Origin of the sequence: Vagococcus fluvialis bH819, from assembly GCF_900163795.1 — a bacterium.
GTDB lineage: Bacteria > Bacillota > Bacilli > Lactobacillales > Vagococcaceae > Vagococcus > Vagococcus fluvialis_A.
On sequence record NZ_FWFD01000012.1, the window covers coordinates 1 to 57671 of the forward strand.

Sequence of the window (57671 nt, forward strand, 5' to 3'; positions counted from 1 at the left end):
AGCGCCAAAAGGCTACTTATTAGATAGTAAAATTCAAGAATTAGAAATCACGAAAAATGCAACAACGAAAAACACAACAAGCATCACAGTAGAAAACACAGCAACCACACCGTGGGTACCAATCGAACCGAGTACACCACTAGGTGGAATAGAAGTGACAAAGCTTGACGCAAAAGACAAAACCAAAGTATTGTCAGGTGCGAAATTCAGCTTAACGGAAGAAGCAACTGGCAAAACTTACGAATTAGTAACAGGTGAAGATGGTAAAGCAAGTCAAAACTTATTACCATTAGGCAAGTACAGTTTAGTGGAAACCAAAGCGCCAAAAGGCTACTTATTAGATAGTAAAATTCAAGAATTAGAAATCACGAAAGACACAACAACGAAAAATACAACAAGCATCCAAGTAACCAATACAGCAATCACACCGTGGGTACCAATCGAACCAAGTACGCCATTAGGTGGAGTGGAAGTAACAAAAGTGGATTCGAAAGACAAAATAAAAGTATTGTCAGGCGCGAAATTCAGCTTAACGGAAGAAGCAACTGGCAAAACTTACGAATTAGTAACAGGTGAAGATGGTAAAGCTAGTATCAATCAATTACCATTAGGCAAGTACACATTAGTGGAAACGGAAGCGCCAAAAGGCTACTTATTAGATAAGACAGCCAAAGACTTAGAAATCACGAAAAATACAACAAGTATCACAGTAACAAACGAACAGGAGAAACCAGAAAAAACTGCTAAATCTGAATCAAATAAACAAAATAAACCAAATAAAGTCAATCAAATTCAACCAGTTGGAAAAACAATTCAAAAGAGAATGTTACCTAGAACGGGTGAAGTATCTATGAATTATCTGATAACTATTGGCTTAATTTTATTAACCTGTATTGGTTTAGTGACAGTATTGAGATACAAAAGAAAAACTAATAATTAATCAATAAAAGCTCTGCTAAAGACTGTTACTGTCTTTAGCAGAGCTTTTTAATATGGATAAATTATTTTGTTAAATAATCACTTTTTAACAAATAATATAAGTTCATATCTTGAAAAGTATTATCAATGAATTGTTCTTCTTTTAGTGTTCCTACAAGAGAAAAGCCACATTTTTTAGCTACTTTATTACTAGCAATATTTTTTGTATCAGCTAAAAGTGACAGTTTATTTAGCTTTAAATCATCAAAAGCAATGTCACAAATTTTATTAACGGCAGTTGAAATGATTCCTTTGTTAATATAATCAGAATGAAGCCAATAACCAACTTCGCCTAGTTTATTTTTCTCATCAATAAAGTGAATGTCAATTGTTCCTGCTAGTTTCCCTTCAAAGTAGATCAGGAAGAGTCGATCGGTTCCATTTGCTTCACCAGTAATTTTTGATTTTAAAAAATTAGTAGTGTCTGTACTCGTTTGAGTTAATTTAACAAAACTTAGAAATTCTTCTAAATGCTTACGATCACTATCAATCAAATGAAAGAGTTGTTCTGAATGTTGCATTGTTGGTTGGGCAAAAGAAATAGAATTTGAAATGGGTAATGTTAATAAATGGTTCATAGAGAGACCTCCTCGTATTTTTAGTATTGTTATTGATTATAGAAAATTGATAGATAAAAAGAAAGTTGTTTCTTAAGAAAAAATAAGAATTCCTCAAGAATAAGTTTATACCTTAAAAAGATTAGCCTGTTAAGATTAATTTAGAGGTGATCGAAATGAAAAAAATAGTGAGTATTATTATTTTGTTTTTGTTAGTTGGTAGCGGAATTATCTATTTATTTAATAATCATTTAGCGCTTGGCATTGGGACAACTAATGAAGAAATGAAAATGAGTCAAAAAATGGAAGAGTCAATAAATATTAAAGAGAAAATTCATAGCCGAAATGTACTACTTCAAAATTTAAATACAGGTGAAATTTTGATTGAGAAAAATAAAGATGAGAAAGTAGCAATTGCTTCCTTAACTAAGTTAATGACTGTTTATCTACTATTAAAATCAGAAAAAGATTTGAGTCAAGAGGTAGTGATGGAACAAAAAATAGTTGATAGTTTAGTAAAAGAAGGCGCATCTCTTTCAGGATATCTACCTGGAGATAATGTAACCATTAAAGACTTAGCCTATGGTATTGTGCTTCCTTCTGGAGGAGACGCTTCAATAACAGCGGCAAACCATGTTGCTGGTAATGAAAAGAAATTTATAGAGTTAATGAATCAAGAAGCAGAAAAAGTAGGAATGAAGAATACTCATTTTAAAAATGCAACGGGTCTGGATTCATCCAATCACTATTCAACCGTTAGTGATTTACAACTATTTATGACAGAGGCTTTAAAAAATGAACTATTCAAAGAAATGATGCTAACAACAACCTACCAAACAGCTGTAACGCCCTATAGTCCTCAAGGTTATTATTTAGAAAGTACATTGTTAAAAGATACGCCTGAATTAACGATAAATAATGGTAAAATTCTCGGTGGAAAAACAGGATACACTGAAAAAGCTGGACAATGTTTGATTAGTCTAGCTGAAGTTAATCAAACACCTTATTTATTAATTACAACAGGAGCAGGAGGTAATCCCTTGACGGAGCAATTAAATATGGCAGATGCGAGATTACTTTATCAAAGTATTGGAAACAGTTGACAAATCTCTGGATGTTTTGTCTAATGAAATTAAGATAAAACATCAGAGAGGGCGTGTAGGTGCTGTGTCCAAAAACATATTATTGGTAGAAGATGAACAAGAAATTGCAAAATTAGTCGAATTATACTTAAAAAATGAAGGTTTTAATGTTGTGGTTTGTTTTGACGGTTTAGAGGCCAAAGAAAAAATAATGCATGGTAACTTTGATATGGCATTATTAGATATTATGTTACCTCATGTAAATGGTTTAGAGCTACTTCAATTAATTCGAGAAAATCAAAATTATCCGGTGATCATGTTGACAGCAAAAGATGATGAGATAGATAAAATAACGGGTCTGTCATTTGGAGCAGATGATTATATAACGAAACCCTTTAAACCTCTGGAAGTTGTGGCAAGAGTAAAAGCTCAGTTAAGAAGATATAACCAATACAATCAAAATAAAGAAAAAGCTAATCGAATTCTAACAACAAAAGGTTTGGAAATGAATTTAGATAAGCGATTAGTGATGCTAAATGAAGAAATAGTCGAATTAACACCAAAAGAGTATGGTATTTTACAACTCCTACTAGAAAATAAAGGGGTTGCTTTAGATTCAGAAGCAATTTTTGAAGCAGTCTGGCAAGAGAAATATTATACGGCATCTAATAATACCATTATGGTTCATATAAGGCATTTAAGAGAAAAAATGAAAGATGCAGTCGAAAAACCCAAATACATTAAAACAGTCTGGGGAGTAGGTTATAAAATTGACTAAACAAGCTAGAATTTCTTTTTTTAAAAGTTTATGTATTGTAATTATTTGTGCGATAGCTCTCTATTTTATGGCAACCCAGACTTTTATAGGAAAAGGCTTTGGTCGTGTTATTAGTGATACATTTATCACTTTTTCAGCAACTCCTAGTGGTGAGATAAGCCAAGTCAATTGGTTTAAATTTAAGTCATTTGTGATATCGATAGCGATTTTTGCGATTGTCATTGTCGGTGGGTTAACTTATTGGATTAGTCAATATCTCTTAAAAAAGGATCGGCAGTATATTGCTCAGTTATTAAAACAATCTTTGGAGCCAGAGGAACTTCCAGAACTTGATTCTGAGTATATTGAAATTCAAAATGAGTTAGAAAAAATAAAATTAACAAATCAAAAAAATCAAGAGGCTCTATTGCAAGAAACTCAAAGAACTAAGGATTTAGTAACATTTTTAGCTCATGATTTACGTACACCACTAGCTTCTGTGATTGGTTACCTAAATTTATTAATTGATTCTCCAGAGATAACAGTTGAAACAAGAGCTAAGTATTTTGGAATTGCCCTAGATAAAGCGTACAGATTAGAATATCTAATTGATGAGTTCTTTGATATCACAAGGTTTAATTTTCAAAATATTGTTTTGGATTATTCGACTTTTGATTTAAGTTTACTATTACAGCAATTAAATGAAGAATTCTATCCAATACTTAAGAAAAAAGAACAGACTTTGGAGATGAAGATACCAGAGACGTGCATGATTGAGGCAGATTCAACGAAGCTAGTTCGTGTATTTAATAATTTGTTGAAGAATGCTTCAGCGTATGGATTTGAAAAAAGTGTGATTAGTTTAGAAGTTTCTTTAACTAAAGGACAGTTAGAAATCATTATTATTAATGAAGGAAACACGATACCACCAGAAAAAATAGAAGTAATTTTTGATAAATTTTACCGATTAGATAGTGCAAGGTCTAGTGATAGTGGAGGAGCTGGTTTAGGACTTGCTATTGCTAAAGAAATTGTAGAAGCTCATAAAGGAGAAATTAGAGTAATGAGTGAAAAAGGCTGTACGACTTTTATGCTACTATTGCCACAAAAAGAAGACTAAAGTAGATTAGCTGATCAAGACAGGATGATCAAAAGTTGTTTTTATCCCCTAACTCTTAAAAATTATTCGTATAAACGAGGCTGACAATTTTGATCAGCCTCGTTTATTTACTGAACACCATTTAATAATAAAGTAACCTTTAATTTTCCTTTTTTTATTAGAATTTTATCATAAATTTGAAAAAAATATTAAAAAAAATAAAAGTTGACCGATTAATTAAATATAGTAGGTTATAACTTTTTATAGTAAAAAGATTAAGACAATTAAAAAAATATTTTTTTATTAATTTGTTTAAAAAAGGGTCTAAAAAAATATAACCAAATTAACTTTTTATAAGAAATAAATAGCCTAATATTATTTAAAAAATAAAAAGGTAGTTAGCAACTGAGAAGTTGTAGTATTAAGGAGGAGAAATATGAAATACGGTTATTTAAAAATATTGGATGGGCAGTTACTACATTATGATAAGGAATTTTTTGATGCATACGAGGTAGATTCTTTAATTTTTGATCAGGCAGATGAGTCAATTAATCTAAAAAATGTATTACCAAAGTTGACAGAGGGAGATATATTTATTGTTGAGGATTTTGCAGCATTAACTTATAGTTTGTCTCAGTTGGAAGAAACTATTAAGATTTTTCAAGAGCATTCAATCCGTTTAATTTCAATTTATCCTCGTTTTGATACAGCTGATGCTGAGCATACTTGTTTTTATGATATTTTAAGTGGTTGTTTAAGTGGTAGGCGAGATGTTTATAGCAGTGTTAACCGCTCCCAAATTAAGAAGCGCCAAGAGTTAGGTTTAAAACATGGTCGCCCAGGAATTGATACAAATTTAGTAGAAGAGCTTAGATATCTTAGAAGTAATAAGCATCTTACGTATCGTGAAATATCAGAGATAAGTGGTGTTTCCCTTGGAACTGTGTATAAATATATAAAAAAAGAAGAATGTGGTTAAGGTTGGATTGAACTGGCTTTTTAATCTCTGATTATTATGGCATATTCAAAAAGAAAGCCCGAAAATTTTAAGATTTTCGGGCTTTCTTTTTTTCTATGCAAATAAGTGAAGGCGGATTATTTTTTTGATTAATAAATTGGTAGCTCAAAACACTAAACTTCTCTTGAGGAAGAGAGGAAACAAAAGAAATAACTTCCTCCTTTTCAGTTTTCCCTTCCTCATGACCATCATAGATAACTAAAATAATACGACCTTTTTCAACTAAGTGATCCATGAGAGCTTTTAGAGCAATGATTGTTGTTCTTTCATGAGTCATAATTTGTTTATCACTTTTAGGTAAGTAACCTAGATTGAAAATAGCAGCTTTGATTGTTTGATCTGTTATCAGAACATCATTAATTGTTTCGTGGCCTTTTAAAAATAGTGTCACTTGTTTATCATAGCCATGTTCTTTTAATTTTTTAGCAGTATTAATCAAGGCTTGTTCCTGTACATCGAAGGCATAAACATGACCTGAGGTACCGACTTTTTCAGCTAAGAATAGCGTATCGTTTCCGTTACCCATCGTAGCATCAATAACCTGATCACCTATTTCAATAATATCTGATAACAGCTCATGACTGTATCGTAAAGCAGTGTTAAGCATGGATTGTCTCACCTACTTTTCCATTAGCATAAATCCCTTGATATGTCCCACGCTTTCTTAATTCAGTATCAAAACTATTTAAAACTTCCCACTTCTTAAGGCTCCACATAGGACCAATAATCGTGTCTCTTGGAGCATCTCCTGTTAGACGATGGATAATAATGTCAGAAGGAATAATTTCTAGTTGATCACAAATTAATTGTGTATATGTTTCTTGCGTTAGTAATTGTAAACGACCTTCTAAGTAGTCTTTTTCCATTTTAGTATTCATCATCAGATGTAATAGATGCAACTTTATTCCTTGAATGTCAGAATCAGTGACACACCTTCTGACATTTTCCATCATCATTTCATATGTTTCACCAGGTAAACCATTGATCAAATGTGTGCAGACATTAATATTGTGTAGCCGTAGTTTTGCTACAGCATCTAAGTAAGTTTGATAATCATGTGCCCGGTTAATCATATCACTGGTTTCTTCATAAGTTGTCTGAAGCCCAAGTTCTACCCATAAATAAAGTCGCTCGTTGAGTTCGGCTAAGTATTCAATCACGTCATCAGGTAAGCAATCAGGACGAGTCCCGATCGACAATCCCACAACACCTTCTTCATTTACTACTTGCTCGAAACGATGTTTGATTACTTCAAGAGGAGCATGGGTATTGGTGAAATTTTGGAAATAAACAATATATTGTTTTGTATTAGGCCATTTTTTATGCATCTGATCGACTTCTTTTCGAAATTGAATGGGAAGAGGATCACTTGGTGCAACCATCATATCGCCAGAGCCAGATACGCTACAAAATGTGCACCCACCGTGAGCAACTGTTCCATCCCGATTAGGGCAGTCAAAGCCACCATCAATCGGCACCTTAAAAATTTTTTCATCAAACGTTTCTCTTAGAGCATCGTTCCAAGTGTAATAACGTTTAGCATCTCCTTTTTTAAATGTAAACATTAAACTTACTTCCCTTCAAATTGTTGTTTAAAATCATACTTTTTAAAGTAAGGATAAGAAAGACATAACCAACTTGCTCCAATTAAAAAGCCACCCATAATATCAGTTGGGTAGTGGACGCCAACATAAATGCGACTTGTACCAACGAGTAAAATTAAAAAACCAAGTATGATTTGGACAGTTAATCGCAATGATTTATTTTTAATAATCTTAGGTGCGATAAAAATTAATGTACCATAGAAAAGCATACTACCTGAAGCATGCCCACTGGGAAAGCTTTTACCACTGGCTTCAACTAAATGTTCTACAGAAGGTCTTTCTCGATTGAAAAATAATTTTAACAGAACATTACCAATACCTTGAATTAGAGCAATATTAATTATTAGCCAATATGCCGCTATTTTTTCTTTAAATTTGAATAATAGTAGAAAAGCAACCGCTGTGAGCAGAACAATGGTTACAGTATTACCGAATTTAGTAATATAAGTGAAGAAGAGTGTTTTTCCTTCTGTTAGATTTCCTCTAATAAGGTGAATAATGGGGCTGTCGATACTTGATAAAATCGTTTCGTTTACTTTTACAAAATAAGCAATTACTGCAAAAAGTAAAAGAAATAAACTTCCTGCATATTGCCAATATAGTTGCTTGTTTTTTGTCATAAAAAATCCTCCATAAAATTAAAAATATAATAATAAAGAGCCCATTTTATAGGGCTCTTTATTATTATAACATGCTTTTTTCATATTAATGGTCTTCGTATTGTGTGTCGTCTGAATCCAGTTCATTTATAGTGATATCACCATTTTTAGAAGTGGCTTTAATTAAGGCATCACCTTTGTTACTGGTGAAAGTTGTTTCAGATGATAAATTTTTATTAAAAATAGAAAGTAGCCCATATTCCGTTTTTAAATCAAATTTATTTTTATTATAGGATGGCTTATCAAGCTCTATTGTCAGGTTACCATGAGTGGTTTCTAGGGCGACATCATGAGTAATGTTATTTGAGTGATAAAAAACATCACCATTCTTATTAGTAATATTAACGCTTCCTTTAGTATGATTAATTTCAGATTGCCCATTTTGATTGTCGATTGTTATGTTACCTTTAGTATTAGCTGTAAAAGCGTCTCCGTTTTTTACTTTCATGTTAAGTTCTGAAAAAAGAGTATCGTCTACAGAAAGGTTACCGCTGCTTGTATTAAGCAAAATATTTTTTTCAATCTTAGATTGAGAGACTGAAATATCACCGTGTTGATTATTAACAATTAGTGATTGGGCAGAAAGATCATTTATCCCAATATATCCTCTATTCGTCTGAATTTCTAATTGAGATAATAAAAGAGTGTTAACGTTGACGTCCACCTTTTCGCCCTTGATCGTTATTTTTTTATATTTTTCGGGTAAACGTAAGGAAATGCTATCGTCAGAAATATCATTAAAAGAAAAAACGGAAGGTTGAATTTTTTTATGCTGTCTTTTGTTATCAATAGTAACTAAAGTTTTTTTGTCTTTTTTTTGAATATCCCAATTTGTAGATTCATTTTGATTATTACTGAATGTAAGACCTTGCTTATTCATATGAACATAGTCGTCTTGTGAGGGGGATAGATAGACTGTCGCCCCATTTTTAAGTTCTAGAACAAGTTCTTCTGAACCGTCGTATTTGAATTTTTTATTGACTTCACTTGCTTTTCGTTCAACTTCAAGCTTTTGATAGAAAATAACACTTCCAATTCCACCACCAACAATTAGCAATAAAGCAAACACTAAAACAAAAATCTTGAATTTTTTCATAGTGCGCGCTCTCCTTTCAGAACTTGTAAATTCCATTTTAAATAAGATTTAAGCAAGTTAAAGCTTATTTTAGTAAAGGGAAGCATGATGAGTGAACCAATTAAACCGACTCCAAGCATCACAATTGAAACAGAAAGCTGGAAGAAGCCGAAGACGTTCATTGCTGTTAGAATAGAATATATGCCCATGAACGGACTACCGATAAAACAAACAGTTAAAACCCATCCAATAAATAAGACAAGTCCCCATCCAAATATTAACCACAACATAAAAAATAGGTTTAAAAAGATAATCCCTGTGATTTGAAAAAAGCGAATAAAGCCAGAATCATGTGAAGAGCGTGTTTGCTGGTTAGCGAAATAGGGGTGTTCTGATTCTTTTAGAGAGTCCTCTTGAGCTGAAAATTCTAACCAATCATTGCCATGAGTATTAGGAGCTTCCAGTTCCAAATTAAATTCTTTTAAAATCGAAATAGCTATCTCTTTAGGTGAAGCTAATTCTTTAGTAATTTGATATTCATTTAAACCATTTGCTAATTTTTCAGCAAATAGATCTTCATATTTTTGAAGAATAGCTTGCTGATCTGTTAAAGAGAGCTGACGAAGATGTAATTTTAATTCGATTAAAAAATGCTCTTTATTCATGATTTTTTCCTTCCTTGACTGTTTTATTAAGTTTAATATACCTTCAAAATCAGGTGATAACAAGGCGCTTAGGGAAAAATCGGGCTAAAGTATGAGCTTGTATTTAGCAAAAATTGTATGTCGAAGAGATTACAAATTATTACTGCTCAGTAGAATATCTTGCTATCTATATATTGAGATGTTTTAATAGTAGTATCTATATAAAATACGGTTTTAAAAAACGGATGATTTTTATTTTAATGATAAAGGATGAGAAATATAAATGAAAAAGATCGATAAAAAAGAACTATTAACTAAACAACCAGTTATTAAAAATGTATCCCTTTTTGGTGTCACAATGATGATTTCTTCATCTGTTCTGATACCAGGAATTACAACAAAAGCTTATGCTGATGCTGCAAATGATTTGTCGTCAGAAACATCAGAAAAAGTAAGTCAAGAAGTAGAGACAAAACAAGACTCTCAAGAAGAAGCAATGACATTAAATACGATTGAAACAGTGTCACAAGTGACGGAAGAGCAAAATCAATTAGATTTAGATATAACCCTAAATGCATTACGTTCTGATAATTTAGAAACGATTATAAAAATATCACCTAATGTTAACTTAGTTTGGGATGAAACCAAGAATCAAGTTAAAGATGAAACAGGTAATGTTGTGGGAACTTATACGTTTGATGAAGCGTTGAATCAAGTGAAGTTAACTTTTGTTAAAGGAGGCTTTACTCAGGCTAAGTTAGTCATTCCAGTTTCTTTTAAAAAATTTGAATTAACAGATCAAACTATTACAGCATCAATCGGTCAAAATATGATATCAAAACATATTTCAACTGAACGTAAAATAGAAGAAACTAGTGAAGAAAAAGAGATAGAAAGTAGCTCGTCAGAAAAAGAGATGACTTCTGAAAGTGTGACAGAAACAAGTACATCTTCAACTAAGGAACTTGAAACGATATCTTCTAAAGAACAAGAAAAACAGATAACTTCAACAACTGAAAGTTCGTCTAAAGCAAGTGAGTCTACAACATCTATTACTAAAGAAGAATCAAAACCATCGATAGATAGTTCAACGTCAACTTTAGAGAGTAAAGAGAGTGAGTCAACTAGCACGACTACTTCAAAAGAAGAAAGTAAAGAAACAACAAAAGAAACCACAAAAGAAGAACCTAAACCATCTGAAACAAAAGAGTCAGCGAGCGCAAAAGAATCAGAAGAAAAAAAAGAAGAACCTAAACCAGCAATGAAACGAGCTGCAGCAGCGCCTGTCATGCAAGGTCCAATTGAGCCGATTGCTCCACCAAAACCAGCAGCATTTACAACCCGTGCCGCAACGCCACAAGCTCAATTTATTGAAGACACAGCATATCATGCTCAACAAGTAGCAGGGGCAAATGATTTATACGCTTCAGTGATGATTGCTCAAGCTATCTTAGAGAGTGGTTATGGTTCAAGTACTTTATCATCACCACCAAATCATAATTTATTTGGTGTTAAAGGAAGTTATAATGGTCAGTCGGTTAACATGCAAACCTGGGAACATTTTGATGGCCAAAATGTCATTATTAATGCTCAATTTAGAAAATATCCATCATATCGTGAATCTTTTGAAGACAATGCGAGAGTTTTAAAAACAACTTCGTTTTCACCTGGTGTGTATTTTTATGCTGGTGCTTGGAAGTCAGGAACTAATTCTTATCAAGATGCAACACAGTGGTTAACTGGACGCTATGCAACAGATCCTAATTATAATAATAAATTGAATAATTTAATTGTTACACATAACCTGACTCAGTATGATTCACCAGGGAGTGGCAAACCAAATAATAATTCAGGTTCAAATAACAACAACAACTCAAGCAACAATAATAATAATAATACGAGTAATGCTAGCACACATACAGTAAAAAGTGGTGATACATTATATGGTATTAGCTCACAGTATGGTGTCAGTGTGGCACAGATTAAATCATGGAATAACTTATCTAGTGATACAATCTATGTTGGACAAAAATTAAAAGTGAAAAATAATGGTGGAAGTACAACGAAGCCAACCAAACCAAAACCAACAACACCGACGAAACCAACAGATAATGGAAATACCAATAATAACAATCAATCCGCAGATACCTATACAGTAAAAAGTGGTGATACATTGTATGGTATTAGTTTAAAAAGTGGAGTAAGTGTAGCTCAGATTAAGCAATGGAATAATCTAACAAGTGACACAATCTATGTCGGACAAAAATTAAAAATAAAAAATAGTGGTGGAAGTACAACGAATCCACCGAAACCGACAGCACCAAATAAACCAATCGATAATGGAAATACAAGTAATAATAATCAAAATACAAGTACTTACACAGTCAAACGAGGCGATACATTATATGGTATTAGTTTAAAACATGGTGTGAGTGTTGCGCAGATCAAACAATGGAATAACTTATCTAGTGACACAATCTATGTTGGCCAAAAATTAAAAGTGAAAAGTGGTGGTGGGAGTACAGCAAAACCGAAACCAACAACACCAACTAATAATAATTCAAGTAATACTAAAACACACACAGTTAAACGAGGCGATACATTATATGGTATTAGCTTACAAAATGGTGTCAGTGTAGCTCAGATTAAGTCATGGAATAATTTATCAAGTGATACAATCTATGTTGGACAAAAGTTAACAGTTAATGGTCAAAAATCAACATCAGCTAATCACAATAATAAACCAGCACCAACCAAACCTGTAGCAAGTAAAACTCACACAGTACAACGTGGGGATACTCTTTATGGTATCGGATTACGCTACGGTGTGAATAGTAACGATATAAAAAAATGGAATAATCTATCTAGTGATATGATTTATGTCGGACAAACGTTATCAATCAATAGTCAACAATCGAATAAGAGTCAATCCTCAAAATCAACAACAAAAGGGAATGTCTCGGCTTCGTCTCATACAGTGCAAAGAGGGGATTCGCTATACCAAATAGCTCTTAAATACAATGTGAGTGTAAGTGATTTGAAGATGGTTAATGGTTTATCTAGTGATTTAATCTATGTGGGGCAGACATTAAAAATTCCAGGAACAACGAAAGTGGCGAAACGCCAATCAACAAACAAAACGAAACGCCATGAAGTCAAATCAGGGGATTCATTATGGTCATTATCAAGAGAGTATAATACAAGTGTGTCTCAAATTAAAACTTGGAATAAATTATCAAGTGATGTGATTTATAAGGGTCAAAATTTAAGAGTAGGCTAAGTCACCTGATTTAGTTGCCAAGTAAAATTGATTCTGTTATCATAAGTTTAATATAAACGACAATGACGAGAAGTAGTAAGGTGGAAACTTTTTAAGAGAGTGTACGTTGGTGCGAGTACATAAAGTCAAGGAAGCCTGAACTTAGCTCTGAGTTTGCTTATTATAAGCCGGGATCAGCCCGTTATCATGATTAGAGATGTTACGTATTTTGTAGTAACATAAAAATAGGTGGTACCACGTTAGATATCAACGTCCTATAAAAGCTGATTTTAGGCTTTTATAGGGCTTTTTTTATTATACTTTAGGAGGAAAAAAAATGGCGTATAATCATATTGAGATTGAAAAAAAATGGCAAAAATATTGGACAAAGGATCAAACCTTTAAAACAGAGGATAATTCAGATAAGGAAAAATTTTACGCACTTGATATGTTTCCTTATCCTTCAGGTCAAGGTCTTCATGTAGGACATCCTAAAGGATATACATCAACAGACGTTTTAGCCCGTTTCAAACGATCAAAAGGATTTAATGTTTTACACCCAATGGGATGGGACGCTTTTGGTTTACCTGCTGAACAATATGCTTTGGATACAGGAAATGATCCGGCTGAATTTACAGAAAAAAATATTCAAACATTTAAACGTCAATTAAATGCTTTAGGTTTTAGTTTTGATTGGGAACGTGAAATTAACACAACAGATCCTAGTTACTACAAATGGACCCAATGGATTTTCACGAAATTATTTGAAAAAGGTCTGGCTTACGAAGCAGAAGTAGCCGTTAACTGGTGCCCAGCTTTAGGAACTGTGTTAGCCAATGAAGAAGTTATTGATGGTAAATCAGAGCGTGGAGGTCATCCTGTTTTCCGTAAACCAATGAAACAATGGATGTTAAAAATCACCGCTTATGCGGACCGTTTAGTGGATGATTTAGAATTAATTGATTGGCCAGAAAGTGTTAAAGATATGCAACGCAACTGGATTGGTCGTTCTGAAGGAGCTAATGTTGCCTTTAAAATCAAGGAATCAGACAAAGAATTTACGGTATTCACAACACGCCCTGATACATTATTTGGCGCAACATATGCTGTTCTCGCTCCAGAATTAAATTTAGTGCAAGAAATTACTACGCCTGAGCAAAAAGCAGAAATTGATGCGTATATTACAGAAGCAGGGAAAAAATCAGATTTAGACCGTACAGAATTATCAAAAGAAAAAACTGGTGTCTTTACAGGTGCTTACGCAGTTAACCCAGTAAATGGTAAAGAAATGCCAATTTGGATTGCTGATTATGTGTTATCGACTTATGGAACAGGGGCTATTATGGCAGTTCCTGCTCATGACGAGCGAGACTATGAATTTGCTAAAGAATTTAATTTAGATATTATCGCTGTTTTAGAAGGTGGCAATGTTGAAGAATCAGCGTTTACTGAGGATGGTATCCATATTAATTCAGACTTTTTAGATGGTTTAAACAAAGAGGAAGCAATCGAAAAAATGCTAGCGTGGCTAGAGAAAGAAAGTGTTGGTCAGAAAGAAACAAGTTATCGTTTACGTGATTGGCTATTTTCTCGTCAACGTTATTGGGGTGAACCAATTCCAATTATTCATTGGGAAGATGGCTCAATGACAGCTATTCCAGAAGAGCAGTTGCCACTAATTTTACCAAAATCAAAAAATATTAAACCAAGTGGCACCGGTGAATCTCCTTTAGCTAATATGGAAGAGTGGATTAATGTTGTCGATGAAAAAACAGGGATGAAAGGTCGCCGTGAAACGAATACAATGCCGCAATGGGCAGGTAGTTCATGGTATTATTTACGCTTTATTGATCCGCATAACACAGAATTTTTAGCTGATCCAGAAAAAATAAAAGAATGGTTACCAGTGGATGTTTATTTGGGTGGAGCAGAACATGCCGTACTTCATTTACTATATGCTCGTTTCTGGCATAAATTCTTATATGATATCGGTGTGGTATCAACTAAAGAACCGTTCCAAACACTTTACAATCAAGGGATGATTTTAGGTGAAGGTAATGAAAAAATGTCTAAATCTAAAGGCAATGTTGTTAATCCTGATGATGTGGTAGAAGAGTTTGGAGCAGACACACTTAGACTTTATGAGATGTTTATGGGACCACTTGATGCCTCAGTAGCTTGGAGTGAAAAAGGTCTTGAAGGTAGCCGTAAATTCTTAGATCGAGTATGGCGTTTATATATTGACGATAATGCTGTCTTACGTGATCGAATTACAACCCATAATGATGGCAAGTTAACAAAAGTTTATCACCAAACAGTGAAAAAAGTGACAGAAGATATTGAACAATTACACTTTAATACAGCTATTTCTCAGTTAATGATTTTTGTGAACGAAGCTTATAAAGCAGAAGCTCTACCAGTTGAATACATGAATGGATTTTTACAGTTACTAGCACCAATCACTCCATTTGTTGCTGAAGAATTATGGGAAAGAACAGGCCATAAAGAAAGTATTAGTAAGGAAGCATGGCCTGCATATGATGAGAAAGAACTTGTTGAAGATGAAATCGAAGTGATTTTCCAAGTGAACGGTAAAGTAAAAGCAAAAGTAGTGATTGCTCGTGATTTAACAAAAGAAGCATTAGAAGCAGAAGCGCTAGCTAATGAGCAAGTAAAAGCGAACATTGAAGGCAAAACAATCCGTAAAATAATCGCAGTTCCAAACAAATTGGTAAACATTGTTGCTAACTAACTTGATTCGTGAAATAGTGCTTAAATATTGTTAAAAGTGTTTGCATAAGTGATACTAAATGGCTACAATTATAACAGTATAAGTAAGAAAGTTGGATAGAAAGCATGACGAATCAAGAAACCTCTTTTGATGATAATGCAAAAGAGTTAAACGCTAAAGAGAAAATGGTTCGCGGCTCCCTTTGGATGACAATCGGTAATGTTTTATCTAGATTGTTAGGGGCAGTCTATATCATCCCATGGTATGCAATGATGGGAGAAAATGGTAAAATCGCGAACAGTCTATTTAATAAAGGCTACAATGTATATGCATTATTTTTAATGATTGCTACTGCAGGAATTCCAGGGGCAATTGCGAAGCAAGTATCATATTATAATTCTCAAAATGAGTATGGTATCAGTCAAAAATTATTTAAAAAAACTTTAACGATTATGGCTGGTTTTGGTGTTTTATGTGCAGGTGTGATGTATCTTATCTCTCCGATACTAGCAGCTGGAGATCCTAACCTAGTACCTGTGATGCGTGCATTAAGTGTATCTGTTCTGATTTTTCCAAGTATGAGTGTTATTCGTGGTTATTTCCAAGGAAATCAGGATATGATGCCGTCAGCAGTCTCACAAATTGTTGAACAAATTGCGCGAGTATTCTACATGTTACTCATGACATTTATCATTATTAAAATGAGAGATGGAAATTATGTAGATGCCGTTATTCAGTCAACCTTTGCTGCTTTTATAGGGATGCTAGGTGCCTATGCTGCACTTATCTATTTTTATAAAAAACAAAAACCTCAAATGGATAAATTAGTTGCTGGAAGTAACAATGAATTATCGATTTCAGAAAATAGTTTAGTAAAAGAGATGTTAATTGAAGCTGTTCCATTTATTATTGTTGGATCAGCGATTACATTCTTTAAATTAATTGATCAGTTTACGTTTGAGCCAATTATGGCAAGCTTTACTAATTTTTCAGATGATCAACTATCTGCTTTATTTAGTATTTTTAGTGCCAATCCTGATAAGCTCGTGATGATTACAATCTCATTAGCAGCAGGGATGGCGATGACAAGTCTACCACTTATCACAGAGGCGTTTACTAAACAGGATGAAGTTGGTTTGTCTAAGCTTGTAAGTGAGAATATTCAGTTGCTATTCTTTATTATGATGCCAGCAACATTTGGTATGATAACGTTAGCTGAACCGATGTATGTTCTGTTTTATGAACCAGATGTTTTAGGTATCAGTGTATTAGTCCAAGCAAGTTATATTGGTTTGATTATGGGCTATTTTATCTTAATCTCTACAACACTCCAAGGTCTGTATAAAAACAGTGATGCTATTTTTAATCTTGCAGTTGGGCTAATCATTAAGTTAGTTTTACAATATCCAATGATTAAGGCCTTTGAAGTTTATGGACCTCTCTTGGCATCAGGCATAGGTTTTGCAGTATCAGCTTACTTGATGACGAAAAAAGTTCATGAGATAACGAAATTTAATTACTCCTTAACAATAAGACGAACGATTCTAATTTTTATTTTTAGTTTAATGATGTCTTTAGGGACTATGTTGACAAAATCATTCTTATACCTTTTCCTAAACCCTGAACGAAAATTCCAAGCATTGATTATTGTGATGATATCAGTTGCTGCCGGAATTGCGATATACGGCTGGCTAGTATTAAAAACAAGATTAGCAGACAAGTTAATGGGTGACAAAGTAGATAAAGTTAGAACAAAATTAAAGATTAAATAAAAAGTGGAGAAAAAGGCGATTAGCTCCAGTTGTCCTAGGAGTTGCCTTTTGAACCTGAATTAAAATAGGTTCGGGAAATTTTTTAGTATATAAAGTAAGAGGGGGCCTTTTTTGGTCGCCCTCTTATTTTAATTAGGAGGTCAAAATATGCGATTAGATAAATTTTTAAGTCATACGGGATTTGGTTCAAGAAAAGAAGTCAAAGAGTTACTTAAAAAAAAGTTAGTTCAGGTGAATGGACAATTAGAAAAAGAGGGTAAAAAAGTAATTGATGAGACAAATGATCGAGTGAGTGTCAATGATCAATTGGTTCAATATAAAAAATATGTTTACTATATGCTGAATAAACCACAAGGTGTCGTTTCAGCAACAGAAGACCGAGAGCATCGAACAGTGATTGATCTAATAGCAGAAAAAGATATGGTGCAAGGTCTATTTCCAGTTGGTCGTCTAGATAAAGATACAACAGGATTGCTACTTTTAACGAATAATGGTGATTTGGCACATCAATTGCTTTCTCCTAAAAAGAAAGTCCCTAAGTTATATCAAGCTTCTGTATCAGGCATTATGACAGATGAAGATTGTTTGATTTTTTCAAAAGGAATAACAATTAGTGGTAATGAAGCATGCTTACCTGCAAAACTTAAAATAAATAAAACGGATGAAAAGAATAATATTTCTGAAATTGAGTTAGAGATTATAGAAGGAAAGTATCATCAAGTAAAACGAATGGTTGAAGCTGTGGGTAAAAAAGTGACAAGACTGGATCGTTTGAGTATGGGTGGTATTAATTTAGATCAAAAATTGAAGCCAGGAAAATACCGTGAATTGACTCAAAATGAACAAGATATATTAGGAGCTGATTAGTTAAAGGGTAGTAATTTGAATAAATTTTTAATTTATTATTCAAACGCTTTAAAAAGTGTTATGATAGCAAAAGAGAGACAAACAAATTTAAAGTAATAATGGAGGGATTTACGGATGACAATTGATTGGAGAAAAGAAGTAGAAGCACGTCGCGAAGACTTAATGAAAGATTTATTTGATTTATTACGAGTACCTAGTGTAAGGGAAGATGATAAAGCGACAGCGGATGCACCAGTAGGACCAGGTCCTAAAGCAGCTTTACTTAAGTTTTTAGAAATCGGTGAACGTGATGGCTTCATAACAAAAAACGTTGATAACTATGCAGGACATATTGAATATGGTTCAGGAGACGAAACATTAGGCGTTTTTGGACATGTGGATGTTGTACCTGTGGGATCTGGTTGGGATTCAGAACCATTTTCACCAGAAATTCGCGACAATCGTATTTATGCTCGTGGCGCAAGTGACGATAAAGGCCCTACAATGGCAGCATATTATGCATTAAAAATTATTAAAGAGCTTGAATTACCTGTTTCAAAACGTACACGTGTAATTATCGGAACAGATGAAGAGAGTGAATGGAAATGTATGGATCACTACTTAGAAGTAGAAGAAACACCAGATTTTGGTTTTTCTCCAGATGCAGAGTTTCCAATTATTAACGGTGAAAAAGGAAACACAACGATTCTGATTAAAGTTGCTGGAAAAAATGAAGGCACACTTCGTTTAGTTTCTTTCGCATCAGGACAAAGAGCTAATATGGTTCCAGATTTAGCAGAAGCAGTTGTTGAGGTTTCAGGTGATGTTTCAGCATTTGCCAAAGAATTTGAAGACTATTTAGCAGAATTACCTGTTACAGGTGAATTGGTTGCTAAAGAGAATACAGTAACCATCCAATTATTTGGTAAAGCAGCTCATGGAGCAATGCCTTCTAAAGGAATTAATGCAGGAACTTACTTAGCCAACTTCTTAAGTGACTATGATTTTTCAGGCCCAGCTAAAGATTTTGTTACAATTGTAGCAGACTATGTTCATACAGATACTGAAGGTAAAAAATTTGGTGTAAGTTATGTAGACGATATTATGGGGGATGTAACCATGAATGCCGGTGTCTTTGCTTTTGATGAAAACAAAGATGATAATACAATTACATTGAATTTCCGTTATCCAAAAGGAACATCAGAAGAAGAAATTACGAAAAGTATAGAAGAAAAAATTGCTAATACAAGTGCTAAAGTTATTTTAACACCTGGAGGAAAAGGTCCTCATTATGTATCGCCAGAAGATCCATTGGTAAAAACATTATTAGCAGTTTACGAAGAAAATACTGGACTTAAAGGCCATGAACAAGTTATTGGTGGTGGTACTTTTGGACGCTTATTAGAACGTGGTGTTGCGTATGGTGCAATGTTCCCAGATAGTATTGACACAATGCACCAAAAGAACGAATTTATCTCTGTGGACGACTTGATTAATGCAACAGTTATTTATGCAGATGCCATTTATCGTTTGATTAAATAAATACAAGATAGTGAAAAAGGCACTTAACTTCAAGCAATTGGAAGTACTCGTGTATTTGGGATAATTTAAGAGTGGTGAAGTTGTTGTAGAAGATGTCTTTTGACCCCTATATATAAAAGCTATGACGTAAGTTTATACTTATGTCATAGCTTTTTTGCATACAAAAAAACCGCTAGATATTTCTAGCGGAAAAAAGGAGTTATATATTTACTTTGGAGGAGTAAATAAAATGAAAAAATTTTGTTAAGTTTGTTTTGTTGGTATATATATATAATAACCTCAAAATATGATTAAAATGTGCCTAAAATATTCTAAAAAGTTGAATGAATGTTTAAGAAAAAATGACTTATTCCCGTGGAAAACACTAAAAAAAGACTTTAATAGAAGTTATGCACAAAAACTGTGGACAAGTGTGGATAACTTTCAAAAAGTAAATCAATTTTTAAAGGTTATGTCAATAAGAACGGAGGTTTGTAAAGTATTTTTACTTGCTTATAAACGTTGATATTAAAGTGTTTTTAATTGATTTTAGTGAAAATAAATTAAATAAAAAATTTATTTTTTATTTAAAAACTGGATTAAAAAAATAGAATAAAACTGTGTTGATTAAATAATGATAAATATGAAATGTGGGTAAAATAGTTAAAAAATGTGGATAACTCTGTGGATAGTGTGTATAACATTGTGGAAATCAGTTATACCAAGCTAATAAAATGTGGGAAACTTTGTGTGGATAACAAACAATTGTCCACAGTGGAAAAATAAAGAAGTCACTTTTAATTTAAGATAAAAATGACTTTTTTGACTAGTTAATTATTTTTTGTGGATAAATAGATTAAAGTAATTAAAACAAAGATATTAATTATTAAACTAACTATTGTTTTCACATCTGAGCTGTAAAGTAAAATATTAGAAAAGTTAATCAATAAAATGACAAAAGGTAAGTAGAAATTAATTTTTTGAGTGGTTGTTTCTCGTTGTTTTTTACTTAAATAAATAATAATAGCAATTAATAAAGGGGTTGTGATGAGTAGTCCGAGATTTCCCCAACCGTCTTCAATGTACCAAGGTAGAAAAGGTATTGTAGAGGTTACAATGATTAGGTTAAGTAGAATAGTACCAAGAAAAATTTTATTTGTTTTTGACATAGGTCACTTCACTTTCTGTTGAGTTATTTTTTTAAAAAAATCCTGAGCAGCCTCTTCTTCAAAGCTACTGTAAATCCGATAATTTTGTTCATCAAGAATCCGGTAAAATTGGCTAAAATTATGTTTTTGAAGTTTGTAAAATTGGTTTTCCTCTAGGTTATCCCAAAAGACAGTTCCACCTAATGTTTTACTTTTAGTATAGTAGTGCTCATCGTCAAAGTGTAGAGAGAGTTCTCTTATTAAATTAAGAGGTTCATCCTCAAATAAAGAAAGGATAACTTTATTAGTCGAAAACAAGCTGCATAGTGCAATAATAGTTGTCCAGTTGATTAAAGCGCGTTGTTTTTCAATTTGAACAATCGTTTTTTTAGATAGTCCTAAAATTTTAGCAAATTCATCTTGTGTATAATCAGCTTCATTTCTGATGAGTTTTAAATTTTCTGAGAGTAAGATAATAACCGTTTGTTTATTCATACTAGTTAACTCCTTTAAGTTACAATAAGTGTATTTTCACACTTATTGTAACCATTAGCAAGTCCTACTTGTTGAGTTCTTTCAACCAGCCAGCTTTTGTTTCTAAATAATCCGCTTTTTTAATTAAGCCAGCTTCATATTGAGCATCTAAAAATTGAATTTCTTTCTCCCAGACATTTTTACTTAGTTTATTGTAAGTCGAGCGTTTTGCTGAATCTAAATCATCTACATGAATTGCTTCTTTATTTCCATCTTTCTCATTATCTACGATAATACCGTATTTAATGCTTAAATCAGTTAACTCTTGGTGTAATTGATCTAGTTCAGTTCTTTTTTCTTTTAAACTAGTCGCTGCTTCTTCATTTATGTTAGGATTAATCTTTTTTAAGTAGCTCATCTCTTCCTTAGTTGCTGTGTTGTTCATAGCATACGCTGTTGTAGCTGCTCCGATTCCTAGGATAGATAAAGCTGTCAGTGAAACGATCATCATTTTTTTCATCAATTGTTCCTTCTTTCTGATAGTTTTTTTAATATCTTATAAGTGTATTTTTACACTTTTAGAATCTTTTTACAATCAGTCTGAAGTCTTATTATTTTTTAGGACTTAAAAAACTTCCCCAATTATTGTGGTGGAAGTTCAGTAAGTAGCCCATAAAATTTTTTCTGGTAAAGTGATTGGAAATTATCTCTAGAAAAATCATAGTCAGTCAAAAGTTGATGATAAAAAGAATCTGGATGTTCTACATAGAAATAAAATGGTTTCAAGTAATCGAAACTTAGGCAAATTTCAGAAAAGGGAAAGAGATTCTCAAGTTCAAAATTGTTTATTTTCTGGTGTGGAATAATCGTGACTTGTTTATTTTTGTGCCAATAATTAATAAGAATGAGTTCTGTCTCTGTAAAAACTAAAAGGTACATTTTTCTAAACAAGACAGACCAAAAAGAGGTAGATTCGCCTCTAAGTTGAAGCGTGGGACGAATACTTTTTTCCGTTATAAAGTAATTATGATTGGGATAGTAACCTAATGATTGGATGAAACGTTTGATTTCTTGATGCTCTTCCTCTTTTGTCATAAACGCTCCTTTTGGTAACTCTGTTAGAAAAAGTAAACCATACTTGATCCATTCTTTCAAACAAAAAAGACACTGATAATTTTATCAGCATCTTTATTTTGATTATTAACCTTCCAAAATACGTTGCAAGAACTCTTTTGTTCGTGCCTTTGTCGGGTGATTAAAGATTTTATCAGGTGCTCCTTCTTCTGCAACGACCCCTTTATCCATGAAAATCACGCGGTCAGAAACTTCTTCGGCGAATTTCATTTCATGAGTTACGATGATCATTGTCAGTCCTGTTTCAGTCAGCTCACGCATGATTTTTAAAACTTCTCCCACCATTTCAGGATCAAGAGCTGAAGTTGGCTCATCAAAGAGCATCACTTCAGGGTCCATAGAAACGGCACGTGCAATAGCCACACGTTGTTTTTGTCCACCAGAAAGTTGAGAGGGTTTAGCATGAGCGAATTGCTTCATACCCACTTTATCTAAGTTTTCAATGGCGATTTTTTCAGCTTCCTCTTTAGAACGACCTAAGACTTTCATTTGACCTACCATACAGTTACTTAAAATATCGTGATTATCAAATAAGTTGAATTGTTGGAACACCATGCCTACATGAGTTCTAAATTGAGGTAAATTGTAACCAGGAGCTAAGATGTTTTCATCTTTGTAGACAATCTCGCCTCCTGTAGGTTTTTCAAGTAAGTTAATACAGCGTAAAAGGGTTGATTTACCAGAACCAGAAGGACCAATAATCGTCACGATTTCACCTTTTTTAATTGAAACATTCACGTCCTTTAAAACGTGGTTTTCTCCGTAGCTTTTTTGTAAATGATTAATATCGATAAAAGAAGTCATTAGCGATTATCCTTTCTTTCTAGTTTTGAGGTTTGCATTTGGTTTGCGTATGGTGCGTAAGAACCGTCACCATCTAATCTTTTTTCTACGTAGCGTAAAATACGAGTGACTGTAAATGTCATAACAAAGTAAATCACACAAGTAATAAAGAAGGTTTCAAAGAATCTAAAGTTAGCGCCAGCTGCTGTTTTTGAAGCAAAGAATAACTCAGACACCGCGATCACATTTAATACAGAGGTATCTTTAATATTAATAACAAACTCATTACCAATGGCTGGTAGTGTATTTCTGAAGACTTGTGGAATAACCACGTTTGTCATTGTTTGCCAGTGGGTCATCCCAATAGCAGAGGCAGCTTCAAACTGACCTTTATCTACTGAGAAGATTCCACCCCGAACGATTTCAGTCATATAAGCCCCTGTATTGATTGAAACAATCATTAAAGCAGCAGTCAGAGGATTCATATCAATACCATAAAGCTGTGATGAACCATAGAAGATAACCATTGATTGAACAATCATTGGCGTTCCTCTAAAGATTTCAATATAAATTGAGAAGAAACCATTTAAAATTTTATATGCCCAGCGTAAACCAGTTTTTTCAGGCGTTGGAATGGTACGATAAATCCCGATTCCTAATCCAATCGTTGTCCCGACAACTGTTCCGACTAAGGCGATTAAAAGAGTAGTACCAGCCCCACGTAAGAACATTTTCCAGTTGTCTTTAGCAATATTTTTAACCCAGACATACCAAGGTTGGTCAGCTTTAACATCTGGTTGCAAGTTGATAGCTTTGTCCATGATGTCATCACGTTCTTTTTGCGAAATACCCGCTAATGTTTCATTCACTTTTGCTAAATCAGGTGAGTTTTTCTTCATTCCGATAGCAATGGCGTTATCAGCTTCAGAGGTTTGGAAACCTTTGCCTTTTTTGAATTGAATCATTTTAAAATTAGGGTTTAGTTTTTCAGCTGTAATTCCTTCTGGCACTTCAGTTACATACCCATCAATTTTTCCAGACTCTAGTGCCACACGCATAGCAGAAAAATCAGTCATGGCAGTTTGTTTTTGAACGCCAGGAATTTGATCAATTACGTTATAGTGTAGAGTGTTTAATTGTGCAGTTACTTTGGCCTCTTTAAAATCATTTAACGAGGTTGCTTCACCGTAATTACCATCTTTTTTTACTAACATAGTTAATTGAGAACTATAGTAGTAATCAGAAAAATCCAATGTTTGTTTTCTTTCTTCGGTTGGTGACATCCCTGCAATAATTGCGTCTGCTTTTCCAGAAGTAACTGCTGGAGGCAGACCATCCCAGTCGGTTTTAAAGATGACGAGTTCTTTCCCCAAACCGTCTGCAATTTTTTTTGCAATCTCAACATCATATCCTCCAGCAAATTCTTTAGAGCCTTTGATGGGGACTGCTCCGTTACTATCATCTTGTTGAGTCCAGTTGAAAGGTGGGTAACCAGCTTCCATGCCAACAGTGAAGGTTTCTTTTTCAGCAAAAGAAGTTCCTCCAAACATCAAGATACTCCCTAAAAAGAGGAGGAGTGAATAAAAAATCGTTGTTCGTTGATTTCTTGTGTGTGTTATCATCTTAAAATCCCTTTCCTATACAAAAAGAAGCAACCTCAATATATCTTAAGGTTGCTTCTTTAAAATTTGATAAATAATAATTTATCAAAAATCATAGCGCACCCCAGACTTAGCTGAGACAGTTTCATGGTTATTAACCATGAACCCAATAGTGTTAACTTAAGGAAATATAACACTACTTCGGCGAAAATCCCTCTATTCAATGTCTTAGCATCCTCATGCTCTATTGAAATTCATGATATTTCGCAACCTCTAGATTTTTTATTTAGCTGTTCTTTTCTTACTTGTGTTTCACTATAGCATACAATTTCTGAAAAGTCATGAAAATATTAATCTTTTCTTTTTTTAACTTCTAACTCATCAGGTAATGTGATATCAGCTTTAATGTTGTTTAATTCTCTTTTAGGGACAGTAATAAACTTTTCTGTGGCAATTGGTTCTTCGTTGAATTCTTGATTGAAGCTATTTACTGGAAAGCAATTATTAATCATTGTTACTTTTCTTTCTGACATACAAATCCCTTCTTTCTGTTCTTTTATTAATTTAATTATAGATCAAGTAGACAAAAATAGGAAATGATATCATATTTATAGATTGGACTGAAAACTATCCCTAACCTTTTTAACCAGTTAGTGCTACAATAGTAAAAAACTCAAGGAGCATGAAAAATGGTAGAACAAGAAGCAATTAAGTTAATAAAAAATAGTTCGCGGATAGTTTTTTTGACAGGAGCGGGAGTTTCGACTGCTTCTGGTATTCCAGATTATCGCTCTATGACAGGTATTTATCAGGGGATAGAAGAACCAGAATATTTATTAAGCCATACTTGTTTAATGAGAGAGCCAGATAAATTTTATACTTTTGTCCGGCAAATGTATCATGGAACAGCTGAGCCTAATATCATTCATCAAAAAATGAAAGTATTAGAGAATACCCATGATGTCCGGATTATTTCTCAAAATATTGACGGACTTCATGATAAGGCTAAGAGCCAATACGTAGTAAATTTTCACGGTAGTTTATATGATTGCTATTGTTCGAAGTGTCAAAAACAAGTTTCAACTAAGAAGTATTTACAATCAATGATACATGAAGCTTGTGGAGGTCTAGTTCGTCCAAATGTTGTTCTTTATGAAGAGGGATTGTCTAGTAAATCGATTGAGACAGCTATCAAGTGGCTACAACAAGCTGATTTAATAGTTATTGTGGGAACTTCTTTTAAAGTTTATCCCTTTAGTGGCTTGATTGACTATCGAAATAATGCTAGTCAGGTGATAGTGGTGAATAATGAAGCAATCACACTTCACCATCCACATCTCTTAGTTCAACAGTCAGCCGAAAAATTTTTTAGTCAATTATAAATTTCAAAAAGGGGGAGAGCAGTATGTTAAAAAAGATTCGGGAAGAAGTAAATCAAATTGATCAGGAATTGGTAAGGTTACTAGAGAAACGCTACGAGTGTGTGGATGAAATTGTTCGGATTAAAAAAGAACGACATATCGCAACACTTGATAGTTCCAGAGAACAAGAAGTCTTAAAACAAGTGGCTAATTTAGTAGACAATAAAGATTATGAAACAAGTGTCGTGAGAACATTTCAAGATATCATGGATCGATCAAAGGATTATCAAAAGCAAAATAAATAAAAAAAGGCACAAAAATTATCTTTCAAATTTTTGTGTCTTTTTTTTATTTTAAGCCATCTAAAAATAATTTTGTTTCTTTAGCAATTGCCTCTGATTGTGTGTGGTGTAGATAATGTTGTCCATCAAGCTCAACGACTTTTCCTACTTTAACTTGTTTAATTTGTTCTTGATGCTCAGCAGCCCAAGTGGGACGTCCGTCATTAACAGCAACAAATAAAATAGTAGGTAGATTTTCTGGTAGCTTCATTTTTTCTGTTTTCTTAAAATTATCTTGGAGTAAATCTAGTTCTTCATCTAGATTATCATTAATCGAATTTTTCAAAGTTAGCATACGAACTTGGTCAACATTGGGATCGTTTTTATCCATTTTTAAATTTTTAGCAGGATTAGAATCAATATACAGACGCATAATGCCTGCTTTTTTTAAGAAATTAAAAGGAGCCATATTAATACTTTCCATTTCTTGGGTTGGCGTACTAGTATCTACTCCAACAAAAGCATCCACTTTTTCATCAGGATAACGATTTAAATAGCTAACGCCGTAAAGTCCTGTAATCGAATGCCCACCTAATACATAATGATCTAAGTTAAGTTGACCAATCACTTCATGCATCTCTTCAACGATGTTCTCAATCGTTCTTTTTCTTTTAGTTTCACTACTTAAACCATAACCAAATGGCTCAATAGTAATGACTTCATAATCTTTACTTAGCTTTGTTGTTAAAGGCAAGAAATCATAATAAGGTGAGGCTGTTCCGTAACCTGGGAAAAGAATAATACTTTGCTTACCTTTTCCAGATCCTGTTCTTACGACATTCATTTCTCCATCAAAAACTTTGATCTTTTCTCCGTAATTCTCAATTTTTTTTGCTTCACTTTTTAATTTGAGTTGATGGTTTAAATAACTTCCTCCTAAAAATAGTAGAATGAATACCAGTAACCCAATAAATATATTTCGGCTAATTTTTAGTGCTTTCTTCATGCTTCATTTCCTCAATTCCTTGATTTATTTGTTGTTTAATTATATTTAATACTTTTTCATCTAATATATTAATCCCAATTTTTTCTAAAACATATTGAGAGGTTTCCATTTTTTGATAGAAATTATCCAAAGAGTTAGTAAATAAAGTCGTGTTGTACCATGTTGTTAACAGAAATAAAATGATTTCTGAGATTGTTTCAGGATGAATCACGTCTAAAGATTTGTCTTGATTTCCTTCTTTGATTAAATAAGTAATCTCTGGAATAAAAACATCTTGTGTTATTTTTAAATATTTTAAAGAAAGTAAAGGTTCTTTAGTTAAATTAGGTGAGAACGGCAAATATTTTTGAACGTCCTGATGGAACATAGCATTTAGAAAAAGTTCTTGAATTTTTTCTAGTCCATTTAGTTGTTCGTTGTTTCTAATATTAGTAATAACCTCTTCACTTGGCATAAAATGGCGCATGAGTTCATCGAGAATAGCTTCTTTTGAATTAAAGTGGTAGTAAATAGCCCCCTTAGTTAGCCCGTCTAATTGATTAACAATCATTGGGATAGATGTTTTTTTATAACCATATTTGTTGAATAACATTCCAGCAGTCATTAATATTTCTTCTTTTGTTTGCTCTCCATCGTATCTCTGTTTCATTACTCTTCCCTCCTGGTTATTATGAAACATTCTTTAGTATGTTTCATGATAATGCAAAACTTTTAATTTGTCAAAAAAAAGAGACAACAGAATGAACTTCTCTTCTGTCGTCTCTTTGAAATATACTAATTTTATTTTTTGAACCAACGTTTTTTAGCACTGGCTTCTGCTTCTTCTTGGGTCTTTTGTGCTTCTTCTAACTCAGATTCAACTTCTTCTTTATCTAATCGTTCGATGGTTCCATTTAATTGATTAACAACGATATCATTGATATGACCTGTGTTTTCTTCCTCACAGATTAAAATCAAGCCAGTCTCACCTTCTGGAATAATAGCCAAGGCTTTTTCAAAGATTGACATGGCATTTTGAACTTCTTTCACGTCTTTGGTTGAACCGATGATACTACCTGTAAACCAACCCAGTAAGACTCCTAGAGGTCCACCAAGAATTCCCACAAACATTCCAATCATACTGCCTTTGAAATTTTTATCAGCTCCCGTAAAATCGATAAAATCTTTTGGTTCTAAATTATGATTAGCTCGATGCTCAAGAACCGCCATTTGTTCTCCCTTGATTGTCCTTGCTTGATGCAGTCCTTTAATTTCTGAAAATGCTTGGTAAGATTTACTTTCTGAATCAAAACTCATAATGATTACTTTGTCGTTATTTGCCATTATAGGGCCTCCTAGGTATTATTTGTTTGCTTATATTTATATAATAGAACAGATATGTGAATTTACGTTGATCAATTCATGAAAAAAATAAAACAGAAGTTATTTTTATTTATCTCAATATAATCAAAAGATACTCAAAACTTATTTACAATTTAATCGTTTTCATGTAGGTTAGTAGATGTAGATTTTAAAAGAAAAGGAGATATATTATGGAATTTATAGTAACAATGATTTTAGTCTTAATTAGTACAAAAATTTGTGGTCATATTTCAGTGAGGTTAGGTCAACCTGCTGTTCTTGGAAAGTTATTAATTGGGATTGTTTTAGGTCCTGCTGTTTTATCATGGGTCAATACAACAGATATTTTTCAAGAATTTTCGCTGATAGGGGTTCTTTTGTTAATGTTTTTGGCAGGCCTTGAAACGGATACGAAGCAATTAAAGGAAAATTTCAAACCAGCGGTGGCAGTGGCCGTTATTGGAATTATCATTCCTTTATTCTCAGCCTTTTTAGTAGGTGAAGCATTTGGTTTGGACTTTGAACATTCAGTCTTTTTAGGTGTTTTATTCTCTGCAACTTCTGTGAGTATCACTGTTCAAGTACTAAAAGAGTTATCGGTCATGAAAACCAAAGAAGCTAGTACTATTTTAGGGGCAGCCGTAGTAGATGATATTTTAGTGGTTATTTTACTCGCTTTTGCGATGTCATTTTTAGGTGGGGGAGATGATGCGGTTTCAATCCCCATGATTTTAGTTAAAAAAGTAGTATTCTTTATATCTATTTACGTGTTTGGTAAATATATTTTACCTGTCTTATTGAAAACAGCTTCTAAGTTCAAAGTGACGGTTCCGGTTACAACGATGGCTGTTGCCATTTGTTTTGCGGTCGCTTATTTTTCAGAAATGTTAGGTATGGCAGGAATAATCGGAACGTTCTTTATTGGTTTATTTATTTCTGATACGGAATATAAAAAAGAAATTGAACATAGTGTTGATCCAATTGCTAATGCGATTTTTGTGCCATTCTTTTATGTCGGTGTAGGTTTAAATGTTTCCTTCAACGGTGTAATACACCAATTACCATTCTTAATCATTTGTACTGTAGTCGCTGTTCTTTCAAAACTAGTTGGAGGATTTATTGGTGCTAAAGCAACTGGATTTGATAAATTATCTTCTCTAAGTATTGGCGCAGGAATGATTTCAAGGGGAGAAGTGGCCTTGATTTTAGCAACAACCGGTCTTACTTCAGGCTTATTATCTGAAGAATATTACACAACGGTCATTATCTCAGTGATCTTAACGACATTAATCGCACCACCACTTTTAAAATATTACTTTGGTAAACTTAAAACTAATTAAACAATAGAGACGCTACCGATTAAGGTGTCGTCTCTATTGTTTTAATATTATGTTCAATAAAAAATTCATTGTATTCTTTATTGAAGTGTTTATTGGTAATTACGCAATCAATATCTTTTAAATTAGCATAAGTTAATAAGGTTGATTTATCAAACTTTTGCTCATCTGCGAGTAAAAAGACATTGTTTGCTTTATCAATCGCTTGCTTTTTAATGTCATATTCCATGACATCTGAATTCATTAAACCACTCTGCATAGAAACAGCAGTAGCAGCCATAAAAGCTTTACTAATATTATATTTAGAGGTCAATTCGTCTGATTCAACGCCAACAAAAGAACGCGTTGATTTTTTAAAGACATGTCCAATTAAGAATATTGGAATATTTTTAAATTTTTCAGCCTTTACAATGACATCCAAACTATTAGTAATAATTGAGATATCAATATCATCATCTAAATAATCTAAAATATATTTAGTGGTTGTTCCAGAATCAATATAGATTAAATCATGTGGTTGAATCAGTTTGGCTGCTTCTTTAGCAATGCCTTTTTTTATTTCTTTATTTTCAATATTTCGTTCTTCAAAGTTAATCAGTGTATTTTTTTTAACACTAACACCACCATAAACTTTCTCAAAGCTTGAATCTTGTAATATTTTATTCACATCTCTTCTAATCGTATTCATTGAAACGTTGAATTCATCTTCCAATTCTTTCAAGGTGACATGATTTTTTGAAGAATGTACTGTTTAATTAGCTCATATCTCTTTTCTTTCATTTTATTTATCTCCGCTTATATTTTATTTTACTATTGAATAAAATGTATCACAATCATGTGAAACAATCAACACTTAACCAACAATATGGTTAAGTTGATTTATTTTTTTATTAAAGTTAATAAAACATTTGACTAAATGGTTATGTTAAGGTATTATTTGTTGTGAGTTAACCAATATGATCAAAAAATGATAAAATTAATTAGTAGATTGGTTAAAAAAATGGAGGGATATCATGTCAGATATTAGAAAATTAAGAAATTATATTAACGGTGAGTGGGTAACAAGTACAACGAGTGAGTATGAGGTAGTTGTTAATCCAGCAACGAAGGAACCCATCTGTGAAGTACCTTTATCAACATTTGACGACATAAATAAAGCAGCCGATGTGGCACACATTGCTTTTCAAGAGTGGAAAGAAGTTGCTGTTCCAAGACGCGCGCGTATCCTTTATCGCTTCCATCAATTACTAATCGAAGCAAAAGACGAGTTAGCCAAGTTAATCACAATTGAAAATGGAAAGGCTTTATCTGAGAGTTATGGTGAAGTTCAACGTGGGATTGAAAACGTAGAATTTGCAGCAAGTGCGCCAACTTTAATGATGGGAGATAACTTATCTTCAATTGCAACAGACGTAGAGGCTTCAGTTTATAAATACCCAATCGGTGTTGTTGGTGGTATTACACCATTTAACTTCCCAATGATGGTTCCATTTTGGATGTTCCCAATGGCAATCGCTACAGGTAATACAGTTGTTTTAAAACCTTCTGAAAAAGCACCAATGTTAATGGAAAAAGTTGTTTCTTTATTAGAAGAAGCTGGACTTCCAAAAGGTGTATTCAATGTCGTGTTTGGCGCACATGATGTTGTAAACGGTTTATTACAACATAAAGATATCAAAGCCATCTCATTTGTAGGTTCACAACCAGTCGGTGAGTATGTTTACACAGAAGGTTCAAAAAATCTAAAACGTGTTCAATCATTAACAGGAGCGAAAAATCATACCATTGTTTTAAATGACGCTAACTTAGATGATAGCTTACCAGCAATTATCAGTGCAGCATTTGGTTCTGCCGGAGAGCGTTGTATGGCAGCTGCAGTTGTGACGGTTGAAGAAGGTATCTATGATGAATTCATGGAAAGATTAACCAAAGAAGCTCGTAACATTAAAATGGGTAACGGCTTAGATGACGGTGTGTTCTTAGGACCTGTGATTCGTGAAGAAAACTTAAAGCGTACCATCAGCTACATTGAATCAGGTATTGAATCAGGCGCTAAATTAGTTTGTGATGGTCGTGAAGATATGGATGAATCAGGTTACTTTGTTAGACCAACTATTTTTGAAGGTGTGACAACTGACATGAAGATTTGGCAAGATGAAATTTTCGCACCTGTTTTATCAGTTATGAAAATCAAAGACCTTAAAGAAGGTATCGAAATTGCTAACAAGTCTCAATTTGCCAATGGTGGTTGTTTATTCACAAATAACGCCTCAGCAGTTCGTTACTTTAGAGAAAACATGGATGCCGGTATGTTAGGCATTAACTTAGGTGTCCCAGCTCCAATGGCGATGTTCCCGTTCTCAGGCTGGAAATCATCATTCTACGGTACATTACCTGCAAACGGTAAAGCTGGCGTTGACTTCTACACAAGAAATAAAGTAGTGACAGCTCGCTTATCAAGAAACGATATCTAATTAAGGAGAAATCGACATGTCATATTTAAAAAGAATTCCAACGAATAAAGAAATCGCATCAAAAGTGATTGAAAGACATCATGTTACACGTAAGGACGCTGGTTTAGAATATATCGAATTAAAATTACTCGCTATGGAAGATGGCGGAAAATACTCAGAACAACTAACAGACTTAGAAGTCTGCTTAGTTGTTCTAACGGGTAAAGTTTCTGTTTACTCTGGTGAGGATAAATTTAAAAACATCGGAACAAGAGAAGATGTTTTTGAAAAAATCCCAACAGATAGTGTGTACGTTTCAAGTGGTAAAGAATTTGAAGTCGTGGCTGAAAGTGACGCTAAAGTTATTTTCTGTTACGCACCAAGTAAGGTGGATATGCCAACCACATTAATTAAAGCCTCAGACAATCGTGTAGAAAATCGTGGGCTGTATCAAAACAAACGTATGGTTCACAATATTTTGGACGATCAAAGCCCAATTTCGGATAAATTGATTGTGGTAGAAGTATTCACAGATAGTGGGAACTGGTCAAGTTACCCACCACATAAACATGATCAAGATAATTTACCAGAAGAATCATTCTTAGAGGAAACTTACTATCATGAGATGAATCCTAAAAAAGGATTTGTTTTCCAACGTGTCTATACAGATGATCGTAGCATTGATGAAACCATGGCAGTTGAAAATGAAAATGTGGTCCTAGTTCCAAAAGGTTACCATCCAGTATCAGTGCCAGATGGCTATGATGGCTACTATTTAAATATTATGGCAGGACCAATTAAAAAATGGCAATTTAACAATGATAAAGATCACGAATGGATTATCCATAGAACTTAACAACGAAGGGAATTTAATATAATGGCTGAAAAAAAATATGATTTAATCGCAATTGGTCGCGCGTGTATTGACTTAAACGCTGTAGAATACAATCGTCCAATGGAAGAAACAGTAACATTTACTAAATACGTTGGAGGTTCACCAGCAAATATTGCCATCGGTGCTTCTAAATTAGGTTTATCATGTGGTTTTATTGGAAAAGTTCCAGATGATCAACATGGTCGTTTCATTACTGGCTTCATGAAAGACGCTGGGATTGATACAAGCAATATGGTGATAGATCAATCAGGTAAGAAAACAGGTTTGGCTTTTACTGAAATCTTAAGTCCAGAAGAATGTAGTATTTTAATGTACCGTGATGAAGTAGCAGATCTTTACTTAGATACAGATGAAATCAGTGAAGCATACATTAAAGAAGCTAAAAATATTGTGGTATCAGGAACAGGATTAGCACAAAGCCCTTCTCGTGAAGCAGTTTTAAAAGCGGTTTCTTTAGCTAAGAAAAATGATGTGAAAGTTATTTTTGAATTAGATTACCGTCCATATACTTGGAAAAATAGTGAAGAAGTTTCAGTTTATTACTCAATCGTTGCTGAACAAGCAGATGTTGTGATCGGCACACGTGATGAGTTTGATATGTTAGAAAACATTGAAGGCGGTAAAAATGAAGAAACAGTGGCTTACTTATTCCAACATGCTCCAGAATTAATCGTCATTAAACACGGTGTTGAAGGATCATATGCTTATACAAAAGCAGGCGAAGTGATTCGTGGAACAGCTTATAAATCAAATGTATTAAAAACATTTGGTGCAGGAGATTCTTATGCAGCAGCCTTTATCTATGCATTAATTCAAGGAAAGACAATTCAAGAAGCCCTTCAATATGGTAGTGCCTCAGCGGCGATTGTTGTTAGTAAACATAGTTCCTCAGAAGCAATGCCAACTGTTGTTGAAATTGAAGCGTTGATGAAAGAACAAGCTTAAAAAGGAAGTGTCATGATGAGAGAAACCATTCGATTAACGACGGCGCAAGCTTTAGTTAAATTTTTAAATCAACAATATATTTCAGTTGATGGCGTTGAAACTCCTTTTGTGGAAGGCGTCTTTAATATCTTTGGTCATGGAAATGTCTTAGGTCTGGGACACGCGTTAGAAGAAAATCCAGGCCATTTGAAAGTCATTCAAGGTAAAAATGAACAAGGAATGGCTCATTCAGCAATTGGCTACGCAAAGCAATCATTAAGACGTAAAATTTACGCAGTGACGGCTTCAGCTGGACCTGGATCAGCAAACATGGTAACAGCCGCAGCAACTGCTCATGCTAATAACATTCCAGTGTTGTTTTTACCAGCAGATACCTTTTCGACGCGTCAACCAGACCCAGTGTTGCAACAGTTGGAACATGAATCTAGCATCGCTTTAACAACGAATGATGCTTTTAAAGCTGTTTCAAGATATTGGGATAAAATTGAGCGTCCAGAGCAATTAATGAGCGCCATGATTAGAGCTTTTGAAGTTCTGACAAATCCAGCGACTGCGGGTCCAGTAACGATTTGTCTACCTCAAGATACAGAAGGTGAAGCCTTTGATTTTGATGCTAGTTTTTTCAATAAAAGAGTTCATTATTTGGACCGTGTGACACCTGTGGAACGCGCTCTAAATGAGGCGGTTGAAGTCATTAAAGCAAGTAAAACACCAGTCATGATTGTTGGTGGGGGAGCGAAATATTCAGAAGCAGGACCTGTGATTGAAGCATTTGCTAATGAATACGGTGTTCCTTTAGTGGAAACACATGCAGGTAAATCAACGATTCCAACGAACTTTCCATATAACTTAGGTGGCTCAGGAATCTTAGGGACATCCGCTGCTAATAAAGCAGTTCAAGCCTCAGATTTAATTATCGGAATAGGCACACGTTATACCGATTTCACCACCTCATCAAAAACGGCGTTTAACTACGACACAACGACCTTTTTAAATATCAACGTGAGTCGTGTGCAAGCTTATAAATTTGATGCCACGCAATTAGTAGGAGACGCAAAAGCAACCATCGAAAGTTTAACACCTCGCTTAACAGGTTATAAAACGTCATTTGGTAGTGAACTTGAAGCATGGCAAAATGAGTGGGAAATTGAGCGTAATCGTTTAAGAGAGATTGAATTTAATCATGATAACTTCTCACCAGAAGTGAAAGGTCATTTCGATCAAGACGTGATGAATGAATATGCAGAAAAATTAAACACAACCTTCACTCAAACAAATGCCTTACTTACTTTAAATGATGAAGTGGAAGACAGTAGTGTGGTTGTTGCTTCTGCTGGTTCTTTACCAGGAGACTTACAAAGATTATGGCAAACTAATACAGTCAATTCTTATCATTTAGAATATGGTTATTCATGTATGGGCTATGAAGTAGCTGGGGCTTTAGGAGCGAAGTTAGCTAATCCTAAAGAAGAAGTTTACGCCGTTCTCGGTGATGGTAGTTTCCTAATGCTTCACACAGAACTTGTGACAGCTCTTCAATACAAGCAAAAAATCAATGTGATGTTGTTTGATAATGCGGGTTATGGTTGTATTAATAACTTACAAATGGGGAACGGTGGTGGCAGTTTTAACTGTGAACTACGTGATTCAGATAATCAAATCATGCAAATTGATTATGCCAAAGTAGCAGAAGGTTATGGCTGTAAAGTTTACCGTATTAATAATCGTAAAGAGCTAATCGCTGCGATTAAAGATGCGAAAACACAAACTGTTTCAACTCTCTTTGACATTAAAGTGTTACCAAAAACTATGACAGATGGTTATGGTGGTTGGTGGAACGTGGGTGTTTCTGAAGTATCAGGTATGGATACCGTACTAGAAGCAAGTAAAGCACGAGCTGAAAAGTTAGAGAATGCTTGGAAATATTAATAACTACTAGGAATAAATAGAGGCTAACTCTTACTAAGTTAGTCTCTTATAAAAATAAAATACAGAAAGCGCTTTATGGGCGCGTAGGAGGATATTATGTCAATAAAATTAGCGATTGCACCTATTGCTTGGACAAATGATGATCTGCCAGAATTAGGAAAAGAAAATACATTCGAACAATGTATTAGTGAAATGGCTTTAGCAGGATTTACTGGAACTGAAATTGGAAACAAATATCCAAAAGATCCAGAAGTTTTGAAATCATACTTAGCACCTCGTGGACTTTCTGTTGCTAGTGCATGGTTTAGTGCCTTATTAACAACTAAACCATATGAAGAAACAAAAGAAGCTTTCATCAAGCACCGTGATTTCTTACATGCTATGGGAGCAAAAGTGATTGTTGTTTCAGAACAAGGACATAGTATCCAAGGTCAAATGGACACACCTGTATTTAAAGAAAAACCAATTTTCTCAGAAGAGGACTGGAAACTTTTAACAACAGGGTTAGAAAAATTAGGTGAAGTGGCTGCTGAGAAGGACATGAAAATTGTTTATCATCACCATATGGGGACAGGGGTTCAAACAACCGCTGAAATCGACCGCTTAATGAAAGAAACAGATCCTAATAAAGTATCTTTATTATTTGATACAGGTCATTTAGTATTTTCTGGTGAAAACCCAATTGAGGTTTACCGCGCGCATAAAGACCGTATTTTCCATATTCACTTTAAAGATATTCGTGAAGCAAAAATGGCAGAAGTTAAAGAAAATGAATCAAGTTTCTTAACTGGCGTGAAAGAAGGTGTCTTTACCGTTCCTGGTGATGGCATGATCGATTTTGCTCCAATTTGGGAAGAAATTGAAAAAGATCACTACTCAGGTTGGATTGTGGTTGAAGCAGAACAAGATCCAGCAAAAGCTAATCCGTTTATTTATGCTCAGAATGCTCGAAATTACATTCGAGACATCACGAAACTGTAAAGGTAAGGTGCCAATATGAATTCATTTTCGGTTATTAGTTTTTTAGTTATTATCACGTGTGTTTGGATATTTGCCTTTAAAAAATCAAGAGGCGTATCCGTTGAAGGGGCAGAAGGATTCTTTATGGGGGGCCGTAGTTTAACGGCTCTTCCAATTGCTGGATCAATTATCATGACTAACTTGTCAACAGAACAAATTGTGGGACAAAATGGTCAAAGTTATATTGCTGGTATGGAAGTTATGGCTTGGGAAGTAACAGCCGCGATTGCGATTGTCTTACTAGCCACTGTCTTTTTACCGAAGTATCTAAAATACGGAATTAATACGATTTCGGATTTTATTGAAATTCGTTATGATGCTAAAATCAAACGAATTGTGTCACTGTTATTTGTTATTACTTATGTTACCTCATTTTTACCAGTAGTACTTTATTCAGGGTCACTGGTATTTAACAAGATATTTAGAATTGATGAACTATTAGGCGTTGCCCCATTAACCGCTATTATTTTTGTATCCATCGCCATTGGAATTGTGGGTATTTTATACCTATTAATTGGTGGCTTACGTTTAAGCGCCTATTCAGATACTGTGTATGGTTTTGGTTTACTTCTTTGTGGCCTAGCTGTCCCAACTTTAGGTGTCATTATGCTTGGAAAAGGCAGTTTCGTCGGTGGATTAGATCATATCGTTGTCAACACACCATGGTTACTGAATTCAGTAGGTTCAATTGATTCAGCTGTTGTGCCTTGGCCAACTCTTTTAACAGGCATGATGTTTAACAACTTATACTTCTGGTGTACGAACCAAATGATCGTCCAAAAAGCTTTATCAGGTAAAAACTTAGCAGAAGCTCAAAAAGGTGTTTTCATCGTTGGTTTCTTCAAAGTCTTTGGGGCGTTATTCTTAGTATTCCCAGGAATCGTTGCAAGAAATATCTTTGGTGACGCGTTAATTAACACACCAGATGAAGCTTACCCAGCACTTGTCACACATGTTTTCCCTGAAATGTTATACGGTATTTTTGCAGCAGTTATCTTTGGTGCGATTTTATCATCATTCTCAGGAGCGTTAAATGCAACGTCAACATTATTATCACTAGATTTCTACAAACCAGTTTTCAAAAAAGATGCAACAGATGCTCAAATTACACGTTTTGGTAAATTGGTAACTGTAGTTATTGGTCTTTCAGCTGTAGCCATTGCTCCTTTAATCAGCTTCGCGCCAGCAGGACTTTATCAATTTGTTCAAGAATTTAATGGTCTTTACAACATGCCATTACTTGTTATTATCTTACTTGCTTTCTACTCTAAAAAAGCAACAGCCTTTGCGGCGAAATTTACGATTTATATGCACATTATTCTTTACGCATTATCGAAAGTCTTCTTAAAAGATATTCATTTCTTATATGTGTTGAGTGTGTTATTCTTCCTAGATTTAGCAGTAATGTTACTTGTTTCTAAATTAAAACCAGAAGGCGATTTCGAATTAAAAGTCTTCAACACGAAAGTGGATATTACCCCTTGGAAACATACAAAAGTTGTTAGTATTATCACAGTAGTAGTCGTTATTGGAACGTATGTATTATTTTCACCAATCGGATTTGCAAGATAAAATTTAAGGAGATGTCAAAATGAAAAAAGATTTAGTAGTCGGAGTTATCGGTGGCGGACGTATTGGAAAATTACACACACGAAATTTAGTACAAATGAATGGTGTAACAGTTAAGAAAGTGGCAGATATTTTTGCTGATAAAATGCCAACCTTTGAAGCAGAATATGGTGCTCCATTAGTGGCAGATTTTGATGAAATTTTTAATGATGATGAAATTGATATCGTCTTTATCTGTACACCAACAGATACACACGTTGAGATGATCAAACGTGCAGCAGCTAAGAAAAAACATATCTTCTGTGAAAAACCAATTAGTTTCTCAGATGAAGAAACCATTGAAACATACCAAATCGTTAAAGAAGCTGGCGTGAAATTCCAAATCGGTGTGAATCGTCGTTTTGACCGTAACTTTGCTCAAGTTAAAGAGCATGTTGCCAATGGTTCAATTGGTGATATCCAATTATTACGCATTGATTCAAGAGACCCTGAAGCACCACCTTTATCATATGTACAATCGTCAGGCGGATTATTTTTTGATATGATGATACATGACTTTGATATGGCTCGTTTTATTACAGGTAGTGAAGTAAAAGAAGTGTATGCTGTGGGAGATGCTTTAGTTAATTCTGAATTAAAAGGAACTGACGTGGATACAGCAGTTGTGACATTAACTTTTGAAAATGGTTGTTTAGGTGTCATTAGTAACAGCCGTCAAGCAGTGTATGGTTACGATCAACGACTAGAAGCTTTTGGTTCAAAAGGTGCGTCTCAAGCTGAAAATGAATTAGTTAATAATGTGACTCTTTCAACAGCTGAAGGCGTTCAAAGCCAAAAACCACTACACTTCTTCTTAGAGCGTTATAACGATGCTTATATTAAAGAAGTAGAAGAATTTGTGGCTGCTATTCACAACGACACTGAAACACCTGTTACTTATGAAGATGGTATTATGGCACAACGTTTAGCTTTTGCTGCTAACGAGTCATTAAAAACTGGTAAACCTGTTCAAGTCAAAAAAATCTAGAAAAGAGGTTTCTCATGGGAAAAAGTGTTCTTTTTATTTGTGAGTCGGGCATTAGTGCCTCATTATTTGTATCAAAAATGTTAGAAAGCGTGAAAGTACATCAACTTGATTATGAGATTGACTATGCGCCAATTGCACGCGTTGAAGAAAAATTATCTTACCGTGATTACGACGTGATTTTACTGGCGCCACAAGTGAAACGTCATGAAGCAGAAGTTAAAGATATCCTATTGAAGAAAAAATGTGTCTCACATATTACTGGCATTCAAGATGATGAATTTATCTCGATGAATGTTGAACGTATTTTGGAGCGTATCAATCATCTAGGGTAATCACTAGGAGGGAAAACAATGTCAAATATTAAAGTAGGAATTATTGGATTAGGTCGACTTGGAAAAGTCCATGCAGGCAACTTAGCATTTAGAGTACCAAACTGTGAGTTGTACGCAGCTTGTAGTATGGTGGAAGCAGAATTAGAGTATGCTAAAAAAAAATTAGGTGTCACAAAAACTTATGCTAATTATGATGAGATGGTGAAAGATCCAGAATTAGATGCGATTTTCATCGTCTCACCATCTGGACTTCACTGTGAGCAAATTCAAAAAGCTATGGAAAATGGCAAACATGTTTTCTCTGAAAAACCAATTGGCTTAGATGTGGCTGAAATTGAAAAAACAATGGCAGTGATTGATGCTCATCCAGAACAAATCTTTATGCTAGGTTTCATGCGTCGTTATGATGCAGATTACCAATACGCAAAAGAGATGGTAGAAAAAGGTGAGTTAGGCGAATTAACCGTAGTCAGATGTTACGGGATTGATCCAAGTGATGGCATGGAAAGCTTTGTTAAATTTGCTGGAGCAAGTAACAGTGGTGGGTTGTTTGCTGATATGTCGATCCACGATATTGACTTAGTGCGTTGGTTTACGAACCAAGAAGTTAAGAAAGTGTGGGCGTTAGGTAAAAATGCGGCTTACAAACAACTTGATGAAGTTGGCGAGCTTGAAACAGGGGCTGCTATGCTTCAAATGGAAGACAAAACAATGGGAATTTTAGTGGCAGGACGTAACTGTCATCATGGTTACCATGTGGAAACTGAATTAATCGGAACAAAAGGAATGCTAAGAATCGCCCAAGTTCCTGAGAAAAATTTAGTAACCATCATGAATGAACATGGTGTGGTGCGTCCAACCTCACAAAACTTCCCAGAACGTTTCAGCCAAGCTTTTGTTAATGAAACAGCTGAATTTATCAACTGTATCAAAGAAAACCGCCAACCAGGTGTTAACGCAAATGACGGTCTTCAATCAACAAAAGTAGCCATTGCTTGTCAAAAATCTTATGAAGAAGATGAATTAGTATTATTGTCTGACATTAAATAAAAAATAAAACACCATCCAATTTTAGCTGGATGGTGTTTTATTATTGAAGTAATTCAATAATAATTTAGTGATAGTCTGACTGATAAACGTTAGCACAAAAAATAATATGATATTATCTAACAGTCTTGTAAGGTATATTGCAACTAAGTGGATTTGAAGGTTATTATTAATGTATAAAAAATAGTCATAGGGGGTACTTTGTATGAATCAAGAAAGTTTAAAATTAATTGGTCTTGCATTGGTTACTTTAGGAATTATCTTTGGTGTTCTGGGAAAGTTATTTGTTAAGACTAGATTATTTATTTTTAGAGACAGCAGTATGCTTAAGCAGTTTATTACAGGATTCATACTAATGATAATTGGAGTGGTATTTTTGTATTTATCTGGTGCTATTTAGTTATTAGTGACAGCTTCTAATCATGATTAATAAATTTGATAACCTTTTTAGTGAGATAATTTATAGTTATTTATCCGTTTAATCAGTATTTCAAGCACTTCTTCTAATGAAACATGATCATTATCAATTTTCTCATCTATAGGAAATTTTTTAAAAGTTTCTAAGATATCATCTACCCGTTCAGTTCCCCATGCAGTCAAATTAGGATTACGTTCAGATAATCTTTTGATAATTGTATCTCTACTTACTTCTAATTGAAAATGACATAAGGAAATATTACGACGCCTCAACTCACCAATCATTCCATTAAATGCAGTATCTTTGTAAAGTGTCATAGGAACGATAATATCCCCTGAAAATTCATTGTGAATTTTATTTAAAACATGAATATTCCAAACTCTCCACTCGACATAATCTTGAAAATCATCTTTTTGAATTGAGGGAGGTAAATTGTGTCTTAAAAAATCACCAATATTTTCAGGATCATATAAAAAAGAGCCTTTAATTTTTTTGTTTAGTTCTTCGGCGATGGTCGTTTTACCAGCTCCGTAAGCACCATTAATCCAGATAATCATAGTAATACCTTCGTTAACGTCTGACAAGGAACGCCGTCTTCTTTGTAAACCTCTGAAATAGCAGTGTAACCTTGCTTTTCATAAAAGCCTTTTGCTGCTACTTCAGAGTGTATTAAGGCTTTTTTATAATGATGAGCCATGGCGTAAGCTTCTAAACCCGCTATAATTTCTGCCCCTTTTTGTTGCCCACGATACTCTTTTAATGTGGCAACTCGAGTTATTCGACAAGTTGAATGATCTTCTTTTAGTAAACGTGCCGTTGAAATAGGAAAGTCTTGATCGTAAATGACAGCGTAGACTGTTTCATCGGTATCAAAGTTATCAAATTCATCTTGCAGACTGATTCCTTTTTCTAAAACAAAAACGGACATTCTAATATAAAGAGCAGCAGCACGTTGATAGGGAGTGCTTTTAATTGATAGTTCCATATTATTTCTCCTTTGATGATAATAATATCTTTTTTTATATTACATATAAGGATTTCCGTATTTCTCACAAAATGCATAATAACCTAAACGGTACATATCAACTTTTTTCTGTGCCTCTTTCTGAGTAAAACCAATCATTTCTAAAGTTAGTTCAGTAAAATCAAGGCTGGCTGTTCCATTTGCTGTAACTAAATTGTTATCCAAAACAGCTTGTTGTTCTAGGAATTGTTCTTTGTTGAGATAATTGTCAAAATCATTCCAAATGAACTGGGCGTTTCCTGTATGATTAAAATTTGTTAGTAAACCATTTTTTGCTAAGTAATCAACAGCGCCACAGATAGCAGCAACAGGTTTTTTATGTGCAATATATCTTGTTAGCAATTGAGTAACTTCAGGGTAATCAAGATGCCAAGAATTACCACCAATTAAAACGAGTAAATCGAAATCGATTAGAGGGTTTTCTTTTGTTATTAGTGTGTCTATCTTAGTGGTAAAACCACCAATCGATTGAACGGTTTCTTGTATGGATAAGGTATCAATCTCCCAACCTTCTTGAGTCAGCATAGTTGAAAGATAACTGCCCTCCCAATCTGCGTATTGATCTAGTAAAATAAAGCCTGCTTTTTTCATTATTTGACCTCCTGTAATTAAATGTATTCCTATATTATATCAGAACGTTCGTTCGCAAGTCTAGTTTTTTACGTCTTAAGTACTAATTAAAATCCGTCTAACGCCTTTGTGAAAGTTGTCAAAATCCATTTATAATAGAATTATCAAATAGAAATAAAGACTGGAGAAATAAAAATGAAAAAATTTATATTAAGTATATTAATTATTGGTGGGATTATTATTGGAGGGCCAATTTTGGGGTCTAAATTAACAGAAGGACAAGTTTCTACTCAAAATAATGATTTAGGACAAGTTTTTGACCGTTTTAATTTAACTATTAAAAAAGAACCATCTTACGTAGTGACAAATAATAAATTCGGCACAAAGCAAGAACCAGGTGGTTATTTATATACACAAAAAGCAATCAGTGAAAGTGGCAAAAGTTATGATTTAACGTACTATACTCCTGGAGAGTTGAGAGAGAATGCTATTCTTAAGCTGGACACTAAGGGGCGTTTTGTAGAGACTTGGGAAGAAGTCCAGAAAGAAGACGTTCCTAAGAATGTTTTAGAGAAATTAAAAGCTAGTTAATTAAAAAGTGATGCTTATGAGAAAAACTTTCTCAATAAGCATCACTTTTAATTTGAATAGATAATAAAACTAGAGTTTAAAAGATAACAACTGGCACACCAACATCGATCATATCGTACAATTTAGCACACACGCTAGGCGGTGTGTTGATACAACCATGGGAACCGACTGTTAGATAAGAATCTCCACCATATGAATTTGGATTTTGCCATGATGAATCGTGGATTCCAACGCCTGTCCAATCAATAGGCATCCAATAATCAACAGGACTTGGTATTTCACCACCACGTAGTATTTGATCTCTCTGTTTATTCCAAACATAGAACATACCAGGTGGTGTTGGGGTACTTGGTTTACCAGTAATAACAGGCGTTTCAAGAGCAACAGCCCCGTCTTTGTAGTACCACATATGTTGTGCTTGGAGGTCGACTTCAATATAGGTATTGCTGACTAAAGGTCCTCCAGGAGTACCGCTACCAACAGCCGCAGGTACACGACCGTTGAAGTCTTTTCCAGCTAGGATAGCTTCTGTTAAACCAGCAACCTCACTGTCGGTTGCAATTGTCCAACTCAAAGCGCCAGAAGGAACAGAAACTTCGCCACGTTTTGTACTTTTGAACTTAGAAGCATTGGTACTTGTATTATAAGTTGCTCCGAGCTCTTCTACATATTTTCTAACTTCATCTTCTTTTAAATCAATTTTACCGTCTTGGTAAACAATCCAAGAAGCTACTTTTTCTTTTGGGATAGCAACATCTTGCCCATTAATGCTATATGAACCATTAATTTCTGCAATTTGATTAATTGTATCCATTTCTTTTTTTAGAGCTTCATCTGTAGCTAAAATAGTAGGTTTAGCAAGATACTTTGTTAATTCGATTTCTGCAGCACCCTTAGTTAAATCTTTTTTGGCTGCTTTAATAAAGGCTGCTTCATCAATTGAGTCTCCTTGAACTTCAGGAATAATTTGGAATTTGCCATCTTTATGCTCAACAGATGCATTGGTTGTTTTTGTTCTTGATTTATTGAATGTTTCGAGTTCTTTGTTAACAGCAACTAAAGCCGTATCGACCGCTTTTTGATTATAGCCTTTAGAAATTAATTCACCTTTTTCAGGCGTTTTAATATAAGACATAAACCATAGCCATGAATTTTGGTCACTCATCGCTTTAGAGACAGTAGTATCAAGATCATACTCCATACCTAAATCTTTTTTAGGAATAACTTTCCACTCTTTGCCATCGTTAAGGACAGTAAAACTTTCAGCATCTACACTTGTTTGTAATTTTTCTTTGGCATCCTTTTCAGATAAATTACTGATATCAGTATTGCCAATGGTTGTTTTTGGCAAAAATTGACTTTGAAAACGAATCGATTGATAGCAGTAGCCAATCACTAGGACTAATATTATCAACAAAGGAACCAATAGCCATTTTTTCTTGTTCATGCAAGAACTCCCTTATCACTTTTTTTGTAACAATATTGTAACATATAGGAAGATAAATACAAGTAGATTTGCTTATGTACAGAAAGTATTAAGAATTAACTATATAAAAAAGAATCGATCAGATAAAAAATGATCGATTCTTCATTATTTCACTACTCTTGCGTCATTTGCTCCATAATAATTAAGTGGTTCTTTAGGTTGATTCAAGAGTGCATCTACTGTGACAAAATTATATCCCTGTTGAGTAAGGTTATCAATAATAGTTGGAACTGCATTAATTGTTTCAGTGTAAATATCATGCATAAGAATAATCGAACCAGGTTGTGTTGTTTGTGTCACTTGATTGATAATCATTTGCGTATTTTTAGTTGACCAGTCTTTTGAATCTACAGACCATTCAATAAGTGGTCGATTTGCGATTTTTGCTACTAGTGGATTAGCTGCTCCGTAGGGTGGTCGAATATATTTAAAGGATTCTTTAAATAGTTTAGTTGATTTTTGATCCATCTCTTCAACGTCTTGCTTTAGCATTTTTTCATTCATTTGGCTTAAATTATGATGATACATTGAATGACTTCCAATGATATGCCCCTCATCCTTCATCCTTTTGAGTAAATCTTCATTGCCATCTATGTTTTGACCAAGAATAAAGAAAGTTGCTTTAATTCCTTTTTGACTTAAGATATCTAGTAGTTTACTGGTTGTTTCTCGTTTAGGTCCATCGTCAAAAGTGAGAGCAATCGATTGTTCATTGACGGCTTCTTCTAATTTTTCTTCTTTTGTTGTTTCAGAGGTTTCAGTTGACTGTATGCTAGATTCAGTTATTGTGGACGTACTTATTTTTGTTTTTTCAATTGATGAAGTTGAAGTAGCAACAGTTTCATATGTAATCGACTTGTTTTTTTCAGCATCCTTGGCTAATGATTTCCAAAGAAAAATACTCATCAAAATAAGCTCAATGATAAAGAAAGCAATTAAGTACTTAATATATTTTTTCATGAGACCTCCTATTGGATAAAATATCTATTATTATTTAAAAATTTAACACGATGTCTATTCTAGAATAGATAAGATATTTATTCAATCAAAAACTAAAAGATAGTTTGATGATATTTGCACAGAATAACTTACTTATTAGGAACTAAGCCAAAAAACATATAAATATATATTCTAAAAAAGGAGCTAAAAAAGAAGAGGCTGACATTGGAATCAGCCTCTTCTTTTTAATATTAATTGCCTAATTCATTAAAGGCATCATCCATAATTTCTTTCAACTTCTTAGCAGAGTAATCAAATTTTTCTTGCTCAGCGTCAGTTAGTGGAATTTCAATCACATCGTGAACCCCAGTCCGGTTAATAACAGCAGGCGCACCAATAAAGATATCACTTAATCCGTAATGACCGTCTAAATAAACAGATAATGGTAAGACTGCATTTTCGTCATTAAGAATAGCTTTAGTAATACGAGCTAAAGAAACAGCAATACCATAAAATGTTGCTCCTTTTTTCTCAATAATTGTATAAGCAGCATCTCTAACTTTGAAGAATAAATTAACTAGTTCCTCTTCATCAACATCTGGATGGTCTTTGACCCATTCATAGATTTGTAGACCAGCAATGTTAGCGTGAGACCAAACTGGGAATTCCGTATCTCCATGCTCACCTAAAATATAACCATGGACATTTCTTGCATCAACACCAACGAGTTCAGCGATAGCTTGACGGTAACGAGCAGAATCAAGAGATGTTCCACTACCAATGATTTTATGTTGAGGAAATCCTGAAAACTTCCAAGTGGCGTAGGTTAGGATGTCTACGGGATTTGTTGCGACAAGAAAGATTCCGTTAAAACCTGAATCAACAATATTCTTCACAATATCTTGGAATATTTTTAAGTTTTTATTAACTAAATCAAGTCGTGTTTCGCCTGGTTTTTGAGCAGCGCCAGCAGTGATCACGACGATATCAGCATCGTGACAGTCTGAATACTGAGCTGCATAGATTTTTTTAGGTGAAGTAAAAGCGAGGGCGTGAGATAAGTCAATGGCGTCTCCTTCAGCTTTATTTGTGTCTATATCAATAATTCCAATCTCTTGAGCAATATTTTGAGTTACTAAGGCAAAAGTGTAGCTAGAGCCAACAGCACCATTACCGATAACAATAATTTTTTGGTGAGTAAATGTTTGAATTGTCATACAAAAATCTCCTTTGTGATGATCTTATTAGGTGTCAATTATATCATTCAAAAAAATGAATGTCATTTTGAAAGCATTATGAAAAAAGTAAAACGGGAACAAGAGTTTAAATATTAATCAATATTTATGGGGATATTAGGGAAATATGTTATAATTATTGAGAATCTGGACACTTTTAAGTGTGCGGATATTTTCTTGTTAGATATATATTATTAAAATAATGGAGGAAATAACCATGAAATTAATCGTCGGCTTAGGTAATCCAGGAAGTAAATACCGTGAAACAAAACATAATATTGGCTTTATCACATTAGATGAAATTGCTTTTCAAGAAAAAATTTCTTTTAAAAAACATCAATTTGAAGCTGATATTGCAGAGTTTTTTATCAATGGTGAAAAGATTGTTTTAGCAAAACCCCAGACTTTTATGAATGAATCAGGACGCTCAGTTCGTCCGTTAATGACGTATTATAATATATCGGAAGAGGATCTTTTAGTGATTTATGATGATCTAGATTTACCGATTGGTCGCATTCGTTTACGTCAAAAAGGAAGTGCTGGCGGTCATAACGGAATTAAAAGTATTATTTCACATTTAGGAACTCAAGAATTTAACCGAATAAAAGTTGGGATTGATCGTCCTAAAGCCGGTCAAGAAGTTGTCAACTACGTATTAGGTAGCTTTCCAAAGGCTACCCATGATGATATGTTGCAATCAGTCCAAAGTGCAGCTAAAGCGTCACTTTATTGGGCGAGTGGTCATGATTTTGTCGATACGATGAATCATTATAATTTAAAAAAGTAAGAAAGAAGGCAGACAATGTATTTAAATAAAGCACTTGTTGGTCGACTAAATCAAAGTGATAAAATAAATGAATGGCAAGAGCAACTTGTTAAGGAGTCAGCACAGTTGATAACAGGGTTAGCAGGTTCGGCAAAATCACTAACGATTTCAACTCTACTTGCTAAAAAGAAAAAGATATTAGTCGTTACCCCCAATTTATACTATGCCAATAAACTAGTAGATGATCTTCAACATATAATAGAAGAAAAGTATCTACATTTTTTCCCAGTAGATGAAGTCACAGCTGTTGAAATGTCCTTTTCATCACCAGAGGCATTATCTGATCGAATCAATGCGCTTAATTTTTTAGCCAGTAACAATCCGGGGATTTTAGTCACACCTTTAGCCGGTTTAAGACGTTTCTTACCTAATCCTAAAGTTTGGAAAGAGCAAACAATTATTTTGGAAAAAGAAGGAACAGTGGACTTAACTAAATTACCTGAATCTCTTGTTTTATTAGGCTACGAGAGACAACAGATGATAGGGAAACCAGGTGAATTCAGTGTTAGGGGAAGTATTATAGATATCTATCCTTTAACGAGTGATTATCCTGTTCGAATTGATTTATTTGATGATGAAATTGAATCTTTACGCTTATTTGATGCAGATACGCAACGATCTATTAAAGAAATTGATCAGATAATGATTTCACCAGCAATGGATACGCCGATAACAAAAGAACAATTAGTATTAGGTGCTGAGAAAATTCAAAAATTAATGGAAACCAAACTTTCTTTAATGGCACCAAGTGAGGAAAAAGAACAAGTAGCAGCTTATTTCGAATCAATTATTAGTGAATGGAGTCAAGGTCATCCAACAGATGAGGTCAAAATATACGGTGATTTATTGTTTGATAAAAAACATTATCTAACCAACTATTTAAAACCTTCTGATTTTATTATGATTGATGATTATAGTCGAATGGTCGAAAGTGAACGAGAAATTCTTCGTGAAGAAGGCGAGTGGATTACACTTAAATTAGAAGAAGGTGTGTTTTTTGAAGACCATACTTTAGGTGGAGATTTTAGAAGTATTTTGAAAGAAGCTAAACAAGGTAAAACTTACTTTTCACTTTTCCAAAAAGGGATGGGGAATCTGCGCTTTTCAGCGATTCATCCTTTCGAGTATCGAACCATGCAGCAATTTTTTGGACAAATGCCACTTTTAAAAACGGAAATGGACCGTTGGAAAAAACAGAATCAAAGTGTGATAGTTCTTGCTGAAAATGAAGAAAGAACGCAAAAAGTTGAAGCACTGTTAATGGATTTTGAAATTCCAGCTGTTGTTAATAATAGTGAAAAATTAATTCCAGGAGAAATTCAAATTCAAACAGGTTCTTTGGCTTCAGGCTTTGAATTACCAGAAGAAAAATTAGTGGTACTAGTGGAAAAAGAAATACTCCATACTCAAACTAAAAAACGAGCTAGAAAACAAACAATATCTAATGCGGAACGTTTAAAGAGTTACAATGAATTAAAACCTGGCGATTATGTTGTTCATGCTAATCATGGGATTGGTAAATACATTGGAATGGAAACGCTTCTTAGTGGTGGAATCCATCAAGATTACATGACAATTCTTTATAAGAATAATGATAAACTATTTATACCTGTAACCCAACTGGATTTGATTCAAAAATATGTTGCCTCTGAATCTAAAACACCTCGAGTGAATAAGCTTGGTGGTAGCGAATGGGTAAAAACAAAAAATAAAGTTTCAGCTAAAGTCGAAGATATTGCAGATGATTTAATTCAACTCTATGCGGAACGAGAAGCTCAAAAAGGGTATGCTTTTGGACCAGATGATGATTATCAAATGGAATTTGAAGGTAACTTCCCTTACACCGAAACAGATGACCAACTTAGAAGTATTCAGGAAATTAAACAAGACATGGAAAAAGAACGTCCAATGGATCGTTTACTTGTAGGAGATGTTGGGTATGGTAAGACAGAAGTTGCCATTCGTGCTGCTTTTAAAGCTGTTAGAGATGGAAAACAGGTAGCGATTTTAGTACCAACCACGATTTTAGCGCAACAACACTATGAAACAATGCGAGACCGATTTGCTAATTTTCCAGTGAACGTTGGTTTAATGAGCCGGTTTAGAACGAAAAAACAACAAAATGAAACAGCTGATAAATTGAAAAAAGGTCAAATAGATATTGTTGTTGGAACACATCGTATTTTATCTAAAGATGTGGAATTTATGGATATTGGTTTAGTAGTCGTTGATGAGGAACAGCGTTTTGGTGTGAAGCATAAGGAAAGATTAAAACAATTAAAGTCACAAGTTGATGTTCTTACATTAACAGCAACGCCGATTCCTAGGACGCTGCATATGTCCATGCTTGGTGTCCGTGATTTATCAGTTATCGAAACACCACCGGCTAACCGTTATCCCGTTCAAACCTATGTGATGGAAAAGAATCCTGGTGCTATTAGAGAAGCATGTGAGCGCGAGATTGCTCGTGGCGGTCAGATTTTTTATCTTTATAATCGTGTGGATACTATTGAGCAAAAAGTAGATGAATTACGAGCGATGTTACCAGATGCAAGAATTAGTTATGCTCACGGTCAAATGACTGAAGTTCAATTAGAGAACGTCTTAATGGAGTTTATCAACGGAGATTATGATATTTTAGTTACGACGACAATCATTGAAACTGGGGTTGATATTCCCAATGTCAACACTTTGTTTGTTGAAAATGCTGATTACATGGGCTTGTCTCAGTTATATCAATTAAGAGGTCGGGTTGGTCGTAGTAATCGTGTCGCGTATTCTTATTTTATGTACGAACCACAAAAAGTATTAAATGAAGTAAGTGAAAAACGACTACAGGCTATCAAAGATTTTACTGAGTTAGGTTCAGGTTTTAAGATTGCTATGCGAGATCTGTCCATTCGTGGTGCTGGTAATTTGTTAGGTGCACAACAACATGGCTTTATTGACTCTGTTGGTTTTGACATGTACACACAAATGCTGACTGAAGCAGTTAATCGAAAACAAGGAATGGAAAGTAAAGACACTAAAACAGTAACAGAACTTGATTTAGGGATTGATGCGTATATTCCAACTGACTATATTGAGGATGAACGACAAAAAATTGAAATATACAAACGTATCAGACAACTGGATAATCAAGAAATGTTTGATGAGCTAGAGGCTGACTTACTAGACCGTTTTGGAGAGTATCCTGATGAAGTGGCAAATCTTTTAACAGTTGGTTTGATTAAAATGAATAGTGAGTTTGCTTTGGTTGAAAAAATTAAGAAAGAACAATTAACAGTCCATGTCTGTTTATCTAAAGAAGGAACGAATGCGTATAACATTGAGCAAGTATTTAAAGCTTTGTCAGCAACGACACTTAAAGCAGAACTTAATTCTGATGATAAATTAGTAATACAGCTAAAACTGGTAAAACAAACATCTAAAGTTTTTTGGTTACAAGAACTATCTCAATTTATCGCTGCTTTAAGAGAAGAAAAATATGTAAAAAAAGAGCAGAAAGATAATAAATAGGTGAACTGTATGGGAGATAAAACAATAGAAAAAAGCATGATGCAAGGAGCGGTAGTGCTAATTGTAACATCTTTTATTGTTAAAATATTAAGTGCTGTCTACCGTGTACCATTTCAAAATTTGGTCGGTGATGAGGGTTTTTATGTATACCAGCAAGTCTATCCAATTTATGGTATAGCGATGACCCTTTCGTTATCTGGGTTACCAGTTTATCTATCCAAATTACTGGCAGCTAAAGAAACACAAGAAGAACAAGCTAAAGTGATTAATTATTTCTTTTTAACCGTAAGTGTTTTATCACTAATTGGTTTTGTGATCTTATATTTTGGGTCAACTCTGCTAGCAAATGCAATGGGGGATCTATCTCTAGCCCCGTTAATCAAAATGGTCTCTTTAATTTTTCTATTAGTGCCTTTCTTATCAACTTACCGTGGCTTCTATCAAGGTCAAATGGAAATGAAGCCAACTGCCTTTTCCCAATTATTAGAGCAAGGTAGTCGAGTCACAGTTATTTTAGTTGCAGGTTATTTATTTATGGTGAACGAATGGTCGGTTTATAAAATGGGAACAATTGCTACAGGTGGTGCACTCATTGGTGGCATTAGTGCATTAGCTATCCTTTATTTCTATGGAAGAAAAAATAAAAATGCACCCAAGATTAGTAGAAGTGAACTCAAAGGAATCGCTCATTTTTCGAAACGATTAATTATCGAAGGTGGAACTTTATGTTTTTTTAGCGCTTACTTAGTTATTTTTCAATTAGTTGATTCCTTCACAGTGAAACAATATTTAGTCTTCAATGGTTTTGATGAAACTAGTGCTAAAGTAGCTAAAGGTGTGTTTGATCGTGGACAGCCGTTAGTTCAATTAGGTTTGGTAGTCGCAGTGAGTATGACGGCCACTTTCTTACCTACTTTAACGAAATACTACGTCACACGTCAAAAAGAAAAATATCAAGAAACGGTTCAATCCTATTTAAAAGTATCAGCAGCAATTGCTAGTGCAGCTTCTGTGGGTCTTGCTCTAGTTTTGCCTTATACAAATAAAGCGTTGTTCAGTGATAATAGTGGAGAAACTGCATTGGTTCTATTTATGTTTTCGATTTTTTTTGTATCAATGATCCAAAGCTACCAAACGATTTATCAAAGCCAAAGTTTAATGAGATATCAGTTTGTGGCAGCTTTGATGGGCTTATTTACTAAAATAATTTTTACCCCAACATTAACCTATTATTTTAATACAGAAGGTGCTAGTATTAGTACTATACTAGGTTTAGGTGTTTGTTTCTTAGTGTTACATTGCTATTTAATTAGACAACAAAATAAGATTAGATTATCAAAACAATACATAGTCAAACTACTTATAAGTTTAACGTCAATGAGCAGCCTGTTAATTGTTTACCGTTTGGTACTAGAGCAGCTATCTTGGCTAGAATACGGCCGTTTAGGAAGTTTAATGTTGACATTAATAGGTGTTGCCGTTGGATTTACCATTTATATGGCATGTGTCATTCAAAGTCGTTTGTTTACAAAAAGTGAATGGGAAATGTTACCGTTTGGAAAAAAAGTTATCAACTATTTTTATTAAATGAGGTGAAAAATATGCGTTTAGATAAATACTTAAAAGTATCACGTATTATTAAAAGAAGAACAGTTGCAAAAGAAATTGCGGATAAAGGACGAATTCAAGTGAATGGTCAAATTGCGAAATCATCAACATCTATTAAAATAGGAGATGTTATCAAGATTTTATTTGGCAATAAGACATTAGAGGTTCGGGTTTTAGATTTAAAAGATACAACAAAAAAAGAAGAAGCAAAAGATTTGTATGAAATTATGAGTGAAACACGAGAAACGAGTTATGAAAGTTTAGATTAGCATTAGACATTGAGAACATGACTTGGTATAATATATGCATCTTTAATTTAAAAGAATGGAGTTCTAAAAGTATGAAGAAAGACCGTAAATTGTTAACGTACAATAAAGATCAAAGTCAGGGTCTTACTATGAAGTCGATGCAAAAAGACCAACGTACCATGATTTTTAGACGCCGTAGATTAGGAATTATGTTCGCTTCTGCTTTATTAATGTTTTCATTAATTGGCTTCAATCTTTTTAGGAATAGCCAACATTTATTGACCTTAAAAGAAAGTCGTGGTCAAGTTGAAAAAGAATATAAGGGAGTAGCAAAAGAGAAAAAAAATCTTGAACGTGAAGTAGACTTATTAAATGACACTGAATACGTTGAGAAAATAGCTCGTGCGAAGTACTTTTATTCAAAAGAGGGAGAACAAGTTTACAGTATCCCGGATTTAAACAGCTCTACCCAAACTAGTGGTAACAAATAATAATAAATATTTTTGAAGGCTCAAGGAGGAAAAAATTTTTTATGTCAATTGAAGTAGGGGTAAAATTACCTGGAAAAATTTCAGGAATTACCAATTTTGGTGCATTCGTTGATTTGGGAGAAGGCAAAACAGGGTTGGTTCACATCAGTGAAGTATCAAATAGTTTTGTAAAAGACATCAACGATGTTTTAACTGTCGGTGATGAAGTAGAAGTAAAAGTAATGTCTATTGGAGACGATGGAAAGATTGGTTTGTCAATCAAACGTACAAACGAAGAGGAACGTCCTGTTAGAGAACGCGCTCCTAAAAAAGATTTTTCTAAGCGTCCAAGCAGTAATTACAATCGCTCTGACCGACCTGAAAGATCAAATAGTAGTAGCTATGGCCGTAAACCAGCAGCGCAGGTTCCAAAGAAAGAAGGCTTCGATAACTTAATGAGCTCATTCTTAAAAGATAGTGATGAAAGATTAAGTTCAATCAAAAGTAATACTGAAGGCAAACGTGGCGGCCGTGGCGGTCGACGTAGTTAATAATAAACAGGCTGACTAATAAAATAGGTCGGCCTTTTTATTTTTTAAAGGGTGTGAGAAAATGTTAGAAAAAAATTTCTATCAACAAGTTTTAAAAAAAAAATGGTGGCAACCAAAAGAAAAAATACTTGTAGGTGTTTCAGGTGGAGTTGATTCTATGGTTTTGCTCTACTTACTAAGCAATCTACCAGAAGAATTACGTCCAGACATTGTTGTGGCACATATCAACCATCAATTAAGAGAAATATCCGTAGAAGAAGAAGCTTTTGTGATGAAATATTGTATGGAAGCTAATCTACCGATTTTTACTACAAGTTGGCTTGAAGGAAAAACGATAAAAGGAAATATTGAACAAGAAGCACGTGATTTTCGTTATAATTTTTTCAATGAAATTATGGAAAAAAAACAAATTAAAAAAATAATAACAGGGCATCACAAAAACGACCAAGCTGAAACAGTGTTAATGCGTCTAATTAATGGTGGTCGTATTCAAACAATGACAGGAATTCAAGAGACGAGACCTTTTTTTAATAATAAAGTCATCAGACCACTTCTTTCAATTGAAAAAAAAGAACTTTATGCTTATGCTAAGGAAAAAAATATACCTTTCTATGAGGATGAAACCAATAACCAAATGGACTATACACGTAATCGCTTAAGAAAAAAAATAATTCCTGATTTAGTGGAAGAAAACGAGCAATTTTTAGAACATTTATTATGGTTTAAAGAAGAATTAGCTATTAATCTATCATTAGTAGAAGAATTGATACGCCCTAAATTTAATCAGTGTATCACTTTTTCAGAAGATTATTGGCGAATAGATTTACCTATATACTATACGTATTCTTCAAAGGAGCAACATATTATTTTAGATTTTTTGGTGTCGGACTGTCAAAATAAAAAAGGTTTAATTTTGAATAGAAAGCAACAAGCGCAATTAGAGCAAAATATAGTGGGCACAAAACCTAACTTAGATTATCCGCTAAAAGGAAATTGGTACTTTAAGAAAAGTTACGCCAAATGCTTTATTTATCAAAAAAAAGCAAAAGAAATAGTCACAGAAAAAGTTGATATAACTTTAAATAGTGGTGCGTTCTTATCTTCAAAAGAATGGGTTGGTTTTTTTGAAATAGGCAAAGAAGAAATACCAAAAGAAATTATGACTTGGAACTACGCAGAAATGGTTTATTCGGAATTACTTAGTGAAAAAGTAGCAGTTAGAAAACCGTTACCTGGTGATCGCTTGCTATTAAACGAAAAAGGGCATAAAAAAAAGGTTTCTCGTTACTTTATAGATGAAAAAATAAGTGTCTATGAAAGGGAAGAAGCTTGGGTTGTTCAAGATCAAGCAGAAATTGTAAAATGGTTAGTTCCTTTTAGGGAAAGTTATTTGAGTATTCGAGATGAAACTGCTAAAATACAGTATAAGCTTGTCTACTATTATAAAAAAGACAAGTAAGTTTGGAAGGAGATCCTGATGTTAGAAAAAGATATAGAAAAAACATTTTATTCACAAGAACAAATCCAAGATCGCATAAAAGTTTTAGGTGCAGCAATTAGTGAGGATTATGCGGATAAAAACCCACTTGTAGTTGGTGTTCTAAAAGGCGCAGTTCCGTTTTTAGCAGACTTAGTTCGTTCAATGAACATACATATGGAAATGGATTTTATGGATGTATCTAGTTATGGAAATGCAACTGTTTCTTCAGGTGAGGTTCGTATTCTGAAAGATTTAAGCACAGTTGTTGAGGGCCGTCATCTTATCATCGTTGAAGATATTATTGATAGCGGTCGTACCTTAAGATATTTAGTTGATTTATTAAAACATCGTAAAGCAGCTTCAGTGAAAATTGTGACAATGCTTGATAAACCAGAAGGTCGTGTTGTAGATATGGAAGCTGATTATATTGGCTTTGAAGTGCCTAATGAATTTGTTGTAGGCTATGGTTTAGACTATGCAGAAGATTACCGTAACTTACCGTATATCGGTATTTTAAAACCTGAGATTTATGAAAATAATTAATATCATGAGGTCTTTTTTTGTGATATAATTACAACTTAGCAATTAAAAACTTAAAACTAAATATATAAGGAGGCCATGTATGAATAATAAGAAGAATTCAGGGATGAAAAATTCACTTTATTATATCATTGTTTTCTTATCAATGATTATGATCGTGTATTTCTTCTTTGGAAAAGGCGGAGAGCAATCCCCTAATATTAATTATTCAACATTTTACGAGCAATTAAAAGATCAAAAAGTGAAAGAGTTCTCAGTTCAACCATCAAATGGTGTTTATAAAATAACTGGTGAATATTTTGAAGAACAGAAAGTAACAGATGCAGGTGGATTACCAGTATTTGGTAAGTCTAAAGTCAAATCAACAAAATTCATGACAACAGTTTTACCAAATGACTCAACAATGAGTGATATTAGTAAAGCTGCTAGAGAATCGAAGTCAAAATTTGATATTAAAGAACAATCAAGTAGTGGTATTTGGGTTCAACTATTATTTAGTTTCTTGCCATTAATTTTCATGGTGTTCTTGATCTATATGATGATGGGTCAAGGTGGCCAAGGTGGCGGCAATGGACGTGTTATGAATTTTGGTAAAACAAAAACAAAAGAAACTGATAAAAAATCAATCACGGTTCGTTTTTCTGATGTAGCTGGTGCTGAAGAAGAAAAACAAGAATTAGTTGAAGTGGTTGAATTCTTGAAAGATCCACGTCGTTTTGCAGAACTCGGTGCACGTATTCCTGCTGGTGTTCTTTTAGAGGGACCTCCAGGGACAGGTAAAACATTATTAGCTAAAGCAGTAGCTGGAGAAGCTGGCGTACCATTCTTCTCAATTTCAGGTTCTGACTTTGTTGAAATGTTTGTCGGTGTTGGTGCAAGTC

At 33.9% G+C, this 57671-nt stretch carries 56 protein-coding genes, 1 riboswitch and 1 other annotated feature (1 of these 58 running past the window's edge); of the genes, 33 read left to right on the forward strand and 23 right to left on the reverse strand.

What is annotated here, in order from left to right:
• A partial coding sequence (locus FM121_RS07980) for an MSCRAMM family protein (protein WP_143597070.1) occupies positions 1 to 940 on the forward strand: 940 nt, incomplete at its 5' end.
• A 61-nt stretch (positions 941 to 1001) separates the two neighbouring features.
• Here FM121_RS07980 and FM121_RS07985 read toward each other — a convergent pair.
• Positions 1002 to 1556 carry a GNAT family N-acetyltransferase gene (locus FM121_RS07985; protein ID WP_086951641.1) on the reverse strand — a complete coding sequence of 185 codons (555 nt, stop codon included), beginning with the start codon at positions 1554 to 1556 and terminating at the stop codon, positions 1002 to 1004.
• A 155-nt stretch (positions 1557 to 1711) separates the two neighbouring features.
• On the opposite strand from FM121_RS07985, the gene FM121_RS07990 reads away from it, so the two are divergent.
• From FM121_RS07990 to FM121_RS08005, 4 genes are all read left to right on the forward strand, one after another.
• Entirely contained in the window at positions 1712 to 2638 is a 927-nt protein-coding gene (locus tag FM121_RS07990) for a D-alanyl-D-alanine carboxypeptidase family protein (protein WP_086951642.1), read from the forward strand.
• A gap of 64 nt (positions 2639 to 2702) precedes the next feature.
• Positions 2703 to 3395: a response regulator transcription factor gene (locus tag FM121_RS07995; RefSeq protein ID WP_218778619.1), complete on the forward strand. Its 693-nt coding sequence runs from the start codon at positions 2703 to 2705 to the stop codon at positions 3393 to 3395.
• Positions 3388 to 4494: a sensor histidine kinase gene (locus FM121_RS08000; protein WP_086951644.1), complete on the forward strand. Its 1107-nt coding sequence runs from the start codon at positions 3388 to 3390 to the stop codon at positions 4492 to 4494. The genes FM121_RS07995 and FM121_RS08000 overlap by 8 nt, the downstream gene beginning before the upstream one ends.
• 415 nt (positions 4495 to 4909) lie before the next feature.
• A complete protein-coding gene (locus FM121_RS08005) occupies positions 4910 to 5452 on the forward strand; it encodes a winged helix-turn-helix transcriptional regulator (protein WP_086951645.1) in 543 nt (180 codons plus the stop codon).
• A gap of 67 nt (positions 5453 to 5519) precedes the next feature.
• On the opposite strand, the gene FM121_RS08010 is transcribed toward FM121_RS08005, so the two are convergent.
• The 5 genes from FM121_RS08010 to FM121_RS08030 all read right to left on the reverse strand — a co-directional run bounded on the left by FM121_RS08010 (position 5520) and on the right by FM121_RS08030 (position 9494).
• Complete coding sequence (locus FM121_RS08010; protein ID WP_086951646.1) at positions 5520 to 6098, reverse strand: class I SAM-dependent methyltransferase; 579 nt, start codon at positions 6096 to 6098, stop codon at positions 5520 to 5522.
• The gene (locus tag FM121_RS08015) at positions 6091 to 7056 is read right to left on the reverse strand and encodes a TIGR01212 family radical SAM protein (protein WP_086951647.1); all 966 of its coding nucleotides are present in this window, start codon (positions 7054 to 7056) and stop codon (positions 6091 to 6093) included. The genes FM121_RS08010 and FM121_RS08015 overlap by 8 nt, the downstream gene beginning before the upstream one ends.
• A 5-nt stretch (positions 7057 to 7061) precedes the next feature.
• Positions 7062 to 7715 (reverse strand): phosphatase PAP2 family protein, encoded by a 654-nt coding sequence (locus FM121_RS08020; RefSeq protein WP_086951648.1) that lies wholly within the window; start codon positions 7713 to 7715, stop codon positions 7062 to 7064.
• Between the two features lie 85 nt (positions 7716 to 7800).
• The gene (locus FM121_RS08025) at positions 7801 to 8850 is read right to left on the reverse strand and encodes a DUF4097 family beta strand repeat-containing protein (RefSeq protein ID WP_179203826.1); all 1050 of its coding nucleotides are present in this window, start codon (positions 8848 to 8850) and stop codon (positions 7801 to 7803) included.
• Positions 8847 to 9494, reverse strand: coding sequence for a DUF1700 domain-containing protein (locus FM121_RS08030; RefSeq protein WP_086951650.1), 648 nt, complete (start codon positions 9492 to 9494; stop codon positions 8847 to 8849). The genes FM121_RS08025 and FM121_RS08030 overlap by 4 nt, the downstream gene beginning before the upstream one ends.
• Before the next feature lie 262 nt (positions 9495 to 9756).
• Between FM121_RS08030 and FM121_RS08035 the strand changes: the two genes are divergently transcribed.
• The 5 genes from FM121_RS08035 (at position 9757) to pepV (ending at position 19623) form a co-directional block, all read left to right on the forward strand.
• A complete protein-coding gene (locus FM121_RS08035; RefSeq protein ID WP_086951651.1) occupies positions 9757 to 12753 on the forward strand; it encodes a LysM peptidoglycan-binding domain-containing protein in 2997 nt (998 codons plus the stop codon).
• Positions 12754 to 12806: 53 nt separating this feature from the next.
• Positions 12807 to 13013, forward strand: a binding site (T-box leader).
• A 56-nt stretch (positions 13014 to 13069) separates the two neighbouring features.
• Positions 13070 to 15484, forward strand: coding sequence for a leucine--tRNA ligase (gene leuS, locus FM121_RS08040; protein WP_086951652.1), 2415 nt, complete (start codon positions 13070 to 13072; stop codon positions 15482 to 15484).
• A 104-nt stretch (positions 15485 to 15588) separates the two neighbouring features.
• A complete protein-coding gene (locus FM121_RS08045; RefSeq protein ID WP_086951653.1) occupies positions 15589 to 17235 on the forward strand; it encodes a putative polysaccharide biosynthesis protein in 1647 nt (548 codons plus the stop codon).
• 147 nt (positions 17236 to 17382) lie between these two features.
• The gene (locus FM121_RS08050) at positions 17383 to 18102 is read left to right on the forward strand and encodes a pseudouridine synthase (RefSeq protein WP_086951654.1); all 720 of its coding nucleotides are present in this window, start codon (positions 17383 to 17385) and stop codon (positions 18100 to 18102) included.
• A gap of 114 nt (positions 18103 to 18216) precedes the next feature.
• Positions 18217 to 19623, forward strand: coding sequence for a dipeptidase PepV (gene pepV / locus FM121_RS08055; RefSeq protein WP_086951655.1), 1407 nt, complete (start codon positions 18217 to 18219; stop codon positions 19621 to 19623).
• Between the two features lie 809 nt (positions 19624 to 20432).
• Here pepV and FM121_RS08060 read toward each other — a convergent pair.
• From FM121_RS08060 to FM121_RS08090, 7 genes are all read right to left on the reverse strand, one after another.
• Complete coding sequence (locus FM121_RS08060) at positions 20433 to 20771, reverse strand: hypothetical protein (protein ID WP_086951656.1); 339 nt, start codon at positions 20769 to 20771, stop codon at positions 20433 to 20435.
• A 3-nt stretch (positions 20772 to 20774) separates the two neighbouring features.
• Positions 20775 to 21245, reverse strand: coding sequence for a helix-turn-helix transcriptional regulator (locus FM121_RS08065; protein ID WP_086951657.1), 471 nt, complete (start codon positions 21243 to 21245; stop codon positions 20775 to 20777).
• A gap of 64 nt (positions 21246 to 21309) precedes the next feature.
• Entirely contained in the window at positions 21310 to 21744 is a 435-nt protein-coding gene (locus tag FM121_RS08070) for a hypothetical protein (protein WP_086951658.1), read from the reverse strand.
• A gap of 122 nt (positions 21745 to 21866) precedes the next feature.
• The gene (locus FM121_RS08075) at positions 21867 to 22319 is read right to left on the reverse strand and encodes a hypothetical protein (protein ID WP_086951659.1); all 453 of its coding nucleotides are present in this window, start codon (positions 22317 to 22319) and stop codon (positions 21867 to 21869) included.
• Positions 22320 to 22424: 105 nt separating this feature from the next.
• On the reverse strand, positions 22425 to 23162 hold the full coding sequence (locus FM121_RS08080) for an amino acid ABC transporter ATP-binding protein (protein ID WP_086951660.1): 738 nt from the start codon (positions 23160 to 23162) through the stop codon (positions 22425 to 22427).
• Positions 23162 to 24691, reverse strand: coding sequence for an ABC transporter permease subunit (locus tag FM121_RS08085; RefSeq protein WP_086951661.1), 1530 nt, complete (start codon positions 24689 to 24691; stop codon positions 23162 to 23164). Before FM121_RS08085 ends, FM121_RS08080 begins: the two co-directional genes overlap by 1 nt.
• Positions 24692 to 24849: 158 nt before the next feature.
• A riboswitch (Lysine riboswitch) is annotated at positions 24850 to 25026 on the reverse strand.
• 66 nt (positions 25027 to 25092) lie between these two features.
• Positions 25093 to 25275, reverse strand: coding sequence for a hypothetical protein (locus FM121_RS08090; RefSeq protein ID WP_086951662.1), 183 nt, complete (start codon positions 25273 to 25275; stop codon positions 25093 to 25095).
• Positions 25276 to 25431: 156 nt separating this feature from the next.
• Here FM121_RS08090 and FM121_RS08095 point away from each other — a divergent pair, with 156 nt between their 5' ends.
• Both FM121_RS08095 and FM121_RS08100 read left to right on the forward strand, forming a co-directional pair.
• Positions 25432 to 26124, forward strand: a complete 693-nt coding sequence (locus FM121_RS08095) for an NAD-dependent protein deacylase (RefSeq protein ID WP_086951663.1) — start codon at positions 25432 to 25434, stop codon at positions 26122 to 26124.
• 23 nt (positions 26125 to 26147) lie between these two features.
• A complete protein-coding gene (locus FM121_RS08100) occupies positions 26148 to 26408 on the forward strand; it encodes a chorismate mutase (RefSeq protein WP_086951664.1) in 261 nt (86 codons plus the stop codon).
• A 43-nt stretch (positions 26409 to 26451) separates the two neighbouring features.
• On the opposite strand, the gene FM121_RS08105 is transcribed toward FM121_RS08100, so the two are convergent.
• From FM121_RS08105 to FM121_RS08115, 3 genes are all read right to left on the reverse strand, one after another.
• Positions 26452 to 27390, reverse strand: coding sequence for an alpha/beta fold hydrolase (locus FM121_RS08105; RefSeq protein ID WP_086951665.1), 939 nt, complete (start codon positions 27388 to 27390; stop codon positions 26452 to 26454).
• Positions 27368 to 28039 (reverse strand): TetR/AcrR family transcriptional regulator, encoded by a 672-nt coding sequence (locus tag FM121_RS08110; protein WP_179203827.1) that lies wholly within the window; start codon positions 28037 to 28039, stop codon positions 27368 to 27370. Before FM121_RS08110 ends, FM121_RS08105 begins: the two co-directional genes overlap by 23 nt.
• Before the next feature lie 131 nt (positions 28040 to 28170).
• The gene (locus FM121_RS08115) at positions 28171 to 28713 is read right to left on the reverse strand and encodes a DUF1269 domain-containing protein (RefSeq protein WP_086951667.1); all 543 of its coding nucleotides are present in this window, start codon (positions 28711 to 28713) and stop codon (positions 28171 to 28173) included.
• 209 nt (positions 28714 to 28922) lie between these two features.
• Between FM121_RS08115 and FM121_RS08120 the strand changes: the two genes are divergently transcribed.
• Positions 28923 to 30071: a cation:proton antiporter gene (locus FM121_RS08120; RefSeq protein WP_086951668.1), complete on the forward strand. Its 1149-nt coding sequence runs from the start codon at positions 28923 to 28925 to the stop codon at positions 30069 to 30071.
• A 19-nt stretch (positions 30072 to 30090) separates the two neighbouring features.
• Here FM121_RS08120 and FM121_RS08125 read toward each other — a convergent pair whose 3' ends face one another.
• Positions 30091 to 30756, reverse strand: a complete 666-nt coding sequence (locus FM121_RS08125) for a DeoR/GlpR family DNA-binding transcription regulator (RefSeq protein WP_256958434.1) — start codon at positions 30754 to 30756, stop codon at positions 30091 to 30093.
• A gap of 325 nt (positions 30757 to 31081) precedes the next feature.
• Between FM121_RS08125 and FM121_RS08130 the strand changes: the two genes are divergently transcribed.
• From FM121_RS08130 to FM121_RS08175, 10 genes are all read left to right on the forward strand, one after another.
• The gene (locus tag FM121_RS08130; RefSeq protein ID WP_086951669.1) at positions 31082 to 32542 is read left to right on the forward strand and encodes a CoA-acylating methylmalonate-semialdehyde dehydrogenase; all 1461 of its coding nucleotides are present in this window, start codon (positions 31082 to 31084) and stop codon (positions 32540 to 32542) included.
• A gap of 16 nt (positions 32543 to 32558) precedes the next feature.
• Positions 32559 to 33377, forward strand: coding sequence for a 5-deoxy-glucuronate isomerase (iolB, locus tag FM121_RS08135; RefSeq protein ID WP_086951670.1), 819 nt, complete (start codon positions 32559 to 32561; stop codon positions 33375 to 33377).
• Between the two features lie 21 nt (positions 33378 to 33398).
• On the forward strand, positions 33399 to 34361 hold the full coding sequence (gene iolC, locus FM121_RS08140; protein ID WP_086951671.1) for a 5-dehydro-2-deoxygluconokinase: 963 nt from the start codon (positions 33399 to 33401) through the stop codon (positions 34359 to 34361).
• 15 nt (positions 34362 to 34376) lie between these two features.
• Positions 34377 to 36290, forward strand: coding sequence for a 3D-(3,5/4)-trihydroxycyclohexane-1,2-dione acylhydrolase (decyclizing) (gene iolD, locus FM121_RS08145; RefSeq protein ID WP_218778621.1), 1914 nt, complete (start codon positions 34377 to 34379; stop codon positions 36288 to 36290).
• A 96-nt stretch (positions 36291 to 36386) separates the two neighbouring features.
• Positions 36387 to 37271, forward strand: coding sequence for a myo-inosose-2 dehydratase (gene iolE, locus FM121_RS08150; protein ID WP_086951673.1), 885 nt, complete (start codon positions 36387 to 36389; stop codon positions 37269 to 37271).
• 15 nt (positions 37272 to 37286) lie between these two features.
• Positions 37287 to 38882, forward strand: coding sequence for a solute:sodium symporter family transporter (locus FM121_RS08155; RefSeq protein ID WP_086951674.1), 1596 nt, complete (start codon positions 37287 to 37289; stop codon positions 38880 to 38882).
• Positions 38883 to 38901: 19 nt separating this feature from the next.
• The gene (iolG, locus tag FM121_RS08160; protein ID WP_086951675.1) at positions 38902 to 39906 is read left to right on the forward strand and encodes an inositol 2-dehydrogenase; all 1005 of its coding nucleotides are present in this window, start codon (positions 38902 to 38904) and stop codon (positions 39904 to 39906) included.
• Positions 39907 to 39920: 14 nt separating this feature from the next.
• A complete protein-coding gene (locus FM121_RS08165; protein ID WP_086951676.1) occupies positions 39921 to 40238 on the forward strand; it encodes a PTS sugar transporter subunit IIB in 318 nt (105 codons plus the stop codon).
• Between the two features lie 18 nt (positions 40239 to 40256).
• On the forward strand, positions 40257 to 41288 hold the full coding sequence (iolG, locus tag FM121_RS08170; protein WP_086951677.1) for an inositol 2-dehydrogenase: 1032 nt from the start codon (positions 40257 to 40259) through the stop codon (positions 41286 to 41288).
• Between the two features lie 202 nt (positions 41289 to 41490).
• Entirely contained in the window at positions 41491 to 41685 is a 195-nt protein-coding gene (locus FM121_RS08175; protein WP_086951678.1) for a hypothetical protein, read from the forward strand.
• A gap of 47 nt (positions 41686 to 41732) precedes the next feature.
• On the opposite strand, the gene FM121_RS08180 is transcribed toward FM121_RS08175, so the two are convergent.
• Genes FM121_RS08180 through FM121_RS08190 form a run of 3 tightly spaced genes read right to left on the reverse strand, consistent with a single transcriptional unit; the run spans position 41733 to position 43318 of the window.
• Positions 41733 to 42287 (reverse strand): AAA family ATPase, encoded by a 555-nt coding sequence (locus FM121_RS08180; RefSeq protein WP_179203828.1) that lies wholly within the window; start codon positions 42285 to 42287, stop codon positions 41733 to 41735.
• Positions 42257 to 42688, reverse strand: coding sequence for a GNAT family N-acetyltransferase (locus FM121_RS08185; protein WP_086951680.1), 432 nt, complete (start codon positions 42686 to 42688; stop codon positions 42257 to 42259). Before FM121_RS08185 ends, FM121_RS08180 begins: the two co-directional genes overlap by 31 nt.
• Positions 42689 to 42727: 39 nt before the next feature.
• The gene (locus tag FM121_RS08190) at positions 42728 to 43318 is read right to left on the reverse strand and encodes a DJ-1/PfpI family protein (protein WP_086951681.1); all 591 of its coding nucleotides are present in this window, start codon (positions 43316 to 43318) and stop codon (positions 42728 to 42730) included.
• 174 nt (positions 43319 to 43492) lie between these two features.
• Here FM121_RS08190 and FM121_RS08195 point away from each other — a divergent pair, with 174 nt between their 5' ends.
• Positions 43493 to 43888, forward strand: coding sequence for a YxeA family protein (locus FM121_RS08195; RefSeq protein ID WP_086951682.1), 396 nt, complete (start codon positions 43493 to 43495; stop codon positions 43886 to 43888).
• Positions 43889 to 43964: 76 nt separating this feature from the next.
• On the opposite strand, the gene FM121_RS08200 is transcribed toward FM121_RS08195, so the two are convergent.
• The 3 genes from FM121_RS08200 to FM121_RS08210 all read right to left on the reverse strand — a co-directional run bounded on the left by FM121_RS08200 (position 43965) and on the right by FM121_RS08210 (position 47530).
• A complete protein-coding gene (locus FM121_RS08200; RefSeq protein WP_086951683.1) occupies positions 43965 to 45335 on the reverse strand; it encodes a L,D-transpeptidase family protein in 1371 nt (456 codons plus the stop codon).
• A 144-nt stretch (positions 45336 to 45479) separates the two neighbouring features.
• A complete protein-coding gene (locus FM121_RS08205; protein WP_086951684.1) occupies positions 45480 to 46334 on the reverse strand; it encodes a polysaccharide deacetylase family protein in 855 nt (284 codons plus the stop codon).
• A 230-nt stretch (positions 46335 to 46564) separates the two neighbouring features.
• The gene (locus FM121_RS08210; RefSeq protein ID WP_086951685.1) at positions 46565 to 47530 is read right to left on the reverse strand and encodes an L-lactate dehydrogenase; all 966 of its coding nucleotides are present in this window, start codon (positions 47528 to 47530) and stop codon (positions 46565 to 46567) included.
• A 235-nt stretch (positions 47531 to 47765) separates the two neighbouring features.
• On the opposite strand from FM121_RS08210, the gene pth reads away from it, so the two are divergent.
• The 9 genes from pth to ftsH all read left to right on the forward strand — a co-directional run.
• Positions 47766 to 48335, forward strand: coding sequence for an aminoacyl-tRNA hydrolase (pth, locus tag FM121_RS08215; protein WP_086951686.1), 570 nt, complete (start codon positions 47766 to 47768; stop codon positions 48333 to 48335).
• Between the two features lie 15 nt (positions 48336 to 48350).
• Entirely contained in the window at positions 48351 to 51893 is a 3543-nt protein-coding gene (gene mfd, locus FM121_RS08220) for a transcription-repair coupling factor (protein WP_086951687.1), read from the forward strand.
• Between the two features lie 9 nt (positions 51894 to 51902).
• On the forward strand, positions 51903 to 53480 hold the full coding sequence (locus FM121_RS08225; RefSeq protein WP_086951688.1) for a putative polysaccharide biosynthesis protein: 1578 nt from the start codon (positions 51903 to 51905) through the stop codon (positions 53478 to 53480).
• Between the two features lie 14 nt (positions 53481 to 53494).
• The gene (locus FM121_RS08230; protein ID WP_086951689.1) at positions 53495 to 53770 is read left to right on the forward strand and encodes an RNA-binding S4 domain-containing protein; all 276 of its coding nucleotides are present in this window, start codon (positions 53495 to 53497) and stop codon (positions 53768 to 53770) included.
• A gap of 71 nt (positions 53771 to 53841) precedes the next feature.
• The gene (locus FM121_RS08235; protein ID WP_179203829.1) at positions 53842 to 54240 is read left to right on the forward strand and encodes an FtsB family cell division protein; all 399 of its coding nucleotides are present in this window, start codon (positions 53842 to 53844) and stop codon (positions 54238 to 54240) included.
• A 41-nt stretch (positions 54241 to 54281) separates the two neighbouring features.
• Positions 54282 to 54770, forward strand: a complete 489-nt coding sequence (locus FM121_RS08240; protein WP_086951691.1) for a S1 domain-containing RNA-binding protein — start codon at positions 54282 to 54284, stop codon at positions 54768 to 54770.
• 61 nt (positions 54771 to 54831) lie between these two features.
• Positions 54832 to 56229: a tRNA lysidine(34) synthetase TilS gene (gene tilS / locus FM121_RS08245; protein ID WP_086951692.1), complete on the forward strand. Its 1398-nt coding sequence runs from the start codon at positions 54832 to 54834 to the stop codon at positions 56227 to 56229.
• 18 nt (positions 56230 to 56247) lie between these two features.
• Complete coding sequence (gene hpt / locus FM121_RS08250) at positions 56248 to 56793, forward strand: hypoxanthine phosphoribosyltransferase (protein WP_086951693.1); 546 nt, start codon at positions 56248 to 56250, stop codon at positions 56791 to 56793.
• A 79-nt stretch (positions 56794 to 56872) separates the two neighbouring features.
• Positions 56873 to 57671: the 5' portion of an ATP-dependent zinc metalloprotease FtsH gene (gene ftsH, locus FM121_RS08255; protein ID WP_086951694.1), read on the forward strand. It continues 1250 nt past the right edge of the window; the window shows 799 of its 2049 coding nt (coding positions 1-799); it begins with the start codon at positions 56873 to 56875; its stop codon lies off the right edge, out of view.

Excerpts from the sequence above, each read along its gene's own strand:
- tilS (WP_086951692.1), top strand. The coding sequence starts at position 54,832 with ATGTTAGAAAAAAATTTCTATCAACAAGTTTTAAAAAAAAAATGGTGG.
- pepV (WP_086951655.1), top strand. The coding sequence starts at position 18,217 with ATGACAATTGATTGGAGAAAAGAAGTAGAAGCACGTCGCGAAGACTTA.
- FM121_RS08035 (WP_086951651.1), top strand. The coding sequence starts at position 9,757 with ATGAAAAAGATCGATAAAAAAGAACTATTAACTAAACAACCAGTTATT.
- FM121_RS08075 (WP_086951659.1), bottom strand. The coding sequence starts at position 22,319 with ATGACAAAAGAGGAAGAGCATCAAGAAATCAAACGTTTCATCCAATCA.
- FM121_RS08120 (WP_086951668.1), top strand. The coding sequence starts at position 28,923 with ATGGAATTTATAGTAACAATGATTTTAGTCTTAATTAGTACAAAAATT.
- iolB (WP_086951670.1), top strand. The coding sequence starts at position 32,559 with ATGTCATATTTAAAAAGAATTCCAACGAATAAAGAAATCGCATCAAAA.
- iolE (WP_086951673.1), top strand. The coding sequence starts at position 36,387 with ATGTCAATAAAATTAGCGATTGCACCTATTGCTTGGACAAATGATGAT.
- FM121_RS08085 (WP_086951661.1), bottom strand. The coding sequence starts at position 24,691 with ATGTTTGGAGGAACTTCTTTTGCTGAAAAAGAAACCTTCACTGTTGGC.
- iolC (WP_086951671.1), top strand. The coding sequence starts at position 33,399 with ATGGCTGAAAAAAAATATGATTTAATCGCAATTGGTCGCGCGTGTATT.
- FM121_RS08015 (WP_086951647.1), bottom strand. The coding sequence starts at position 7,056 with ATGTTTACATTTAAAAAAGGAGATGCTAAACGTTATTACACTTGGAAC.
- FM121_RS08020 (WP_086951648.1), bottom strand. The coding sequence starts at position 7,715 with ATGACAAAAAACAAGCAACTATATTGGCAATATGCAGGAAGTTTATTT.
- FM121_RS08025 (WP_179203826.1), bottom strand. The coding sequence starts at position 8,850 with ATGAAAAAATTCAAGATTTTTGTTTTAGTGTTTGCTTTATTGCTAATT.
- iolG (WP_086951675.1), top strand. The coding sequence starts at position 38,902 with ATGAAAAAAGATTTAGTAGTCGGAGTTATCGGTGGCGGACGTATTGGA.
- FM121_RS08080 (WP_086951660.1), bottom strand. The coding sequence starts at position 23,162 with ATGACTTCTTTTATCGATATTAATCATTTACAAAAAAGCTACGGAGAA.
- FM121_RS08090 (WP_086951662.1), bottom strand. The coding sequence starts at position 25,275 with ATGTCAGAAAGAAAAGTAACAATGATTAATAATTGCTTTCCAGTAAAT.
- FM121_RS08205 (WP_086951684.1), bottom strand. The coding sequence starts at position 46,334 with ATGAAAAAATATATTAAGTACTTAATTGCTTTCTTTATCATTGAGCTT.
- FM121_RS08065 (WP_086951657.1), bottom strand. The coding sequence starts at position 21,245 with ATGAATAAACAAACGGTTATTATCTTACTCTCAGAAAATTTAAAACTC.
- FM121_RS08060 (WP_086951656.1), bottom strand. The coding sequence starts at position 20,771 with ATGTCAAAAACAAATAAAATTTTTCTTGGTACTATTCTACTTAACCTA.
- FM121_RS08175 (WP_086951678.1), top strand. The coding sequence starts at position 41,491 with ATGAATCAAGAAAGTTTAAAATTAATTGGTCTTGCATTGGTTACTTTA.
- FM121_RS08070 (WP_086951658.1), bottom strand. The coding sequence starts at position 21,744 with ATGAAAAAAATGATGATCGTTTCACTGACAGCTTTATCTATCCTAGGA.
- FM121_RS08225 (WP_086951688.1), top strand. The coding sequence starts at position 51,903 with ATGGGAGATAAAACAATAGAAAAAAGCATGATGCAAGGAGCGGTAGTG.
- mfd (WP_086951687.1), top strand. The coding sequence starts at position 48,351 with ATGTATTTAAATAAAGCACTTGTTGGTCGACTAAATCAAAGTGATAAA.
- FM121_RS08050 (WP_086951654.1), top strand. The coding sequence starts at position 17,383 with ATGCGATTAGATAAATTTTTAAGTCATACGGGATTTGGTTCAAGAAAA.
- FM121_RS08045 (WP_086951653.1), top strand. The coding sequence starts at position 15,589 with ATGACGAATCAAGAAACCTCTTTTGATGATAATGCAAAAGAGTTAAAC.
- pth (WP_086951686.1), top strand. The coding sequence starts at position 47,766 with ATGAAATTAATCGTCGGCTTAGGTAATCCAGGAAGTAAATACCGTGAA.
- FM121_RS08235 (WP_179203829.1), top strand. The coding sequence starts at position 53,842 with ATGAAGAAAGACCGTAAATTGTTAACGTACAATAAAGATCAAAGTCAG.
- FM121_RS08210 (WP_086951685.1), bottom strand. The coding sequence starts at position 47,530 with ATGACAATTCAAACATTTACTCACCAAAAAATTATTGTTATCGGTAAT.
- FM121_RS08115 (WP_086951667.1), bottom strand. The coding sequence starts at position 28,713 with ATGGCAAATAACGACAAAGTAATCATTATGAGTTTTGATTCAGAAAGT.
- FM121_RS08105 (WP_086951665.1), bottom strand. The coding sequence starts at position 27,390 with ATGAAGAAAGCACTAAAAATTAGCCGAAATATATTTATTGGGTTACTG.
- FM121_RS08230 (WP_086951689.1), top strand. The coding sequence starts at position 53,495 with ATGCGTTTAGATAAATACTTAAAAGTATCACGTATTATTAAAAGAAGA.
- FM121_RS08200 (WP_086951683.1), bottom strand. The coding sequence starts at position 45,335 with ATGAACAAGAAAAAATGGCTATTGGTTCCTTTGTTGATAATATTAGTC.
- FM121_RS08100 (WP_086951664.1), top strand. The coding sequence starts at position 26,148 with ATGTTAAAAAAGATTCGGGAAGAAGTAAATCAAATTGATCAGGAATTG.
- FM121_RS07990 (WP_086951642.1), top strand. The coding sequence starts at position 1,712 with ATGAAAAAAATAGTGAGTATTATTATTTTGTTTTTGTTAGTTGGTAGC.
- FM121_RS08095 (WP_086951663.1), top strand. The coding sequence starts at position 25,432 with ATGGTAGAACAAGAAGCAATTAAGTTAATAAAAAATAGTTCGCGGATA.
- FM121_RS08110 (WP_179203827.1), bottom strand. The coding sequence starts at position 28,039 with ATGAAACAGAGATACGATGGAGAGCAAACAAAAGAAGAAATATTAATG.
- iolD (WP_218778621.1), top strand. The coding sequence starts at position 34,377 with ATGAGAGAAACCATTCGATTAACGACGGCGCAAGCTTTAGTTAAATTT.
- FM121_RS08240 (WP_086951691.1), top strand. The coding sequence starts at position 54,282 with ATGTCAATTGAAGTAGGGGTAAAATTACCTGGAAAAATTTCAGGAATT.
- FM121_RS08130 (WP_086951669.1), top strand. The coding sequence starts at position 31,082 with ATGTCAGATATTAGAAAATTAAGAAATTATATTAACGGTGAGTGGGTA.
- leuS (WP_086951652.1), top strand. The coding sequence starts at position 13,070 with ATGGCGTATAATCATATTGAGATTGAAAAAAAATGGCAAAAATATTGG.
- FM121_RS07985 (WP_086951641.1), bottom strand. The coding sequence starts at position 1,556 with ATGAACCATTTATTAACATTACCCATTTCAAATTCTATTTCTTTTGCC.
- FM121_RS08155 (WP_086951674.1), top strand. The coding sequence starts at position 37,287 with ATGAATTCATTTTCGGTTATTAGTTTTTTAGTTATTATCACGTGTGTT.
- FM121_RS08005 (WP_086951645.1), top strand. The coding sequence starts at position 4,910 with ATGAAATACGGTTATTTAAAAATATTGGATGGGCAGTTACTACATTAT.
- FM121_RS08190 (WP_086951681.1), bottom strand. The coding sequence starts at position 43,318 with ATGAAAAAAGCAGGCTTTATTTTACTAGATCAATACGCAGATTGGGAG.
- FM121_RS08030 (WP_086951650.1), bottom strand. The coding sequence starts at position 9,494 with ATGAATAAAGAGCATTTTTTAATCGAATTAAAATTACATCTTCGTCAG.
- FM121_RS08165 (WP_086951676.1), top strand. The coding sequence starts at position 39,921 with ATGGGAAAAAGTGTTCTTTTTATTTGTGAGTCGGGCATTAGTGCCTCA.
- FM121_RS08195 (WP_086951682.1), top strand. The coding sequence starts at position 43,493 with ATGAAAAAATTTATATTAAGTATATTAATTATTGGTGGGATTATTATT.
- iolG (WP_086951677.1), top strand. The coding sequence starts at position 40,257 with ATGTCAAATATTAAAGTAGGAATTATTGGATTAGGTCGACTTGGAAAA.
- FM121_RS08010 (WP_086951646.1), bottom strand. The coding sequence starts at position 6,098 with ATGCTTAACACTGCTTTACGATACAGTCATGAGCTGTTATCAGATATT.
- hpt (WP_086951693.1), top strand. The coding sequence starts at position 56,248 with ATGTTAGAAAAAGATATAGAAAAAACATTTTATTCACAAGAACAAATC.
- FM121_RS08125 (WP_256958434.1), bottom strand. The coding sequence starts at position 30,756 with ATGAATACGATTAGAAGAGATGTGAATAAAATATTACAAGATTCAAGC.
- FM121_RS08185 (WP_086951680.1), bottom strand. The coding sequence starts at position 42,688 with ATGGAACTATCAATTAAAAGCACTCCCTATCAACGTGCTGCTGCTCTT.